We start from the raw sequence: 45,841 nt of genomic DNA, 5'->3' as shown, positions 1-45,841 counted from the left end.
GGGGTTGCGGGCCGGTAGCGCGGATCGCGCCGGAGCTGTGGCGGCGGCTCCCGCCGCGGCGGATGGCCACGTCGCGGGGGCGGTGGCGCCGGCCGGGGGACGGGCGGCCGCTCGTCGGTCACAGCAAGAACCTACTGCAACCAGGTCAATCGGCCCGCCAGCAAGGAGTACCCGACGAAGGCGACCGCGTCGATCAGCGTGTGGGCGACGATGAGTGGCCACAGCCGTCCCGTGCGCTGCCACGCGTATCCGAACACCACTCCCATGGCGACGTTGCCGAGTCCGGCTCCGAAACCCTGATAGAGGTGGTAGACCCCGCGCAGCAGGCTCGACAGGGCCAGCGCGACCCACGGGTTGACCTGCAGTTGGCGCAGCCGGGTCAGCAGGAAGCCGACGACCACGACCTCCTCGGCCCACCCGTTGCCGAATGACAGCAGTAGCAGCACCGGGATGCGCCACCAGGTGTCGTTGAGTTCGGCGGGCTCGACCGAGGCGTTGACCCCGAGGACACGGGCCAGCTGGTAGAGCGCCAACCCGGGTATGCCGATCACCAGGGCCAGCCCGACGCCGCCGAGAAAGTCTGTGCGCCACCGGAATCGGGCGAGGCCGATGCGTGCGGGGCCGTCGCCGGCGCGCCACAGGAGATACAGCGCGAGGCCGCCCCAGGCCAGCAGCTGGAACAGTCCGGCGAGGTTGAGACCGAGGTCGATCAGGCTGAACGGCGACCGGCGTGGGTTCAGCGCCACTGTCTGACCCGACAGGCCCAGCAGGACGGCTTCGATCAGACGCAGCAGCGCGGTGTATCCGCTCAACCCGAAGGTGACGGCGAGGACCACCGCGATCTCGATGCGCAGGGCGCGACGCTGCGCATCGGTCGGCGGTTCGCTCACCGCAGCTACGGTAGCGGTGTGCCGGGGCCTGTCGATCAGGCGCGCGTCAGACGCGGCGGGCGCGCAGCCCGTTCAGGAACGGGCAACCCATCAGGATCCGGATCGCCCGGCTCAGCCCGGTCACGTCGTCGACGGGATGCGGGAACGGCAGCCGGACATCGTGGTCGCCGTCGGTCGACTCGACGCGCAGCGCGACGCCGTAGCGATCGAGTCCGAGTGGACGCACACGGCCGTTGCGCAGGGCCCCGGGCAGTCGGCTGGCCAATCGGTCGACGACGTCGCGGTGCTCGGCGTCCAGGTGTTGCAGCCAGGCCGATTCCATCACACAGAACGGGTCGGGCAGTGCGCCGAGCAGGCTCGCGACCGAGATGGCCTCCGCGCCGGTGGAATCCGCCGCGACCACGGACTCGATCTCCAGACGCATGAGCGCATCCTCGCCCTCGACGCTGTTCACCTCCAGCAGGGCGGGGTGGGGATTCGAGGCGGCGATCAGGTCGAGCAGGGCGGGCACCTCGCGGTCGGGCACGGTCCACAACCGGCCCTGTATCCACACCAGCGACCGGACCGGTTCGCGCAGCGGCAGCGGCGCGTAGTCGGTCAACTCGAGCACTGCCTGCACACCCGCGGCGCCGGACGTGGCGGCTGTCGCGGCCAATGCGCTCGCGGCGGGAACGGTCAGGGCGACCGACCCGTCGCAGAGCAGGTGCACCACCGGGGTGGGTGTCGGGTCGAGCCCGTCGGTGGCGACCATCGCCGCGGTAGCGCGTGCACAGGCGCTACGGATCCGCTCGGCGGTCGTCGGTGTCTGGATCGGTGTCTGTGGTGGTCCCTGCACTGTCGCCTCCTGACTTAGGTGAGGCTAACTTAAACACAAGTATGGCGCGACGCAAGGCTTTATGCCGTCGACCAGCACAAGTGCACCCACCCGATAGGCTGACCCCGTGTCCCGCATCGCGTACCTCGGCCCTGAGGGAACGTTCACCGAGGCGGCACTTCGCACCCTCGACGCGGACCGCCTGATTCCCGCGCCGGGCCCCGTCACCCGGGTCGCCACCGACAGCACATCCGCCGCGGTGGCCGCCGTACGCTCCGGCGACGCCGACTTCGCCTGCGTTCCGATCGAGAACTCCATCGACGGGTCCGTGCTGCCGACGCTCGACAGTCTCGCCGACGGCCCGCCGGTGCAGATCTACGCCGAACTCACCCTCGACGTGGCGTTCACGATCGCGGTACGACCCGGCGTCCCCGCCGCGTCGGTGCGCACCGTGTCGGCGTTCCCGATCGCTACCGCCCAGGTCAAGGGGTGGCTGGCCGCCAACCTGCCCGGCGTGAGCGTGCTGCCGGCCCACTCCAACGCGGCGGCCGCCGCCGAAGTCGCCGCCTGCCGCGCCGACGCGGCAGTCACGACCGCGCTGGCCACCGAGCGGTACGGCTTGGACGCGCTGGCCACCGACGTCGTCGACGAGCCGAACGCCAGGACCCGCTTCGTCCTCGTGGGAGCACCCGCCGCACCGCCGGCGCGCACCGGGGCCGATCGGACGTCGGTGGTGCTCCGGCTGGCGAATGTGCCGGGCTCGCTCGCGATGGCCATGACCGAACTCGCGATCCGCGACATCGACCTGACCCGCATCGAGTCCCGGCCCACCCGCACCGAGCTGGGCACCTACATGTTCTTCCTCGACTTCGTCGGCCACATCGACGACGCCCCGGTCGCCGAAGCGCTGCGCGCACTCCATCGCCGCTGCGCCGACGTGCGCTACCTGGGGTCCTGGCCCACCGGCGAGCCGGCAGGCACCCCACCCCCGTCGACCGACGAGGCGACGACGTGGCTGACACGACTGCGCGAGGGCCGGACGTGAGCGGGCGCCTCGTGCTGGTGAGGCACGGACAGACGCACAGCAACGTGGCGCGGCGGCTCGACACCCGCCCGCCGGGCGCCCACCTGACCGATCTGGGCCGTGACCAGGCTCGCCGCTTCGCGAGCACGCTGGCCGCGCAGCCCGGTCTCATCGCGCACTCCGTTGCGACCCGCGCCGTCCAGACCGCCGGCGAGATCAGCAGGGTGCTCGGTGCGGCCCACGCGCTCGCGGAGGTCGACGGCATCCACGAGGTGCAGGTCGGCGACCTGGAAGACCGGAGCGACGAGGCCGCCCACGAGGAGTTCACGGCGATCTACCGGCGCTGGCACGACGGGGAGCTCGGTGTCGCGCTGCCGGGCGGCGAAACAGGTCATCAGGTTCTCGACCGCTACGTTCCGGTGCTCGACGACCTGCGCACGCGCTACCTCGACGACGACACCTGGCACAGCGACATCGTCGTCGTCAGCCACGGCGCCGCCATCCGGCTGGTGGCCGCCGTGCTCGCCGGCGTCGACAGCACCTTTGCGATCGACCATCACCTCGCCAACACCGAGACGGTGGTGCTCGCGCCCGTCACAGACGGACGCTGGAACTGCCTGCAGTGGGGCGCGCTGACGCCGCCGTTCGGCCCGGACGCCGCGGCGGTGACGACCGTCGGCGACGGTGCCGCGGCGTCAGCCGACCCGATGGGCTGACACCACCGCCACCCGGCCATCCTCCTGGTCGCACGCGCAGCCGACCGCATCGCAATCGAGGTGCATGTCGTGGGCGGCGGGCGGGGTGAGGCAACCGTCCTCGGTGCACTCCTCCCGCCGATAGGCGTGGTGGATCAGCGCACCGTGGCAGTGCTCGAGACCCGCCGCGCAGGCACGGCACTGTTCGCTCATGGTCTGTTCTTAGCACTCATCGCCGACACGATCGGGTTGCCGCGCTCGAGTACTGCTCAGCCCCAGCCGAGTTCGTGCAGACGCTCGTCGTCGATGCCGAAATGGTGGGCGATCTCGTGGATCACGGTGATGGCGACCTCGTCGACCACCTCGGCGTCGGTGTGGCACATGTCGAGCAGCGCGTCGCGATAGATCGTGATGGTGTCGGGCAGCGCACCGGCATACCAGGAGTCGCGCTCGGTGAGCGCCACGCCCTCGTAGAGCCCCAGCAACTCGGGCTCGTCGGGATTGCGGTCGGCAACCAGGATGACCACGTTGTCGATCGCCGCGGCCAGCTCGGCCGGGAGCAGGTCGAGCGCGTCACCGACCAGCTCGTCGAACCGCTGCGGACTCATCCGCACGGCCATCAGGGGCCGGGCGGCGGAAGTGGTGCGGCCGGGGGTGGTACCGGCTCCACCGGCGCCGGCGCGGCCGGAGGCGCCTGCTCGGCGGGCGGCAACGCCACGTCGGCGGGGGGTGCGGGCGGCGGGGGTGGCGGGCCGCCCAGGAACGTGTTGCCCTGCCCCGGTACCGGATCGGGCGCGGGCGCCTGCTGGGTGGGCGTCGGTGCGGCCGTCGTCGCCAGCTGCGGCATGTGCTGGGTCTGCTGGCTGCTGTCGGACGATTGCGACGACTGGGAGCCCGAACCGGAGCTGGAGCTGGAGCTGGAGCTGCTGGACTGCGACGACGTGTCCGGCACCGAAGGCACCTCGATCGGCGGCAGGTTCAGGCGCTCCTCGGGGATGTCCGGCGGCGGCACCGGCGGCTGCCCGTTGATCATCAGCGGACCCTTGGCGCTGTTGAGCAGTGTCGACCAGCCCCCGTTACCCAGCGTGGCGCCGATGCTGCACGACACCTGCCGGCTGCCCGCCGACCAACTGGGCAGCGAGACCGTGCTGTAGATCAGCGTCAGCGTGGTGTTCCGCAACTGGATGGGGGACAGGTAGGCGTCGGTCATCTTGGTGCAGGTGTCCTTGATGAACGTGTCCTGCTCGGCTTCCGGTGGCAGCGCGCCCGGGAACTTCTCGGCCAAATTCACCGCACCGGTGACCTCCATCGCGTGCGGGGCGGCGCAGTCGACGGGGATGTCGGTGGGCTGGTTGGTGGTCGGGTCGATGCCCAGGCAGGTGCCGGCGGGCCACACCTTTGACTGGTCGATGTCGGCGACCTTGCCGGTGAAGGCCAGCTGCTGGTTGTTCGGGCCGGGCAGCTGCAGGCCGCAGAGCATGCGCCGCTCCCCGGACTGCTTCCAGGCCTTGTCGCCGGACCAGAGCATGCTGATCGTGAACTTGCTGTTGGGGTCGTACTTCGCGCCGAGGTACCGCCGGACGGCGGCCGTGCACTGCTCCTGGCTGATCTGCTGGATGCGTGCGGCCGAGGGTGGCGCGGCGTCGGGTCCGTACTCGCTGCCCGGGAACGTGCGCATGTCGACCGACTCCGCCACCTCGAAGCGGTGCTCGGCAGTGCAGTCCACGACCTCGGCGGCGTCGGGGGTGCGTTCCGGCCAGGTCAGGCAATCGCCGCTCTTGGCGTGGTCGAACGTGTCGTTGCCGCGGGGGCCCAGCGAGATCGAGTTCGCGGTGAGGCCGCCGGCCGGATCGGTCTGCGGCAGCGCGGTGATGACACCGGCGATCAGCAGGCCACCCAGGGCCGTCAGCAGCAGGGCGCGGCGCGTTCCCTCGGCCTGCAGGCTGTGCCACCAGCGTGGCGACCGCGGCTCCGGACCGGCGGGCGGCGGCTCAGGTGGGTTCGAGGACGACGAGAACATCGCCCACCATTGTGGCAGGCGTGTCAGGTGCTGTGACAAGTGATGCAGCTGTAACGTTATGCGGCTGACGCTGCGGCCCGTAGGGTTGCGCGATGTGATCGACCTGAAAGTGCTGCGAGAAAACCCTGACGCGGTGCGGGCATCCCAGCGGGCGCGGGGGGAAGATCCCGGCCTCGTCGACGCCCTGGCCGACGCCGATGCCGCCCGACGTGCCGCCATCTCGGAAGCGGACACCTTGCGCGCCGAACAGAAAACGGCCAGCAAGGCGGTGGGGAAGGCCTCCCCCGACGAACGCCCCGCGCTACTGGCGGCGGCCAAGGAACTCGCCGACCGGGTGAGGGCCGCCGAGGCGGCTCAGGCCGAGGCCGAGCGGGCCTTCACCGCGGCGCACATGGCGATCGCCAATGTCATCATCGACGGCGTGCCTGCGGGCGGCGAGGACGCCTTCGTGGTGCTCGACACAGTGGGCGAACCACCCGTCCTGGAGAACCCGAAGGATCACCTGGATCTCGGCGAGTCGCTCGGATTGATCGACATGGACCGCGGCGCCAAGGTGTCGGGGTCGCGGTTCTACTTCCTCACCGGGTACGGCGCCCTGTTGCAGCTGGCGTTGTTCCAGCTCGCCGTGCGCACCGCCACCGAGAACGGCTTCACGCTGATGATCCCGCCGGTGCTGGTGCGCCCGGAGATCATGGCAGGCACGGGGTTCCTCGGTGCCCACGCCGACGAGGTGTACCACCTCGCCGACGACGACCTCTATCTCGTCGGCACGTCCGAGGTGCCGCTGGCGGGGTACCACTCCGACGAGATCCTCGACCTGTCGAACGGTCCGCGCCGATACGCCGGCTGGTCGTCGTGCTTCCGGCGTGAGGCGGGCAGCTACGGCAAGGACACTCGCGGCATCATCCGCGTGCACCAGTTCGACAAGATCGAGGGCTTCGTCTACTGCAAGCCCGCCGACGCCGAGGCAGAGCACGAGCGCCTGCTGGGCTGGCAGCGCCAGATGCTCGCCCACATCGAGGTGCCGTACCGAGTGATCGACATCGCCGCGGGCGACCTCGGCTCCTCGGCAGCCCGCAAATTCGATTGCGAGGCATGGGTTCCCACGCAGCAAACCTACCGCGAGCTGACGTCGACCTCGAACTGCACGACGTTCCAGGCTCGTCGCCTCGCGGTGCGCTACCGAGACGACAACGGCAAGCCGCAGACCGCCGCCACGCTGAACGGAACGCTGGCCACCACACGCTGGCTGGTCGCCATTCTGGAGAACCACCAGCAACCCGACGGCAGCGTGCGGGTACCCCAGGCGCTGGTGCCCTATCTCGGGGTCGAGGTGCTCACCCCGAATTAGCGATCGTTCAGCAGCTTGTCGAGCAGGTCGACGAACGCGTTCGGGTGTACGGGCGTACAGGCAGGCCGCGGGAAGGCGCCGCGCACGTCGAGGACGACCAGCGTGGACTTGAGCGGCCGGTTCACGTCCAGGGGCAGCCAATGCCGGAAGTCGGTGCCCCACAGCCGAAATCGCGACATGAACAGCCCCAGCGGGCTGACCTGGTAGCCGCGGATGTCACGCAGCGGGATGATCTTCGAGGTACCCGACGGAAAGTGGTAGCGGCGCAACGTCAGTGCTTCGCGGTCGAGCTGGATGAGCCCGTCGTCGTAGAACGGGCTCGCGGGGGCGCCGAGGCTCACAGCTTCTGCGACCTCAGCTCGTGGCCCTTGGTGGTCAGGCACCGGCCGTTCTCGAGGTTCCATTGCCAACCGTGCAGATTGCACGTCAGCGTGGTTCCCTCCACCACACCGAACTTCGACAGATCAGCCTTCAGATGGGGACAGCGGCGCTGAATCTCCCACCCGTCCAGCGTGATCGACGCGGTGTCGTCGTGGGCCTCGGCGAACCAACCGTCGGCGTAGGCGATGCGCTCGTCGGTCAGGCATTTGAAGAACGTGTACAGGTACTCGTTGTACCCACCGACCCGCCAGGCGCGGAACCGCGTGGACAGGAAGATCGTGTTCACCCAGTCCGGTTCCCGGTCACGAACGACCGTCCGCACCAGCTCGGCGGGAATCTCGAAGCCGTAGCGGAACTTCTCGTCCGGGATCGGTTCCCGCACAGCGCGTTTGGGGAAGTCGAGCACCACTGTTTCTCGATGGTCCCGGGACTCCAGCCGCAGCTCGACGGGATAGCCGATACCGTCGCAGATCTGGTCGGAGGCCGACATGATCGGCTCGAACAGGTCCCGCAGGGGCTCGAGTAGCGGCTCGCCCGCCGCCGGCGCCCAGGAGGCCTTCTCGGCGGCCAGCACCGGGGCCATCCGCTCGGCGTAGGCCGCAATGTAGTCGGCCTTGCCGGTGGTGAAGATCGCTCGGACCTCGTCGTCGGGCAACGGGTGGTGCAGCGAATCCAGCGCAGAGCCGGTGAAACTCGCCGTCGAGCCGGGAATCATCAACAGCCCGCCGGTGTGCCCGTGGGCGGCCATCTGGTCCAGGAACACCACCTGGTCGGGGAAGATGTTCGCCGGGTCGCCGTGGTCGTCGTTGAGGTCACGCAGTTCGGGGTCCAGGAAACACGGCGGACCCGCCGATGGCACCACCCATGTGGCGCCGACCTGCGCGATGTACTGCCGGCACCGGTCCATCTGTCGCTGACGCTTCTGCACCCCGAATGCGTGCTTTGCCCGGTCGGGCATGTCGTAGACCATCGGGTACCAGATCGCCCCCGAGTACTGGAGCATGTGAACGTCGACCTGACCGAAATCGGCGGCCAGCACGTCGAGATCGACCGGCCGGGCGTCGTTCATGTTGAACGCAACCGTCTCGCCGTCGGAAACCACGAGACCGGAGTCGCCGATGGGGCCGTCCGCGGGAGCCCGCAGCGCGATGATCATCACCTCGAGGTCGCCCTTGGGACCGCTGACGCGGTGCTTCACTGAATCGGTGGTCTCGAAGAACCGGTGGAAGCCGAGCTTCTCGAGCTCACGGCGTAGATCCGGCACCGGATAGTCCGGCAGCAGCACGACGGCGTCCTTGCGGACGTGATCGCGCAGGATCACGGGGTCGAAGTGGTCCTTGTGCAGGTGCGAGACGTAGAGGTAGTCGACGTCGCCCAGAGCGGTCCAGTCCAAGCCGCTGTTGTCCGGGAACGGGAACCAGGAGGCGAAATACGCCGGCGTCACCCACGGATCACACAGGATGCTCCCGGCCGTGGTGTCGATGCGAAAGCCGGCGTGCCCGACACTGGTGACCTGCACAAATACCCCTCTGACGACTGCTTGCTCGTCTGCCAGCTTAGCCCGGCCGCGCGGGCTCGTCGTTCCACCGGTGCCGGTAGAACGCGATGCGTTCGGCGTCCGGTGCCGCCCCGTAGGCGGCGAGCAGCACCGCCTCCCACTCGCCGCCCGGATAGTTCCAGTCCAGCGACATCGTGGCGATGGCGAGGTCGGCCCACCGGTCAGCCACGCCCAGGTCGCCGAGGTCGACGTGGCCGGCGAACGAGCCGTCGTCAGCCATCAGAGTGTTGGGGGCGCAGGCGTCGCCGTGGCACACCACGAGCCGCTCAGGTGGGGGAGCGCCCTCGCCGATCCAGGACGGTGCGCCGAACGGACAGTCGGCCACCGGCAGGGCATCGTGCAGCGCGCGCAGCCCGGCGCCGATTGCGCGGGCAGCATCGACGGGTCGGCCGGTCCACTGCGCGTCGACAGCCGAGCGACCGGGCAGGGCCGCGGTGTGCAACCAGCCGCGACCGCTGTCCCGCACCTCGGGCACGGTCGCGTGGCGACGAGCCCATGCCAGCCGCACCGCCTCGTCGACGAGCAGGTGGGCCACCGGTTCCGGGTAGGTTTTGACGTACTCGGCCGGAGGACGGCCGACGGCGAACGTGACCCCGCCCAGCTCGTTCACCCACACCGCGGTCACCGGCCGCCCGCCCGCGACCCGGGACACGACGGCCGGGACGGGCATCGATCGGCTCGGCGTACTCACGGCGAGGCCCACTGTGCCACGCACTACGCTGGCGCCTGTGGAACCGGTATACGGCACTGTCATCCAGCTCGCCCGGCTCGTCTGGCGCGCGCAGGGCCTGACCTTCACCGTCACCGGCGTCGAGAACCTGCCCCGCACCGGCGGTGCGGTGATCGCGATCAACCACACCAGCTACTTCGACTTCACCTTCGCCGGGCTGCCCGCCTACCAGCAGCACCTGGGCCGCAAGGTCCGGTTCATGGCCAAGAAGGAGGTCTTCGACCACAAGGTCACCGGGCCGATCATGCGCAGCCTGCGCCACATCGCGGTCGACCGGGACAGCGGCGCGGCGTCGTACGCCGAGGCGGTGCAGAAGCTCTCCGACGGTGAGTTCGTCGGTGTCTACCCCGAGGCCACGATCAGCCGCAGTTTCGAGATCAAGGACTTCAAGTCCGGCGCGGCCCGGATGGCGATCGACGCGGGGGTGCCGATCGTGCCGCACATCGTGTGGGGCGCTCAGCGAATCTGGACCAAGGGCCACCCGAAGAAGATGTGGCGACCCAAGGTGCCGATCTCGGTGGCGGTGGGCGCTCCCATCCCTCCGACGTTGCCCGCGGCCGAATTGACCGCGCTGCTGCATTCGCGCATGCAGCACCTGCTGACCGAGGTGCAGGACGCGTACGGGCCGCATCCTCCCGGTGAGTTCTGGGTGCCGCATCGCCTCGGCGGCGGTGCGCCGACCCTGGCCGAGGCCAACCGGATGGACGCCGAGGAGGCGGCCGCCAAGGCCGCCCGCCGGGCGGGGCCGTCAGCCGAGGCACCGGGATAAGCCGTGGAGCCGGTCTTCCGCTCGCTCGAGATCGCGGCGACGCTGTTGGTCCGGGCCACCGGAACGACGATCACGTTCCGCGGGTTGGAGAACATGCCCACCTCGGGCGGGGCGGTCATCGCGATCAACCACACCAGCTACGTCGACTGGCTGCCTGCCGCGCTGGCTGCCATGCACCGGGGTCGCCGGATGCGGTTCATGATCAAGGCCGAGATGAACGAGGTGAAGGTCGTCGCCTATCTGATCAAGCACACCAAGACCATTCCGGTGGATCGCACGGCCGGCGCGCAAGCATATGTCCACGCCGTCGAGGCGCTGCGGGCCGGGGAGATCGTCGGGGTCTACCCCGAGGCCACCATCAGCCGCAGCTTCGAGCTCAAGGAGTTCAAGAGTGGGGCCGCCCGCATGGCGCGTGAGGCACAGGTGCCGATCGTGCCGCTGATCGTCTGGGGTGCGCAGCGGATCTGGACCAAGGACCAACCACGAGCGTTGGGCCGCAATAAGATTCCGGTCACCGTAGCGGTGGGCGAACCGATCGTCCCTGACGTCGGTGTCGATGAGCTCAGCGGCCGGATGCGGGAGGCGATGACCGCGTTGCTGCACGACGCGCAACAGGGGTACCCGGCACCGGCCGGGGCGGCGTGGTTACCGCGCCGGCTCGGTGGAAGCGCGCCCACCCCGGTCGAGGCTGCCCGGCGCGAAGAAGAGGAGCTCGCCGCGCGGGCCCGCAAGCGGAAAGGATCGGCGTGACGCCCGAACTCGTGGCGACAGATGTCGACGGCACCCTGCTCGACGAGGACGAAACGGTCAGCCCGCGCACCCGCGAGGCGGTCCGCGCCGTCGTCGATTCCGGCGCGCGATTCGTGCTCGCCACGGGCAGGCCGCCGCGCTGGATCACCCCGATCGTCGATCAGTTGGGTTTCGCGCCGATGGCGGTGTGCGCGAACGGCGCGGTGATCTACGACCCGTCCGTGGATCGAATCATCAGCGCGCGCACCCTGTCTGCCGACCAACTCGCACAGCTGGCCGAGATCGCTGCGCGAGTGATTCCCGGCGCCGGTCTGGCGGTCGAACGGGTGGGCAGATCCGCCCATGACGCCGCGACCCCGCAGTTCGTCAGTTCTCCGGGTTACGAACACGCGTGGCTCAACCCGGACAACACGGAGGTGTCGCTGGCGGATCTGCTCAGCGCGCCGGCGGTGAAGCTCCTGATCCGCAAGGCGGGGGCGCGCAGTGCCGACATGGCCGCGGCCCTGATCGAGCATGTCGGTGCGGCCGGCGACATCACGTACTCCACCAACAACGGCCTGATCGAGATCGTCCCCACCGGGATCAGCAAGGCGACCGGGATCGCGGAATTGAGTGCGCCGCTCGGCATCGACGCCGCGCAGATCGTCACGTTCGGTGACATGCCCAACGATGTGCCGATGCTGGCGTGGGCGGGGCTGGGAGTCGCGATGGGCAACGCGCATCCCGACGCGGTCGCGGCCGCGGACGAGGTGACGGCGACCAACGCCGAGGATGGCGTCGCGCGGGTGCTGGAGCGGTTCTGGGGCTGACCGACCCGGGTTCGGTCAGGCCGGGTTGATCGGGGGCGTGAATCGCTCGAGTTGTACGGGGTTGTCGACCCGGCGGGTCAGCTCGACCGGGATGCCGTCGGTCACGCGGGTGACCGTGCCCTTCTCCCGGTCGAAGTTGAGCGTTCCGTGTTGGAAGTTCTGCACGATCCACTGCGGTTCGGCGATCTCGGCGCTGGTCGGCAGGCCGAGGGCGCCTCGCTCGAATCCCAGTGTGCCCCAGGCGTTGTAGAGCTCGCCGGTGATCGGCTCGGCACCCGTCGTGGGGGACCAGTAGACGGCCCCGTGCTCGAAGGTGGCATACCGGGTGGCGCCCTCTCCGGACGCTTCGGGTGAGGTGGGCTTGCCCAGATAGCTGCGGATGCCGCCCAGCTTTTCCCACGTGGTGAAGATGGCTCCGCCGCGTAGTTGCTCGATCAGCAGATCGGCCCCGGGTGGTTCGTTGAATGCCGCTGCCATCTCGCGGATCTGGGGCATGAGCGCGTAGGCGGCGTTGCCCGGACACTCTGTGTTGCCCACGTCGCGATGGGTGAAGATGGTCGGCAGCGTCGGTGACGAGCCGAACGGGAACTTGGTGAAGGCCCCGCCTTCGGACGGCAACACCACCGTGCCACGCGGGTCGACCCCCGCCTGGCCCAGCACCCAACCGAGAAGTCGTGCTGTGGTGCGCAATTGGATGGGCGTGGGAGGCACGTCGGTGAAGTTGCCGAGCATCGCCACGCCCCAGGTGTTGCGGTTGAACCCACCGGTGTGGCTGCCCTCGACCGGCCGGGTCATGCCGCCGGCGCGCCCCTCGAACACCTGTCCGTACTTGTCGACCAATGCGTTGTAGGCGATGTCGCACCAGCCCAGGGTGCGGGTGTGGTACTCGTAGATCGAGCGGACGATCCCCGCGGAATCCTGTGGTGTGTAGTCGTTGCTCCCCGCGGAGTGGTGCACCACTCCGGCCTGGATCTTGCTGTCGTAGCGCGGTTCTCCGCAGCGCATCGATTCGTCGGCGCCCCAGGCGGCGCGGTTGATGATGCTGGGCGGTTGCCCCGGCGGGGTGGCGGCGTTGGGCAGGGGAAGCAGATCGACCGGTGTCTGAGGCGGGCTGATCAGGACGGCGTTGATGTTCTCCCCGAAGGGTTGCTCGACGGTGGCCGGGATGTAGCCGAGGCCCGGGCGTGGCTCCTGCGCGGGGCCCGCAGGTCCGGTGACGGGAGCGTCGGGCGGGCGGGTCACCTCGATTTGAACCGTCGTGGTGCGTCCGACGAACACGGGTTCGGTGCCGCGCGGGGCGGCGTGACTGCTCGGGCCCACACCCTCGAGCGCCTCGGCGTCGTACCACGGTCCCCAGCTGCCGTCGGATTTCTTCGCTCGGACGCGTGCAGTGGTGCCCGTCAGGTCACCAGAGGTCAGCGCGACCATCGAGAACGGGGTGTCCTGATGGATCTCGCGGACGGTGCGGCCCCCGCCGATCTCTGCCAGCGGCTGCGACGCCATCTGCGGAGCGGCGATCGCGGGGGCGGGTGACGGACCGGCGGCGACGATTGCGCGCACCAGCAGCGCGGTGAGTAACACCGTCCCCGCCAGCGCGGCGATCAGTGTCGACCTCGGACGACGACACAGCACGGGCTGATGTTACGTATGTGTCAGCTGTTACTGGTGTTCCGACACGCGGACGCGCCGACGGCACCGCAGAGCGCGTGGCTTCTACGGTGCCGTCGTCGTGGGTGGTCTCGGTCGTGGGCGGTACTAGCCGGCGTCGAGCGCCGCCTCTGCGGCGCCCAGCCCGGCCTGAGCCGGGGCGGCCGCGGCGCCCGCCGCATCGACTGCCGCGGCGGGGGCTGCGGCAGCTGCTGCCGCCGGGGGCTTGACCGCCGACATGATCGCCGGCATCAACACGCCCTTGAGCAGGTCGATGGCCTCGCCCGCGCCGAGGGAGTTGGCAGCGCTGGTCAGATCACCGAGCAGGCCGCCGCTGCTGGAGGCCACCGGCTGGGTGGCGGCCAGGGACGGGTCGCCGAGGATCGGGTAGCCCGCGCCCAGCGCCGGATCGAGGCCGATGGGCGCCGAGATCGGTACCTCGCCCGCGCCGAGTCCCGCCGTCGAGATCGGGGCCGCGCCCAGGACAGGGTCGGTCAGCGCCGGCGGCGTGCTGAGGCCCGGCGTGGTGAGCCCGGCCGGCGTGGTCAGCGACGGTGTGGTCAACGCCGGCGTCGTGAGGCCGGGGGTGGTCAGCCCGGGCGCGCTCAGGGCCGGATCCGTGAGAGACGGTGTGGTGAGGCCGGGTGAGCTCAGGGCCGGGTCGGTCAGCGACGGGGTGGCGCCGATCGGACTGGTCAGCGCGGGGTTGGCCAGCCCGGGGTCGGTGAGCGACGGCGCGCCGAGGCCGGTGCCCAGGCCCGTGCCCAGTCCGGGGGTCAGGGTGGTCGGCGAGGTGGCGCCGGTGCCGGTCAGCAGGCCCGTGGGCAGCGGCGGCAGGTTGATCCCGAACTGCGAAAGCCCTTGCGACAGTGCGGAGATCAACTCACCGGGCAGGTCGGTGATGGTGGCGGCCTGGCGGAATTCGCGATGCTGCGGCTGCGCGGACGGCGAGGTCAGCTGGGTGGTGGCGACAACTGCAACGGGACCTGCGACGGCCAGAGCGGCGACTGTGCTCAGGGCTGTCGAGAGCCGGCGGCGACGTCGGTTCGGCACGGAAGTCTCCTCAATACATGGACTACAGGCGGTAGATCGCGGATCGGTGCTACGCGATCGATGGTACTGATGTGACTAGTGGGACCAGAGTGACGATATGGAATCGTGAGCTAATCGCGACCTGCGCCGCTGCGCCACCGCGGGGCGGGCACCCGCCGTCAGATACCCTTGCTGCCGATGTTCTCCTCTGATTCCCGGTCACCCGATGGTGCCTTCGACCTCTATGTCGTCGGCTCCGGGTTCTTCGGCCTGACGATCGCCGAGCGGGCGGCCACCCAGCTCGACAAGCGGGTTCTGGTCCTCGAACGGCGCTCGCACCTCGGCGGCAACGCGTACTCCGAACCCGAGCCGCAGACCGGTATCGAGGTGCACCGCTATGGCGCGCACCTCTTCCACACCAGCAACCAGCGGGTGTGGGACTACGTGCGGCAGTTCACCGAGTTCACCGGCTATCAGCACCGCGTCTTCGCGCTGCACAACGGCCAGGCCTACCAGTTCCCGATGGGGCTGGGGCTGGTCAGCCAGTTCTTCGGCCGCTACTTCACCCCCGACGAGGCACGGGCCTTGATCGCCGAGCAGGCGGGCGAGATCGAGACCGCGGACGCGCAGAACCTCGAGGAGAAGGCCATCTCGCTGATCGGCCGTCCGCTGTACGAGGCGTTCGTCAAGGACTACACCGCCAAGCAGTGGCAGACCGATCCGAAGGAACTGCCCGCCTCGACGATCAATCGGCTGCCGGTGCGCTACACCTTCGACAACCGCTACTTCAACGACACCTACGAGGGTCTCCCTGTCGACGGTTACACCGCGTGGCTGGAGAACATGGCCGCCGACGAGCACATCGAGGTGCGCCTGGACACCGACTGGTTCGACGTGCGCGACGAGTTGCGGGCGGCCAACCCCGATGCTCCGGTGGTCTACACCGGCCCGCTGGACCGCTACTTCGACTACAGCGAGGGCCGGCTGGGCTGGCGCACGCTGGACTTCGACCTCGAGGTCCTGCCCACCGGGGATTTCCAGGGCACCCCGGTAATGAACTACAACGACGCGGACGTGCCGTTCACCCGCATCCACGAGTTCCGGCACTTCCATCCCGAGCGGTCCTACCCCGAAGACAAGACGGTGATCATGCGGGAGTACTCCCGCTTCGCCGAGGCCGACGACGAGCCCTACTACCCGATCAACACAGAGTCCGATCGCGCTCTGCTGGCTGCCTACCGGACCCGAGCCAAGGCCGAGACCGCAACGGCCAACGTGCTTTTCGGCGGACGACTGGGCACCTACCAGTACCTGGACATGCACATGGCGATCGCCAGCGCGCTCAACATGTACGACAACACGCTGGCGCCGCATCTGCGTGACGGTGCGCCGCTGGTCGAGGAGACAGACACATGACAACCAGCGACATCCCGTCCGGCGCGCTCGCGCCGGGTCAGTCCGCGGCGGTGAGCCCGCTGGCCCGGGTGATCCTGCCGCGTCCCGGTGAGCCGCTCGACGTGCGCAAGCTCTACATCGAGGAGTCGGACACCAACGCCCGGCGTGCGCACGCTCCGACCCGCACGACGCTGGAGATCGGCACCGAATCCGAGGTGTCGTTCGCGACGTACTTCAACGCGTTCCCGGCCAGCTACTGGCGACGCTGGTCGGTGCTGGACTGCGTCGTGCTGCGCGTGGAGCTCACAGGCAGCGCCCGCGTGGACGTCTACCGGTCGAAGGCGACCGGAGCGCGCATCACCGTCGGTGGTGCACCCGTGGTGAGCGTCTCCGACGACGAGCCTGCGGTCGCCGAGTTCGAGATCGACCTCACCCCGTTCGAGGACGGCGGCTGGATCTGGTTCGACATCACCACCGACTCCCCGACGACGCTGCACCACGCGGGCTGGTACGCGCCGATCCCGGCGCCCGGACGGGCGAACGTGGCCGTCGGTATCCCGACGTTCAACCGGCCCTCGGACTGCGTCAGCGCCCTGGCGGCGTTGACGTCCGACCCGCTGGTCGACGAGGTGATCAGCGCCGTCATCGTGTCCGACCAGGGCACCAAGAAGGCCAAGGACCATCCCGGTTTCGCTGAGGCCGCCGCGGCGCTGGGTGACCGGCTCTCGATCCACAACCAGCCCAATCTCGGAGGCTCGGGCGGCTACAGCCGCGTGATGTACGAGGCGCTGAAGAACACCGACTGCGAACAGATCCTGTTCATGGACGACGACATCCGGATCGAGCCCGACTCGATCCTGCGCGCCCTTGCGATGAATCGGTTCGCCAAGGTGCCCACCCTCGTCGGCGGCCAGATGCTCAACCTGCAGGAGCCCAGCCACCTGCACGTCATGGGTGAGATGGTCGACTCCGAGAACTTCATGTGGACCGGTGCGGTCAACACCGAGTACGACCACAACTTCGCGAAGTATCCACTCAACGACGAGGACGAGCCTCGCAGCCGGCTGCTGCACCGACGCATCGACGTCGACTACAACGGCTGGTGGATGTGCATGATCCCGCGCCAGGTCGCCGAGGAACTGGGCCAGCCGCTGCCGCTGTTCATCAAGTGGGACGACGCCGACTACGGCCTGCGCGCCGGTGAGCACGGATACCCGACGGTGACGCTGCCCGGCGCGGCGATCTGGCACATGGCGTGGAGCGACAAGGACGACGCGATCGACTGGCAGGCGTACTTCCACCTGCGCAACCGGTTGATCGTGGCGGCCCTGCACTGGGACGGCAACATTCGCGGCCTGTTGCGCAGCCACCTCAAGGCGACGCTGAAACATCTTCTCTGTCTTGAGTATTCGACCGTCGCGATTCAGAACAAGGCGATGGATGATTTCCTCGCCGGACCTGAGCGGCTCTTCTCGATCCTGGAGTCGTCGCTGCCCGAGGTCCGCGCGATGCGTCAGGAGTATCCGGACGCGGTGGTCCTGCCCAGCGCCACCACGCTGCCGACCCCGTCGGACAAGCGCTGGCGCAAGAAGGTGGAGATCCCGACGAACCCGCTGGCGATCTCGCTGCGGCTGAGCCGCGGCGTGGTGCACCAGCTCAAGCCCCACGATCCCGAACACCATCAGCGTCCCCAGGTCAACGTCGCCACCCAGGACGCGCGGTGGTTCTCGCTGTGCAACGTCGACGGCGTCACCGTGACCACCGCCGACGGCCGCGGCGTGGTGTATCGCCAGCGAGACCGCGAGAAGATGTTCGAGCTGCTGCGCGAGTCGCTCAAACGGCAGGCGCTGATCGCCCGCAAGTTCACGAAGATGCGCAAGGCGTACCGCTCTGCGCTGCCGATGCTGACCAGCACACAGAAGTGGGAGAGCGTGCTGCTGGACACAATCCCCGAGACCGGCCGTGTCTGAGCCGCCGCGCGGCGAGGATGCCGCGCTGGTGGCGGTGCAGTCGACGATGGCGCACCGCCCGGGCGTGCTGCCGGGGGCGCGGGCCCTGTCGCATTTCGGCGAGCACAGCCTCGGCTGGCTCGCCGTCGCCGCGCTCGGTGCCTGGCTCGTGCCGGCTCGGCGACGCCAGTACGTGACCGCCGGCGTCGGCGCGTTCGCCGCACACGCCGCCGCGGTCCTGATCAAGCGCGTGGTGCGTCGTGCGCGTCCGCACCACCCGGCGATCGCGGTCAACGTCGGCACCCCGAGTCGGTTGAGCTTCCCGTCGGCGCATGCCACGTCGACCGCCGCGGCAGCGGTGCTGCTCGCCCGCCCGACCGGCCTGCCGCTGCCCGCGCTGCTGATCCCGCCGATGGCGTTGTCGCGCTTGGTCCTCGGTGTGCACTATCCGAGCGACGTCATCGCCGGGGTCGCCGTCGGCACCGCCGTCGCCGGCGTGGTCGCCAGGGCCGCCGATGCGCTCGAAGGAGGATCGCGATGAGTACATCCCAGGTTCGCGAGACGGGATCGTCGGCGGGGCCGCCCAAGAACCTGCCGGCCGGGGTCATCAAAGCGATCCGGCCGCGGCAGTGGGTGAAGAACCTGCTAGTGCTGGCCGCCCCGATCGCGGCGTTCGGCGGCACGGTCCGCTACGACTACGACGTGATGGCGATCAACATCGTGATCGCGTTCGTGGCGTTCTCGTTGGCGGCGTCGTGCATCTACCTGGTCAACGATTCGCGCGACGTCGAGGCCGACCGCGCGCATCCGACCAAGAGGTTCCGGCCCATCGCCGCCGGAGTGGTTCCCGAGTGGCTGGCCTACACCCTCGCGGTTGTCCTCGGTGTGGCCTCGCTGGCCATCTCGCTGCTCGCCTCGCCGAACCTCGCCGTGGTGATCGCCGTCTACATCGCGATGCAGTTGGCCTACTGTTTCGGCCTCAAACATCAAGCGGTGCTGGACATCTGCATCGTCTCCTCGGCCTACCTGATCCGTGCGATCGCCGGCGGCGCCGCCGCGGGTATCCCACTGTCGCAGTGGTTCTTGCTGGTCATGACGTTCGGGTCCCTGTTCATGGTGGCCGGCAAGCGCTATGCGGAACTGCAATTGGCCGAACGCACCGGCGCCAAGATCCGCAAGTCGCTGGAGAGCTACACCGCGTCGTACCTGAGGTTCGTGTGGACCGTGGCGGCCACGGCGATGGTGGTCTGCTACAGCCTGTGGGCCTTCGAGCGCGACGGTGCCAACGCCTCGTGGTACGCGATCACGATCATTCCCATCACCATCGCGATCCTGCGCTATGCCGTCGACGTCGACGGAGGGCTGGCCGGCGAACCCGAGGAGATCGCGCTGAAGGATCGGGTTCTGCAGCTGCTGCTGCTGGCGTGGATCGGGACCATCGGTGCCGCAATCTTCTTCAGCTGAGCGGATCACCACCGCGGCGGCGGACCGGCTGAACCGGTGGCCCGCCTTCCCATACCACGCCTGGGTACGGATCAGTCTGTGGGTCAGCGTGGCCACGGTCGTGGCGCTCTTCGGGTGGGGCGCCTGGCAGCGGCGCTGGATCGCCGACGACGGCCTGATCGTGCTCCGGACGGTGCGAAACCTGTTGGCGGGCAACGGTCCGGTGTTCAACGCCGGTGAGCGGGTGGAGGCCAACACCTCCACCGCGTGGTCCTATCTGGTGACCCTCGGCGGGTTCATCGCCGGATCGGCGCGCCTCGAGTACGTCGCGTTGGTCCTGGCTCTGGTCCTCAGCCTGTTGGGCGTGGCCCTGCTGATGCTGGGCACTGCGCGTCTGTACGCCCCCGGCCTGGGCGGGCGGCGCGCGATCTTCCTGCCCGCGGGCGCGCTGGTCTACATCGCGGTTCCGCCGGCACGTGACTTCGCCACCTCCGGGCTCGAAAACGGTTTGGTGCTGGCTTATCTCGGGCTCCTGTGGTGGATGATGGTCTGCTGGTCGCAGGCCCCGCGCCGAGGCGGTGCATCCCGTGGATTCCAGATCACCCTCGCTGTCGTCGCGGGATTCTCGGTGCTGGTGCGTCCCGAGCTGGCACTGATCGGCGGCGTCGCGCTGGTGATGATGCTCGTCGCCACCACCGGCTGGGCGGCGCGGGTGGCTCTCGTCGTGGCCGGTGGTCTGATCCCGGTCGCCTATCAGATCTTTCGCATGGGCTACTACGGGTTGCTGGTTCCCGGGACCGCGCTGGCCAAGGATGCGTCGGGGGCGAAGTGGGACCAGGGCTTGGTCTACCTGGCCAACTTCAACCGGCCCTATCTGCTCTGGGCGCCTGCGATTCTGTTGATCGGGCTGGGCCTGATGGTGCTGCTGCTGCGCGGCCGGCCCCGATGGGCGCAGCGCACCCCGGCAGGCGACACCCGCAGAGAATCCGGCTGGATTGCGCGCGCGGTCCAGAGTCCGCCCGCGGTGGTGGCTTTCATGCTGATCTCCGGTGTCCTGCAAGCGGTCTATTGGATCCGGCAGGGTGGCGACTTCATGCACGGCCGGGTACTGCTGACACCGATGTTCTGTCTGCTGGCCCCGGTGGCGGTGATCCCGCTGCTGCTGCCCGACCGCACCCGGATGGCGCGCGGCGCCGGCTACTTGTACGCCGGCGCGACTGCGGTGCTGTGGCTGGCCGTGGCGGGATGGGCGCTCTGGGCGGCCAATTCGCCCGGGCTGGGAGCCGACGCCACGCGGGTGACCTACAGCGGCATCGTCGACGAGCGCCGGTTCTACTCCCAGGCCACCGGGCACGCGCACCCGTTGACGGCGTCCGACTACCTGGACTATCCGCGGATGCGGGCGGTGCTGACCGCGATCGAGAACACGCCGGACGGGGCGCTCCTGCTTCCTTCGGGCAACTACGACCGCTGGGACGTCGTGCCCGCGCTTCCGCCCCCTCCGGAGGTCCGGGCAGCGGCCGCCGGCGGGTACGTCGGCCCGCACACCGTGTTCTTCACCAATCTCGGCATGCTCGGCATGAACGTCGGCCTCGACGTCCGCGTCATCGATCAGATCGGGTTGGCCAACCCGCTCGCCGCGCACACCGCGCGGCTGACCGACGGCCGCATCGGACATGACAAGAACCTTTTCCCGGATTGGGCGGTGGCCGAGGGGCCGTTCCTCAAGGAGCGACCGTGGATTCCGCCGTACCTGGACGAGGACTGGATCCGTCAGGCCGAGGCGGCGCTGAAATGCCCCGAGACCGAGAAGGTGCTCGACGCGATCCGCGCGCCGATGGGCGTTCGCCGGTTCCTGTCCAACGTGGTGCACGCCGCGGAATACACCCGCTACCGCATCGACCGCGTGCCGCTCTACGAACTCGCCCGGTGCGGTCTGCCGATCCCGGAGCCGGTCGATCCGCCGTACACCGGGCTTCCCCCGACCGGGCCGTGAGCGTCCCGATTTGGCCCGGGGTCATGATGTCTGCTTTCGTAACGGGAGGTACCCCGGCGACAGATATGCCGGACAGGTAACAGACGACGGGCCGCGAGCGCGTATCGCGGCGACAAGAGACGGCCACAAAGGTGTGGTTGACTACACGGGCACGAGGCCGGGTCGGGGACCGGCGGCTGGTTGCTGCTGTACGACGAGATGGGACACGAAAAAGCATGAAGTTCGGTGTAAGGCTGCGCGCCAACGCGCGACGGCTCACGATCGCGGCCCTGGTGGCAGCCGTGTTGCCCGCCGTGATCGGTGTGGTGGGCGGCTCCGCGACGGCGAGCGCGTTCTCGCGCCCGGGTCTGCCGGTGGAGTACCTGATGGTGCCCTCGGCCGGTATGGGTCGCGACATCAAGGTGCAGTTCCAGAGCGGCGGCCCCAATGCGCCCGGTCTCTACCTGCTCGACGGTCTGCGCGCGCAGGACGACTTCAACGGCTGGGACATCAACACCCAGGCGTTCGAGTGGTACCTCGACTCCGGCCTGGCGACGATCATGCCGGTCGGCGGCCAGTCCAGCTTCTACAGCGACTGGTACAAGCCGGCGTGCGGTAAGGCCGGTTGCCAGACCTACAAGTGGGAGACGTTCCTCACCCAGGAGCTGCCCGCGTACCTGGCCGCCAACAAGGGTGTGAACCCCAACCGCAACGCGGCCGTCGGCCTGTCGATGGCGGGTTCGGCCGCGCTGACGCTGGCGATCTACCACCCCAACCAGTTCCAGTACGCCGGGTCGCTGTCCGGCTTCCTGAACCTGTCCGAGGGCTGGTGGCCCGCGCTGGTCAACATCTCCATGGGTGACGCCGGTGGCTTCAAGGCCAACGACATGTGGGGCCCCACCGAGGACCCCAACAGCGCCTGGAAGCGCAACGACCCGATGGTCAACATCGGCAAGCTCGTCGCGAACAACACCCGCATCTGGATCTACTGCGGTAACGGCAAGCCGTCGGAGCTGGGCGGTAACAACCTGCCCGCCAAGTTCCTCGAGGGTCTGACGATCCGCACCAACCGGACTTTCCAGGAGGAGTACTTGAAGGCCGGCGGGACCAACGGCGTGTTCAACTTCCCGTCCTCCGGCGCCCACGACTGGGGCTACTGGGGCCAGCAGCTCCAGCAGATGAAGCCTGACGTCCAGCGGGTGCTCGGCGCGGTCCCGCAGCCGTCGGCTCCGCCCGCACCGGTCGAGGCTCCGGCCGACGGCGGCTAGTCCGACTGCTGTTCGTCACTGACGGCGGTGTCCCTGCAGGGGCGCCGCCGTCAGTCGCTTTGCCCCCCGACCCGTCGGGGTGATGTGGTTCACTACGTTGCGGTCGGTGTGATTCGAGAGGTGGGGTTGATGCGTGGGCTGATCCGGACTTTGATGGCCGTCGTGCTGGCGGCTGCGGCAGGCTTCGCCGGCGGGGTGGGCACCGCTCACGCGCAGGGCGTCGAGATGCTGATGGTGCCCTCGGCAGCGATGGGCCGCGCGATCCCGGTCGCGTTCTCCGGCGGCGGTCCACACGCGGTCGTGCTGCTCGACGCCTTCAACGGCGCGCCCGACGTCAGCAACTGGGTGACGGCGGGCAATGCGATGAACACGCTGGCCGGCAAGGGCATCTCGGTGGTCGCCCCGGCCGGTGGTGCGTGGAGCATGTACACCAACTGGGAGCAGGACGGCAGCAAGCAGTGGGAGACCTTCCTCGCCGACGAGCTGCCCAACTGGCTGGCCGCCAACAAGGGGCTGGCGCCCGGCGGGCACGGCATCGTCGGCGCGGCGATGGGCGGCACCGGTGCGGTGACGATGGCGACCTTCCACCCCGACCGCTACCGCTTCGCGGGTTCGCTGTCAGGCTTCCTCACCCCGTCGAACACGACGATGAACGGGGCGATCACCGCGGGTCTGGCGCGGTTCGGCGGCGTCGACACCCGCAACATGTGGGGTCTGCCTCAGCTGGGCCGCTGGAAGTGGCACGACCCCGATGTCCATGTGCAGCTGTTGGCCGACAACAACACGCGTCTGTGGATCTTCAGCCCGTCGACCACGACCTGCACCGACGTGCCGGCGATGATCGGTTACTGCGACCAGGCCCAAGGCAGCAACCGGGCTTTCTACCAGCACTACCGCGCGGTCGGCGGCGGTAACGGTCACTTCGACTTCCCGGCGGCCGGCACCCACGACTGGGGAACGTGGAGCGCGCAGCTGGGTGCGATGAGCGGAGAACTCGTCACGACGATCCGGTAGGCGAGCGCTCCTCGGGAGCCCCGGTACGTTGGAATCCGTGCATCACAGGTCACGGTCCGCATCGGCGGGTGCAGGTGTCGCTGGGTGCTTGCTGGTCGCGACGTCGTTGTTGGCCGGTTGCAGCGCCCGCGACCAGGTGTTCGCCGGGCCGGCCTCGGAGACCCAGCCCTCGCCCGCGCACGGGGAGACGGGCGCGCAGCTGCCGGGCGCGGCCGACCAGGGAGGAGCCAGCAACGCGCTGGTGGTCACGCCGCGCCAGCGCGCCTACCTCGACGCCCTGCGATCCGCGGGGGTGATGCCGTCCAGCGATCTGGCGGCCCTGAGCATCGGCTCCTATGTGTGCCAGGCGCGTGCGGCCAGACAACCCGACCAGGCGGTGTGGGACTTCGTCGCACCGCTGGTACGCAACGACGCGAGCGAACCGGCGTCCGGCGGTGTCACGAGCTCGGGCGCCGCGCTTCCGTCGGCGAACCGGCTCCACGCCGAGACCGCCGACTACATTCGCATCGCCACCGACGAACTCTGCTAGGAGCTTGGACAACACATGGCCAAAACCAATCGGCGTAAACGCCACCGCCTGCTGGCGCTGTTCGCTGCCGGGGCGGTGGGCCTCGCGGTCGTGCTGATCGTCGCCGTCGTGATCGTGGTGCTGCGTCGGCCCGACGGTGGTTCGACGGCCATCCCGCCCACCGCGCTGCCGCCGACGGGCGCGCCGTCCGGCGCACCGGGCACGCCGAGCAAGCCGCGGCCGGCGTTCCAGGACGCCAGCTGCCCCGATGTGCAGCTCATCTCGATCCCCGGCACCTGGGAGTCTTCGCGAGCGCTGGACCCGTTCAACCCCGTGCAGTTCCCCGCGGCGCTGCTGCTGCGCGTCACGAACCCGATCCGCGCCGAGTTCGGTAACGACCGGGTCGAGGTGTTCACCGTTCCCTACACCGCGCAGTTCCACAATCCGCTGTCGGCCGATCAGCAGATGTCCTACAACGACAGCCGGGCCGAGGGCACCCGGGCCGCCGTGCAGGCGATGACAGACATGAACAACCGGTGCCCGTTGACCAGCTATGTGCTGATCGGGTTCTCCCAGGGCGCGGTGATCGCCGGAGACATCGCCAGCGACATCGGCAACGGCCGCGGTCCGGTGGACCAGGATCTGGTGCTGGGCGTGACGCTGGTCGCCGATGGCCGCCGCCAGGACGGCGTCGGGCAGGACATCGGGCCCAACCCGGACGGCCAGGGCGCGGAGATCACCCTGCACGAGGTGCCGACGCTGTCGGCGTTGGGTCTGACGATGACGGGTCCGCGGCCGGGCGGTTTCGGTTCGCTCAACGACCGCACCAACGAGATCTGCGCACGGGGAGATCTGATCTGCGCGGCGCCGTCGTCGGCGTTCAACATCACCCAGCTGCCCAAGACTCTGGAGGTGCTCAGCGGCGGCGCCGGTCAGCCGGTTCATGCGATGTACGCCACCACGCAGTTCTGGGCCCTGGACGGGCAGCCGGCCACCGAGTGGACGCTGAACTGGGCGCGGCAGCTGATCAATAACGCTCCGCAGCCGAAACATGGCTGACACGTGACCGGGAAGATTTGGCCGCGGTCAGGGCGTCGCCTAACATTAAGGGAAATCTAAGACCACAGTTTGAGACCACACGAACGGCGGCTCAGGGGCGGGGGGCCGTCACCCCGGTACGATTTCGGGGTTTGGGATTCATCCCATGTGATTGGAGTTGAGATGGCGTTCCACAACCCGTTCATCAAGGACGGACTTATCAAGTTCCCGGACAACGGGAGCCTGGTCAAGCACGTCGAGCGATGGGCGAAGGTGCGTGGAGACAAGCTCGCCTACCGGTTCGTCGACTTCTCGACCGAGCGTGACGGGGTCTATCGAGACCTGAACTGGGCGGACTTCGGTGCACGCAACCGTGCCGTCGGCGCACGACTGCAGCAGGTCACCCAGCCCGGCGACCGCGTGGCCATCTTGTGCCCGCAGAACCTGGAGTACCTGGTCGCGTTCTTCGGTGTGCTGTACTCGGGCCGCATCGCCGTGCCGCTGTTCGATCCGAACGAGCCCGGCCACGTCGGCCGGCTGCATGCCGTGCTCGATGACTGCCAGCCCTCGGCGATCCTGACGACGACGGCGGCCGCCGAGGGCGTTCGCAAATTCTTCCGCACCCGGCCGGCCAATCAGCGCCCCCGCGTCATCGCGGTCGACGCGGTGCCCAACGAGGTCGGCTCCACATGGGAGCCCATCGACGTCCAGCACGACACCATCGCCTATCTGCAGTACACGTCCGGGTCCACCCGCATCCCGACCGGTGTGCAGATCACCCATCTGAACCTCGCCACGAACGTGGTCCAGGTGATCGAGGCGCTCGACGGGCAAGAGGGCGACCGCGGCGTGTCGTGGCTGCCGTTCTTCCACGACATGGGCCTGATCACCGTGCTGCTCTCCCCGATGCTCGGGCACTACATCACGTTCATGACACCGGCCGCCTTCGTTCGTCGGCCGGGCCGGTGGATCCGCGAGATGGCCCGCCGCGAGGGTGACACCGGCGGCACCATCTCGGTGGCGCCGAACTTCGCGTTCGACCACGCCGCGGCGCGGGGCGTGCCCAAGGAGGGGGAAGAGCCCCTCGACATGTCGAACATCAAGTGCATCCTCAACGGCAGCGAGCCGATCTCGGCGGCCACGGTCAATCGTTTCAACGAGGCATTCGGCCCCTTCGGTTTCAAGCCGCAGGCCATCAAGCCGTCCTACGGTCTGGCCGAGGCCACGCTGTTCGTCTCGACCACACCCATGAACGCCGAGCCGCGGATCATCTACGTGGACCGCGACGAGCTCAACAACCACCGCTTCGTCGAGGTGCCCGAGGACTCGCCCAAGGCCGTCGCCCAGGCCGGTGCCGGCAAGATCGGTGTCGCGGAGTGGGCGGTCATCGTCGACGCCGACACCGCGAGTGAGCTGCCCGACGGCCAGATCGGCGAGGTGTGGATCAGCGGCCAGAACATGGGCACCGGATACTGGGGCAAGCCCTACGAGACCGCCGCGACATTCCAGAACATCCTCAAGTCGCGTACCGAACCGTCGCATGCCCAAGGCGCCACCGACGACGCGACCTGGGTGCGGACCGGTGACCTCGGCGCGTACCACGAGGGCGAGCTCTACATCACCGGCCGCACGAAGGATCTGGTGATCATCGACGGCCGCAACCATTACCCGCAGGACCTGGAGTACTCGGCGCAGGAGGCCACCAAGGCGTTGCGCACCGGATTCGTCGCCGCGTTCTCCGTGCCGGCCAACCAGCTGCCCGACGAAGTGTTCGCCGACGCGCATTCCGGCCTCAAGCGGGATCCGAGTGACACGTCCGAACAGCTGGTCATCGTCGGCGAGCGCGCACCGGGTGCGCACAAGCTCGAAATGGCTCCCATCGCCGACGACATCCGTGCGGCGATCGCGGTGCGTCACGGTGTGACGGTGCGTGACGTGCTGCTGACTCCCGCCGGTGCCATCCCTCGTACGTCGAGCGGAAAGATCGGCCGCCGCGCCTGCCGCTCGGCCTACCTGGACGGCAGCCTGCGCAGCGGAAAGGTGGCCAACGCCTTCCCGGACGAGACGGACTGACGCCCAACTACATCAACGGCAACAGCGGCCCGAGGGGGCCGCTTGTCGATCGTGAGGTTATGTGAACATGGCTGATTCGCAAGACAATTCGCGCGTACCGGACATGACCGTGAACGACATGCGGGAATGGCTGCGCAACTGGATCGGCAATGCCACCGGGCAGTCCCCGGACTCCATCAACGAGTCGACGCCGATGGTCGAGCTGGGTCTGTCCTCGCGTGACGCGGTCGCCATGGCCAGCGACATCGAGGACCTCACCGGGGTCACGCTCACCGCGACGGTGGCGTTCCGCCATCCCACGATCGAATCGCTGGCGACGGTGATCATCGAGGGCGAGCCGGAAGAGGATCTCGCCGCACTCGATGCCGAGGACTGGTCGCGCGACGGAGACGAGGGTCGGCTCAACATCGCGATCGTCGGCGTCGGCACCCGGTTCCCGGGCGACATGAACACCCCGGACCAGACCTGGGAGGCGTTGCTCGAGGGTCGTGACGCGATCACCGACCTGCCCGAGGGGCGCTGGTCGGAGTTCCTGTCCGAGCCGCGCATCGCCGAGCGAGTGGCCAAGGCGCGCACCCGTGGCGGGTACCTCAAGGACATCAAGGGTTTCGACGCGGAGTTCTTCGCGCTGTCGAAGATGGAAGCCGACAACATCGATCCGCAGCAGCGGATGGCTCTCGAGCTGACGTGGGAAGCGCTGGAGCACGCCAGAATCCCGGCGTCGAGCCTGCGCGGCGGCAATGTCGGCGTGTTCATCGGCAGCTCGGTCAACGACTACATGTTCATGTCGGTCGCCGATCCGACCGTCGCTCATCCCTATGCCATCACCGGTAACTCGAGCGCGGTCATCGCGAACCGGGTCTCGTACTTCTACGACTTCCGCGGCCCGTCGATGGCCATCGACACGGCGTGCTCGTCGGCGCTGGTCGCCGTGCACGAGGGGATGAAGGCGCTGCGCGCCGGGGACGCGGACGTCGTCATCGCCGGCGGCGTCAACGCACTGATCACCCCGCTGGTCACGCTCGGCTTCGACGAGGTCGGCGGCGTGCTGGCCTCCGATGGCCGGATCAAATCGTTCTCCTCCGACGCCGACGGCTACGCCCGCTCGGAGGGCGGCGGCATGATCGTGCTCAAACGCCTCGAGGACGCCCGCCGCGACGGGGACGACATCCTCGCGGTGATCGCGGGTGGCGCGGTCAACCACGACGGCCGCTCCAACGGCATGCTCGCGCCGAACCCCGACGCCCAGGAAGCCGTGCTGCGCAAGGCCTACAAGGACGCGGGCATCGACCCGCGCTCCGTCGACTACGTCGAAGCGCACGGCACCGGCACCATCCTCGGCGACCCGATCGAGGCCGACGCGCTGGGCCGGGTGATCGGCCGCGGCCGCGCTGCCGACAAGCCGGCTCTGCTGGGTGCGGTCAAATCCAATGTGGGCCACCTGGAGTCGGCGGCCGGCGCGGCGAGCCTGGCCAAGGTTGCGCTGGCGCTGCGCAACAACAAGATCCCGCCGTCGATCAACTACGCCGGACCCAACCCCTACATCGACTTCGACGCCGAACACCTGAAGGTGGCCGACACGGTGACCGACTGGCCGCGCTACAGCGGCAAGGCCATCGCCGGTGTGTCCGGGTTCGGCTTCGGCGGCGCCAACGCCCACCTGGTGGTGCGCGAGGTGCTCGCCAGTGACCTCGTCGAGCCCGCTCCCGAACCCGACGTCGCGATCGTGACGCCCGCCAATGACGACGCCAAGGCCGTGTACGTGGGCGGCGTGCGGATGGACGAGTACGGCGAGTTTCTCGACGATGAGCCGCTTGCGCGAAGAGAATCAGGCTTCGACGAGGACGACGTGCTGGACACCCCCGCGGCCGCCGCCGAGGGCGAGTACGAGCTGCCGGGCCTGACCGACCGGGCCGAGGAGCTGCTGGAGGCCGCACGCGAGCAACTCGCAGCCGCGGAGGCGCCGAATCCGATTGTGCCCCTGGCGGTGTCGGGATTCCTGACCTCGCGGAAGAAGGCTGCCGCCGCCGAGCTGGCCGACTGGATCGACAGCCCCGAGGGGCGTGAGTCGTCGCTGGAGTCGATCGGGCGCTCGCTGTCGCGGCGCAACCACGGCCGGTCGCGCGCCGTGGTGCTGGCCCACGATCACGACGAGGCGATCAAGGGCCTGCGCGCCATCGCCGACGGCAAGCCCACCCCGCTCGTCATCAGCGCCGACGGTCCGGTGACCAACGGACCGGTGTGGGTGCTCGCCGGATTCGGCGCGCAGCACCGCAAGATGGGCAAGAGCCTCTACCTGCGAGACGAGACGTTCGCCGAGTGGATCAACAAGGTGGACAGCCTCATTCAGGACGAGCGCGGGTTCTCCATCCTCGAGCTCATCCTCGACGACGCGATCGACTACACCGACGAGACCACCGAGCTGCCGATCGAGAAGGTGCAGCTGGTGATCTTCGCGATCCAGATCGCGCTCGGCGAGCTACTCAAGTCCCACGGCGCGAAACCCGGTGCGCTGGTGGGGCAGTCGCTCGGCGAGGCGGCGGCGGCCTACTTCTCCGGCGGCCTCTCGCTGGAGGACGCGACCCGGACCATCTGCTCGCGCAGCCACCTGATGGGTGAGGGCGAGGCGATGCTGTTCGGCGAGTACATCCGGTTGATGGCGCTGGTCGAGTACTCGGCCGACGAGATCGAGACCGTATTTTCCGACTTCAAGAACCTCGAGGTGTGCGTGTACGCCGCGCCGACGCAGACGGTGATCGGCGGCCCGCCCGACGAGGTGGACGCGATCATCGCTCGCGCAGAATCGGAGGGCAAGTTCGCCCGCAAGTTCCAGACCAAGGGCGCCAGCCACACGTCGCAGATGGATCCGCTGCTCGGCGAACTGGCCGCGGAACTGCAAGGCATCGAGGCACATCCGCTGCAGGTCGCCTACTACTCGACCGTGCACGAGGGCAATCTGATTCGCGCGGGCGCGGAGCCGATCCACGATGTGGACTACTGGAAGAAGGGGCTGCGGCACAGCGTCTACTTCACCCACGGCATCCGCAACGCCGTCGACAACGGGCACACCACGTTCCTCGAGTTGGCGCCCAACCCGGTGGCGCTCATGCAGGCGGGGCTCACCACCGCGGACGCGGGATTGCATGACGCGCAGTTGATCCCGACGCTGGCGCGCAAGCAGGACGAGGTCGACTCGATGACCACGGCCATGGCGCACCTGTTCGTGCACGGCCACGACCTCGACTTCCGCACCCTGTTCCCGCGGACGTCGCGCGGGCTGGCCGGGTCGATGGACTTCGCGAACATTCCGCCCACCCGGTTCAAGCGCAAGCCGCACTGGCTGGATGCGCACTTCACCGGCGACAGCTCGTCGGTGATGCCGGGTAGCCATGTCGCGACGCCGGACGGCCGGCACGTGTGGGAGTTCTCGCCCCGCGGCGAAGCGGATCTGGCGGCGCTGGTGAAAAGCGCTGCGGCGATGGTCCTTCCGGACGCGAAACTGGTCGCCTCCGAGCAGCGCGCGGTGCCCGCCGAGGGCTCTCGCCTGGTCACCACGTTGAGCCGCCATCCGGGCGGGGCGAGTGTGCAGGTGCATGCGCGGATCGACGAATCGTTCACGCTGGTCTACGACGCGATCGTCAGCCGTAACGGTGCGCAGACCGCGCTACCGACCGCGGTCGGAGCCGGCACCATCGCCGAGGGCACCGTGGTCGCGGCGCCAGAGCCGGAGCCGGCGGAAGAAGCCGCCATTCTCCAGGACAACCTGACCGCGGGCGCCGGTCTGGCCGCGAATTTCGCCAAGTGGTCCCCGGATTCGGGCGAGACCATCGGTCAGCGACTCGGCACGATCGTGGGCTCTGCCATGGGCTACGAGCCCGAGGATCTGCCGTGGGAGGTGCCGCTGATCGAGCTGGGGCTGGATTCGCTGATGGCGGTGCGCATCAAGAACCGCGTCGAGTACGACTTCGACCTGCCGCCGATCCAGCTGACCGCGGTGCGCGACGCCAACCTGTACGCGGTGGAGAAGCTGATCGCCTACGCGATCGAGCACCGCGACGAGGTCGACCAGCTCGCCGAGGCCCAGAAGGGCAAGACGGCCGAGGAGATCGCTGCCGAGCAGGCCGAGATGATGGGCGGCGCGAGCACTGTCGCGGAGCTCGAGGCCAAGCTCGCCGAGGCGGGCCACCCGATGGCCGCGCCCGCCGAGCAGTCCCCGGCAGAGCAGATCGCGACCGACAGCGTCGAGGCCCAGCAGGACCTGACGATCCCGGCCCCGCCGACGGATCCGAGCGGCCCGGGCATCCCGCCGCCGCCGACGAACCCAGCCGGCCCGGGCGCCCCGGCCGACAAGCCCAGCGCCGCAAGCCTCGCCGCGAAGGTGCTGACGCAGGAGGCGGTCACCGAGGCGCTCGGCGCCGACGTGCCGCCGCGCGACGCCGCCGAACGCGTCACGTTCGCCACGTGGGCGATCGTCACCGGCAAGTCGCCGGGCGGCATCTTCAACGAGCTGCCCTCGATCGACGACGCGACCGCGCAGAAGCTGGCCGAGCGGCTTTCCGAGCGCGCCGACGGCGAGGTGACCGCCGAACAGGTCAAGTCCGCAGGCACCATCCAGGACCTGTCCACCGTCGTGCGCGATCTGATGGACGCCGGCGAGGTCGACGGGTTCGTCCGCACGATCCGGGCCAGGCCCGAGGGGTCGACGCGCATCCCGGTGTTCGTCTTCCACCCGGCCGGCGGGTCGACCGTGGTCTACGAACCGCTGCTCAAGCGGTTGCCGCCGGACACCCCGATGTACGGATTCGAGCGGGTCGAGGGCTCGGTCGAGGAGCGGGCCGCCGAGTACCTGCCGAAGTTGCGGGAGATCCAGGGCGACGGCCCCTACATCCTGGTCGGTTGGTCGCTCGGTGGGGCACTGGCCTACGCCTGCGCGATCGGGCTCAAGCGCGAGGGCGCCGATGTGCGGTTCGTCGGGCTGATCGACATGGTGCGTCCGGGCGAGGAGATTCCGCAGACCAAAGAGGAGACCCGCGCGCGGTGGGATCGCTACGCCCTGTTCGCGCAGCGCACCTTCAACGTCGAGATCCCCGAGATCCCGTACGAGGACCTCGAGGCGCTCGACGACGAGGGACAGGTCCGCTACGTCCTCGATGCCGTGCAACAGGCCGGGGTGGAGATCCCGGGCGGCATCATCGAGCACCAGCGGACGTCGTACCTGGACAACCGGCTCCTCGAGACCGCGGAGATCCAGCCCTACGACGGTCACGTCACGCTGTACATGGCCGACCGCTACCACGACGACGCGATCTTCTTCGAGCCGCGCTACGCCGTCCGTCAGCCCGACGGCGGCTGGGGCGAATTCGTGGAGGACCTCGAGATCGTGCCGGTCGGGGGCGAGCACATCCAGGTCATCGACGAGCCGTACATTTCCAAGGTCGGGGCACACCTGAGTGAAGCGATCACCGTGATCGAGAGCGAGAGCAAGTGACCACGAAAACGACGGCGGAACTGCTGACCGAGCTCCGGGAGAAACTGGAGCTGGCCAAGGAGCCGGGCGGCGAGAAAGCCGTCGCGAAGCGGGCGAAGAAGGGCATCCCCTCAGCCCGGGACCGCATCTACGAGCTGCTCGACCCGGGCAGCTTCCTCGAGATCGGGGCACTGGCCAAGACTCCGGGTGACCCGGAAGCGCTCTACGGCGACGGCGTGGTCACCGGACACGGCACCATCAACGGCCGTCCGGTGGGTGTGTTCAGCCATGACCAGACCGTCTTCCAGGGCTCGGTCGGTGAGATGTTCGGCCGCAAGGTCGCGCGCCTGATGGAGTGGGTCGCGATGGTCGGCTGCCCGATCATCGGCATCAACGACTCGGCGGGCGCGCGCATCCAGGACGCGGTGACGTCGCTGGCCTGGTACGCCGAGTTGGGCCGCCGCCACGAGATGCTGCGCGGACTGGTGCCCGAGATCTCGCTGATCTTCGGCAAGTGTGCCGGCGGCGCGGTGTACTCGCCGATCCAGACGGATTTGATCGTCGCGGTGCGCGACCAGGGATACATGTTCATCACCGGCCCCGACGTCATCAAGGACGTCACCGGTGAGGACGTCACGTTCGACGAACTCGGCGGCGCCGATGTGCAGGCGCAGCGCGGCAACATCCACAAGGTCGTCGAATCGGAGGCTGCCGCCTACCAGTACGTGCGGGACTATCTGAGCTTCCTTCCCGCCAACCACTTCGACGACGCACCGATCATCAACCCCGGGCTGGAACCGGAGATCACGCCGCACGACCTCGAGCTGGACACGATCGTGCCGGACTCCGACAACCAGGCCTACGACATGATGGAGATCCTGCTGCGGATCTTCGACGACGGCGACGTGTTCGAGGTCTCCGATCAGCGCGGCCGCGCGATGATCACCGCGTTTGCCCGGGTCGACGGCCGGCCGGTCGGTGTCATCGCCAACCAGCCCATGGTGCTCTCCGGTGCGGTCGACAGCGAGGCGTCCGACAAGGCATCGAGCTTCATCCGGTTCTGCGATTCGTTCAACCTGCCGTTGGTGTTCGTCGTCGACACCCCGGGCGCCATGCCCGGCGTCGAGGAGGAGAAGAACGGCATCATCAAGCGCGGCGGCCGGTTCTTCAACGCGATCGTCGAGGCCGACGTCCCGAAGGTGACGATCGTGGTCCGTAAGGCGTACGGCGGCGGTTACGCGGTGATGGGCTCCAAGCAGCTCTCCGCGGATCTGAACTTCGCGTGGCCGACGGCCCGTATCGCGGTGATCGGCGCCGAGGGTGCGGCGCAGCTGTTGGTGAAGCGGTTCCCTGATCCGACCGCGCCCGAGGTGCAGAAGATCCGCAAGGACTTCATCGAGGGCTACAACCTCAACATGGCCACCCCGTGGATCGCGGCCGAGCGCGGCTACATCGACGGCGTGATCGAACCGCACGAGACGCGGCTGCTGCTGCGCAAGTCGCTCAAGCTGCTGCGCGACAAGCAACCGTTCCCGAAGGTGCTGCGCAAACACGGCCTGACGCCCATCTAGAACTGTGGTGCGGTTGGATAGAGCTCGTGTCGACTGACTTCACCGGGCTGCGTCGGGGTGCGCCGCTGGGCGATCCACGTTTGGACCTGTGCGATCTGTACGTGTTCCCGTCCCCCAGGGACCCGGGCCGCACGGCGCTGATCCTGACTGCGAACCCGAACGCGGATGCGATGCATCCCGACGCGGTGTACCGCATCGCGATCGACAACGACGGGGATCTGCGCAACGACATCGCGTTCAACTTCGTCTTCTCCGAGCCTTTCGGGGAGCCGTCTTCGCCTCGCCAGAAAGTCGATGTCCGCTTGGCTCTGCAAGCCGAGGCGCGCGTCGATGCCGCAGTCGGGTCGGAGATCTTCGGCGGGCTGGACGTGTCGTTCGACGACGAGCCGCATCTGTGGCGGTCGCGGTCGGGCTCGTTCTCGTTCTTCGCCGGCGCGCGCAGCGACGCGGCGTTCACGGGCTCGAAGGTCATCGCGATGGCTGTGGAGTTGCCGACGGCCTACCTCGGTGCCGCGCCGGACGTGCGGATCTGGGCGCGCTGCAGCGTCAACACCGACGGCCGGTGGGTACACGCGGACCGGGCCGCGCACCCGTGGGTCAGCGGGTTCTTCCCCGATGACGAGCAACTCGCCGAGTTCAACGCGGGCGAGCCGAACCGCGACCAGGGCCGCTGGATGGGGCATCTCATCGAGCTGATGGGCGAGACGGGCGGTTACACCCGCTCGGAGGCCATCGACGCGATCACCGCGGAAGGCACGCTGCCCGATGTGCTGACGTACAACCCGAGCAAGCCCGCCGGATACCCGAACGGCCGCACGCTGCGCGACGATGTCGCCGACTACCGGTCGAAGTTCCTGACCAACGGCCGGACCGCTCTCACCGACTTCGCGCCGGGCGGGGACTTCCTGCCCGACTTCCCCTACCTCAACGCGCCGTAGGGGTTTCGCGATGCCGCTGACCGACGGGGACGTGATCGCGGGCTACACGGTCATGCGGCTGCTGGGCTCGGGGGGCATGGGTGAGGTGTATCTGGCCCGGCACCCGCGGTTGCCTCGTAACGACGCCGTGAAGGTGCTCTCGGCCTCGGTGTGTGCCGACACCGAGTACCGGGAGCGCTTCAACCGGGAAGCCGACATCGCGGCCACACTGTGGCACCCGCACATCGTGTCGGTGCACGACCGGGGCGACTTCGACGGCCGGTTGTGGTTGTCGATGGATCACGTCGAGGGCACCGACGCCGCGCAGCTGCTCGCCGAGCGGTATCCCGATGGCATGCCGCCGGAGCTGGTGGTCCGCATTGTGACCGCGGTGGGGGAGGCGCTGGATTACGCGCATGCGCGCGGTCTGCTGCACCGCGACGTCAAACCGGCCAACATCCTGATCGCCGACCCCGGCACCGATGATGAGCGAATCCTGTTGGCGGACTTCGGCATTGCGCGCAGGGTCGGTGAGGTCAGCGCGTTGACGGGCACGGACATGACGGTCGGCACCGTGGCCTACTCGGCACCGGAGCAGCTCACCGCCGACAAGGACATCGACGGTCGGGCCGATCAGTATGCACTCGCGGCGACGGCCTACCAGTTGCTGACGGGGTCGCCGCCGTTCCAACATTCGAACCCGGCGATCGTGATCAGTTCACATCTGTCGGCGCGGCCGCCGTCGATCGCGCAGGCGCGGCCCGATCTGTCGGGGTTGGGCGGTGCCCTGGAGAAGGCGCTGGCCAAGTCGCCTGCCGACCGGTTCGAACGCTGCATCGACTTCGCGAGGGCGCTGGCCAACCGGACCGGGTTGGTGGCACCGACGCACGGCGTGGACCCGCAGGCGACGATGCCGGCGCAGTCCGCCGCGGCCGGGCCGCGCCATGCGAAACCGGATCGGGCTGCTGCTCGCTCGCGAGGACGCACCCTCGCGGTGGTGGCGCTGGTGCTGTCGCTGCTGGCGGTCGTCGCGACGCTGTTCGTGGTGCTGCACGACGAGCCGGCGAAGACGGACACCGTCGCGGTGCCCGTGGTGGTGATCGGCGCGGACTGTGGGACGCTGGGCGCGGCCGGGATCACCGAACAGAAGGCGCAGGCCTACTGCGCGAAGGTGACCGGGTCGGATCAGCAATTGTGGTCGCTGTATTCGTCCGATATCGCCAAGCCGACCGGCACCGGGGACGTCCCGGTTCAGGTGTGCGTGCAGCAGACCGATCGGTCGCAGGACGAATGTCAGGGCGACATCGCGCGGGAGAACGCCGATCCCAGCGCCAACGACAACACCAACTAGGTCAGACGCTGCGGTACAGCCGGATCGACACCGCGCAGAGCCAGGCCCAGCTCAGCACGACGGCGACGGTGAAGGCGAGCAGCGCCGCGGTGCCGCCCTGCCCGGAGGACAGCCACACGAAGCTCGCCGCGAACACGAGCCCGACGATCCGCGACGGCCAGCCGCCGAACACGAAGCACGCCGCGACCAGACACGCGAAACCCACACCGGCCACTGCGAAGTGGGTGATGCCGTGCCACGTCATCACGCCGGGTCCGGCGGGCGTGCCGGGCGGGAATCCGTCGGAAGGATCCGCGCGGAACAGGCCCGCGAGCATCAGCGCCAGCCCGTAGCCGCAGAGAAGTCCTGCCGTCCACATCGCACGCCTGCCCCGCCCCAGCGCTCGGCCGACGCCGACGCCTGCGGCGATCGTCATCGCGCCGCACACCAGGAATGTGGCGATCTGAATCCATCCGAGGTCGCCGTTGGCGAGCTGGCTCGCGGCGTGGCGGGTCGGGTCGAATCCGTCGCGGGTGGCGGCCTGCACCGCGACCGACAGCACGTACAGGGGGCCTGCGATCACGCCGTAGCCGAGAAGCGATTTGGTGATGCGATCTGCGAGCGGCGGGCAATCGGTCGTGGTCAACACGCCTCCCGGGTCAGCGGTCATGCCAGAATGGAACTAGACCGTACAGTACCCGAAACTGGACTGTCCAGTACCGAAGAGGTGTGATGCCGGAACAGAGTCGATCGGCCCGCAAGCGCGCGACCATCCTGGCCGAGGGGCGCCGACTGTTCCTCGCCCACGGCTACCAGGGCACCAGTGTCGACGCGATCGCGGCGGCCGCGGAGGTCTCCAAACAGACGGTCTACAAACAGTTCGGCGACAAACTCGCCCTGCTGATGGCGATCGTGGACGAGGCGTTGACCCACACCGTGGGCAGCTTCACCGCGCGCGTCGCCGAACTCGCCGAGAGCACCGACCTGGAGCAGGATCTGACGGTGCTGGCTCGCGACTATCTGCATGCGGTGCTGGCCGAACCGGTGGTCCAACTGCGCCGCCTGGTGATCGGCGAGGCCAATCGCGTGCCCGATCTCGCCGAGGCGTATCTGCGGCGGGCGCCGGGCCGGATGCTGGCGGCGTTCGCCGACTGCTTCGAGGCGCTCGATCGCCGCGGCTTGCTCACGATCGACGAAAGTGACGTCGCCGCCGAGCATTTCGCGTTCCTGGTCGTCGGACGGTGCATCGACGAGGCCCTGTTCCGCGGCGGTCCGGCGGTGCAGGGCAGCCTCGACGTGGACAGGCAGGCGCGCGACGGTGTGCGGGTGTTCCTCGCCGCCTACGGCCCCCGTCAGATCGCAGAGAGCGCGAGCCACTCGCCGACCGCGAACCCGTCTTCTCGCGTGTCGAGGGTCGCCCCACCCCGGCCGGGATAGTGCGCCGGGATCACGGCCGCGCCCCGGCGCGCCGCTTCGGTCAACACACGGTGCCGGGTTCGCGCGGCCGCTTCGGGGTCTTCGTCGAACGCGCACGCATCGTCTGGGCGGATCAGTTGGATCGGGCAGTGCGTCAGATCGCCGACGAAGACGGCGGGCACGCCGGCCTCGAGCCACACCACCGAGGAACCGGGGGTGTGACCGCTGGCCGGCCGCAGCCACAGCGAGTCGCTGAGCTGATGATCGCCGGAGTACAGCTCGGTCTGGTCGGCGACGGGAATCACGCTGTCGGCAAACACGATTCGCATGTCCTCGCCTGCGCCGTCGCTGTCGGGTGAGAAGTGACGGTAGTCGGCGTCGGGCATCAGGTAGCGGGCGTTGGGGAACGTCGGCACCCACGCGCCGTCGACCAGTCGGGTGTTCCAGCCGACGTGATCGGTGTGCAGATGCGTGTTGATAACGACATCGACGTCGTCCGGCGCCACCCCGGCGGCAGCCAGCGTGTCCAGATAACCGGTCTGCAGCTGGTGCAGCGGGGCGAAGTGGGGCCGGTCCCTGTCGTTGCCGACACCGGTGTCGACCAGCACGATCAACCCGTCGACCTGCAGCACCCACGTCTGCATCGCGATCTTCCACTGGCCGGCGGCGCGGTCCCAGAACAGCGGTTCCAGAAGGTCGGCGTGGTCGGCCCACACGTGTGCCGGCGTCTGGCCGAACAGCGACGTCGTCATCTGGACCCGGAGCTCGACCACCCGCGTCAGCGTGGCCCGGCCGAGCTGGATCCGCTCGGTCACGGCTCGATGCGCATCGGGCCGGGCGACCACAGTCCCGAATGTGTGGCGTCGCCGAGGTCTATCTGGGCCGGCTGGGCGTCGACGATGGTGTCGAAACGGCGCAGCGACCCCCAGTCCTGACCCCAATCCTGGGAGAGGTAGGTGGACATCACCGACGCGCGTAGCAGCAGATCGGTGATTCCCAGCAGGCCGCCGTTCTTGCCGTCCTGCCAGGTGTCGGTGCTCTGCAGTTTGGCGAAGTAGTCGGGTGAGATTCGGAATTTGGGCACGTCGGTGACGCCGTTGGCGTGCAGCATCGGCTGCTGGCAGGGGAACGCGAGCCCGACGGCCCAGTCCATCAGCACCGGCTGGGTGGAACCGATGTACTCCTGCACCGAGCGGACCTCCGGCACCCGCGGCGGCGTCACCGCCACCCAGTCGCCCTGCCCCAGCGACAAATCCTCGGCGACCACGCGGACCGCGACCGCGTCGGTGGGGATCTGCGAGCGCGGGTACCGCAGGTTGCGCCAAGACGGCGTGGGGCCGATGTCGTAGGGCTGCACCCGGCCGGCCGGAACCGGCGTGCCGTCGGGACCCCGGGTCGCGTACTCGAGTTCCACGGTCTGGCCCGAGGTCAGTCCGTTGGCGACGCTGGTGCCCTCGATCGTGCCGGCCGCGGTGATCACCACAAGGGGGTGCGCATCGTCGGGCGCGGGCAGCGCGTACCAGGCCGAGGTGAGACGGCTTTCCTGTTGCGCAGCAGTCGAATACGAACCCGCGACCGGCACGCGCGCGGGGTCCAGGCCGTAGGGCAGCGGCACTGTCGACCCGTTGATCCCCGGCCGGGACAGCTTGATCGGCCGGTTCCAGTCGTAGTCGGTGCCCGGTTGCGGATTGTTGAGCCGGATGGCCTCGGCGATGATCTTCTCCGGAACCCCGTTGGGGGAGAACCCGGTTGGCGTCGCACCGCCCAGTGGTCCGAGCGCGCCGTAGTCGCCGGGAAGGGGTGCGAGGAATCCCGCGTTCGAATCCGGTTCCACCAGAACATCGTCGGCCAGGCCGCAGCCCCCGGCGAACGCCCGCACGTTGGCCCACCCGTTGGAGTATGTGGGGTACTGACGAATGACGCCGATGGCCATCGAGACGACCGACACCACCACCATCAGCCCGGCCGCGATCGGGATGGGCGCCGTCGTCAGCAGCCGGACGAGCCGGGGTTCTCGCCGCGGCGACAGGTGCAGCCAGTACGCCCACAGTGCGGCCACCACGAACAGCGCGAAGAACACGGTGCTGACGCTCACGCCGCCGATCTTGGGCACCGAATTGTTGAACGGCACACCGAAATTCGACACATACCACCAGCCGTTGGTGGAGGCGAAGCACAGGGCCAGCACGAAGAACACCAGTGACAGGAACGCCATGCGGTTGCGGGCCGAACGCAACACGACCGGGGACACCATCACGGTGGCCAGCGCCGCCATCGCGCCACCCACGGCGGCGAACAGCCCGAAGTGATGAATCCACTTGGTGGGGGTGAACATCAGGAAGAAGATGGTCGCGAAGATCACGCCCATCAGGCGCCACGCCGGACCGGTCGCCACTCCGGGCACCCGCTTGCGGCGCAGCATCATGAACAGCGACGGGAACAGGCACATCGCGGTGAACAGGAAGGCCACCCGCCGCTCGATCGCGCCGTCGGTGGTCGGCAGGATCAGGTAGTAGTACCGCAGGTTCTCGGTGTACCACTCCTGGCTCGGGCCGATCGCGGTACGAATCCTGGTGGCTTCCAGCACCGTTGCCAGTGTCTGGTCGGCGAACACGACGGTGAGCACGATGGTTCCGGCGGCCAGCAGCGGCAGCACCAGGGGCCAGGTCCCCACCAGGGCGCGCCGCCGCATCAGGATGCGCAGGATCGGACGCCCACCGGCGACCAGTGCGGCCACTGCGATCAACCCGGTCGGTTGAATGCCGAGGGTGAACGCCGCGGTGGTGATGGCGAGCGCGGCGGGGGTGAGCCGGCCGGAGGTGATCGCGCGCTCGATCAACACGTAGGTGACCAGTGCGCCGGTGGCGATCTGCCCCTCGGGCCGCAGGCCGTTGTTGAACGGCATCCATGCCGCCAGCAGCACGAACCCGGCGGCCCACATCGCAGCCCGGCTGCTCCACACGGCCGGGCCGAGCCGGGGCAGCACCTCCCGGGACAGCAGCAGCCAGCAGATGAGCGAGCACACCAGGTCGGGCAACCGAATCCAGATGCTGGCGTCACTGACGTGCGTCATCAACGCCAGCAGGTTGTAGTACCAGCCGAACGGGTCCTCGGGGCTGCCGAACCAGCGGAAGTAGTTCGACATGTAGCCGGCGTGGTCGGCCACCCGGGCCATGCCCAGGATGTAGCCGTCGTCGCTGCTGTTGGCGCCGATCACGTACCAGAGCAGGAAGCCGCCGACGACGACGCCGTCGACCGCCGAGAGCGACCGCCAGCGCATCGGGATGAGCCGGTGCATGCGGCGCCCGTCGAGGCGGTCCAGGCGCCACAGGGCGAGCAGCGCGATCACCGTCGAGACGATCGCGAGCAGGATCGCGGTCAGCTTGAGCGCGCTGGGGTGGCTGGTGAAGCGGGTGTCGATGGTCGCGGAGAACTGCAGGCCCGGCGGTGCCGGGCCGACCAGGTCGGTGAACACGCCGACGATGGCCGGCCGCAGGTTGGGGTCGTCGTAGCCGGTGCGCTGCGGTGTTCCGTCGGACTTCCTCAGGCCGACGAATTCGGCGAAGGTGCCGTCGTGCGAGGACGTGATGTCCAGGCGCTCACAACCGCCGATGCGGTTGCGGTTGACGCTGGCCACCACGACGTTGCGGACGATCACGTCGACGCGGGAGGCGGTGACGTTGACCAGCATCGCGTTAAGCGCCGCATCACGGCCCTGCGCGGGTGCCGTGCCCAGCGCCAGACCGCCCCGAGCGGGCATGCCGGCCAGCACGGGGCACGGGATGGAGGCGGTGAGCGTGACCGGGGCCTGCGAGATCAGCGGCGCGGTGACGTTGTCCACCCGGCCCTGTTGCGGCCAGTTCAGCGTCGCCGTGGTCTGGGTGACCGGCAGCAGCGGGGTGGCCACCGCCAGCACGAAGCCGAGCAACCCCGCGATCGTCGCGACCCAGCGCGCCACCTTCACGTCGTCGCGCCTCACGGCTACATCCATGCTGCCGTTCACTCCGTTCACGGCAGAGCCCTGATCGGTCCGCCCCGGCTCCAGCCGAACACTCGGGTCGATCCTTCCTCGACGACGGCGTCGGGCGCCTCGTCGCGCGGTACGACGCGGATGTAGCGCTCCAGTGAGCCCCAGTCGCGGTACCAGTCGTCACGCAGGTACGTCGGAATCGTCGCCGTCCGCAGCAGGGCTTGGATGAACAGGAACGGTCCGCCCGATTCGGCTGACTGCCACTGGTTCGACGACACCACCATCTGCTTGAAGTTCGGGATGATGCGGTACTCCGGCAGCTCGGCGATCCCGAGGTGCTCGGCGAACGGCCGCTGGCAGGGGAAGTTCGCGGCGGTGGCGATGTCCATCAGCACCGGGGTGTCGCTGCCGAGGAACTGCTGGGCGGTCTGCAGCACCGGCACCCGCGGCGGGGTGAACCCGAACCACTGGTCCTCGGACAGGTTGGGGTCGTCGGCGACTATGCGGGCGACGTTGGCCTCCGGCGGCGCCGTCGTCAACGGGAAGCGCAGATTGCGCCACGCCTTCTGCTGGAAGATGTCGATGGGTTGGACTTCGTTCAGCGCCTGGTAGGAGCCGTCGGGCCGGTGCACGCCCCACTGCAGCTTCAGTGACTGGCCATAGTTGAACGAGCCGTCCTCGTTGTAGTACCAGATGGCCCCGGCCGCGGCGACGCTCACCAGCGGCCGGTCGGGGGTTCGGGGAGGCAACTGGTACCAGGCCGAGGTGGCCTTCGCCGCGACGGCATTCTCGCCGTAGCTGCCCATCACCGGAGTGCGCTTGGGGTCCAGCCCGAACGGCAGGAACACCCGGGAACCGTTCACGCCTTCGGGGCCGTAGCCGCCGCCGGTGCCTGCGGCGTATCCGATGCCGATGTTCGGTTTGTCCACCGGGCCGTCGGTGTTGACGGTGCCCGGGTTGGCGGCGACGGGCTCGGCCGGCTCGAGGGTGTCGCTGATGCCGTTGGGCGTGAACCCGACCGGGTCTTCGCCGCCGAGCGGTCCGTACCGGCCCCACTGTTGACCCGGAACCGGTTGCAGCATGCCGGCGTTGGTGTCGGCTTCGACGAGGACGTCGTCGGCCATCGCGCAGCTGTCCGTGCTCAGGCCCGAACGCAGCGCGGCGATGTTGGCTGCGCCGGTGGTGTAGACGGGGTAGCGGCCCGCGGTCGCCTTGAGCATCGAGCCGAGTTCGAGGACGACCATGATGATCGCGACGACGAGCAGCGGGGTGGACGCCAGCGCGCGGTTGCGGCCGGTGTCGGCGACCTGGGTGTGGCCCGCGTAGTCGATGCGGAAGTGCAGCCAGGCCGAGAGCAGGCCACCCGCGATGGCCAGCACCAGGAAGATCGTGGTGACCGGGAAGTGCGCGATCACCGGCTGCTTGTCGAACCACGGGACGCCGTAGTTGCCGACGTAGAACCAGCCGTTGATGCCGGAGGTCGCCCAGGCCAGGACGAACAGCAGGGCGGTCACGTACAGCGCGAGGTTGCGGCGGCTGTGCAGCCCGACGCGGGCGAACGCGAAAGCAGTCACCCCGCCGAGCGCACCGGCCAGCCCGGCGAAGGCACCGAACTGCACCGCCCACTTCGTCGGGGTCAGGGTCAGCAGCAGCAGACCGATGGCGGCGCTGCCCGTCAGCCGCCACACCGGCCCGCTCACCGCGCCGGGCACCCGGCCGCGTCGCAGCAGCACCATGATCAGCCCGAACACACACAGCAGCAGGACCAGCACGGCGAACCGGCGCGTCAGCGAACCGTCGACGCTCTCTTCGACGGTGAGGTAGTAGTAGCGCAGGAACTCCTGGTACCAGGGGATCGTCGGCCCGACGACGTACTTTATGCGCACCGATTCGGCGACCGTCGCGAGTGTCTGGTCGCGGAACACGATCACCGAGACCAGCGAGACGGCCGCGACCAGGGGCAGCAGTGTCGCCGCGAATCCGTCGGTGCGGCGGCGGCTCGACACGACGCGGGTGATGCCGCGTGCGCCCACCAGCAGCGGCGCCAGCGCGACCAGGCCCTGCGGTGCCAGCGTCACGGAGAACATCGCGATCACGATCGCGACGGCCGACGGCCACAGCCGACGGGTCCCGAGGGTCCACTCGACCAGCATCAGGATCGCCACCACGGCGAAGGCGATGAGCGGTTCGGGCCGCAACCCGTTGTTGAAGGGCAGCCACGCCGCGAGGAACACCGCGGCGGCGGTCCAGGTGGCCACGCGGTTCGCGGCGACGCGGCGGCCCAGCCGGGGAAGCAGGCACCGACTGATGATCAGCCAGGTGCCGATGCCGGCGAGCGTGGCGGGCAGTCGCATCCACACTCCGGCGGCGCTGATCGAGGCCAGGTGGGCCAGCACGCTCTGGTACCAGTCGAACGGCGCCTCGGACGCCCCGAAATAGCGGTAGTAGTTGGTGGTGTAGCCGGCTTCGCCGGCCACCCGCGCCATCGTCAGGTTGTAACCGTCGTCGGAGGACGTCGCACCGACGACATGCCAGATCAGCAGGCCGCCGATCACGCCGAGATCGGCCACCCAGGTCGCCCAGCCGACGCGTCGCGGGGTGCGCGGCGGGCGCCGTCCGGACACCCGGTCGAGCACCGCGAGCGCGATGATCGAGCCGATCACACAGACGACGCCGAGCGCCATCACCAGCGTCTTCAGCGCGGTCGGCGTGGTGATGAAACGGGTGTCGACGTCGATACGCGCGTTCAGGCCCGATTGCACCGGGACCTGCAGATCGGTGAACACACCGGCCACCTGGGGGCGCTTGTCGACGCCGAGCGTGCCCGTCGCGCCGGGGATGCCGACGAAATCGGCTCCGACCGCACCGACGTTGGCCCACAGCCGCAGCGCGCTGCACGCGCCGCGGTCCACGTCCTGCCGGGGCGCGACCGCGGCGACGGTGTCGCGGAACGCGACGTAGACGACGTCGGCGTTGGCCCGGACGAACAGCCCGTTCCGGCCGGCGTCGATCCCGTCGGCCGGGATCGTCGAGAACACCACTCCGCCGTCGGCGGGCAGGCTCGCCACCGCGGTGCAGGGGATCGTGACGTCGAGCGCCCTGGGGGCGCCGGAGACCAGCGGCGCGGTGATGTCGCTGACGGAGCCGTCGGCGTCGGCGCCCTGCGGCCAGAGGATCGTGGCGGTCTGCTGGGTGACCGGGAGAAGCGGTGTGACAGCGCAGCACAGGATGCCGATGAGTCCCAGAACTCCCGCGAGGATCGCGACGAGACGGGAACTGCGGGCAGGCACGAGGCTCGATGGTAGACGGGTCTAGGACAGACGCAGCGGCGCCGGGCTCCACAGCCCGCTACGCGTTGCCGAACCGATATCCAGTCGCGCCACGTCAGCGCCCGGGTAGTAGGGCGTGAGCTGCTGCAGCGCACCCCAGTCGCGGGACCAGTCGTACTTCAGGTAAGTCGGCACGGTGGTGGCGCGCAACAGGAGTTCGGTGATGCCGAGCGGGCCACCGCCGAGGTAGTCCATCACCGGCGAGTTGGCCTCGGCGCCGAAGCGGTCCGGCAGGATGCGCCACTTGGGCACCTCGATGACGCCGAGGCGGTGTCCGAACGGACGTTGGCACGGGAACGCGAGCCCGACCAACCAGTCCAGCAGCACGGGGTCGCTGGAACCCACGACGTCCTGCAGCGTGCGCAGCTCCGGGATGCGGGGCGGGGTGACGGCGATCCAGTGCGTCGGGCTGAGATCGTCGTCGGTGGCCACCAGCCGGATCCGAGTGGCGTCGGCGGGGATGGCCGACAGCGGCACACGCAGGTTGCGCCACGCGGGTGCCGCACCCACATCGGCGAAGCCGACGCTGCCGCCCGGGATGTCGTCGTCGCCCGCCCACTGGACCACGAGGTCGTCGGGGTCGAACCGGCCCGCCGCCGACACCACCAGCAGTGAGTCGGAGCGGTCGCCGGCGTTCCAGCCGGCGGGCAGGCGGTACCAGGCCGAGCGCAGGAACGCGGGCGCCTGCGTGCCGCTGCGCCAGCTGCC

At 69.0% G+C, this 45,841-nt stretch carries 36 protein-coding genes (1 of these 36 running past the window's edge); 21 read left to right on the top strand and 15 right to left on the bottom strand.

Features of this window, described 5'->3' with window-relative positions; all coding sequences use genetic code 11:
* Nucleotides 1-131: 131 nt before the first annotated feature.
* Entirely contained in the window at nucleotides 132-890 is a 759-nt protein-coding gene (locus tag MHN84_RS11985) for a CPBP family intramembrane glutamic endopeptidase (protein ID WP_241204841.1), read from the bottom strand.
* Nucleotides 891-936: 46 nt separating this feature from the next.
* Complete coding sequence (locus tag MHN84_RS11980; protein WP_241204840.1) at nucleotides 937-1,725, bottom strand: DUF2470 domain-containing protein; 789 nt, start codon at nucleotides 1,723-1,725, stop codon at nucleotides 937-939.
* A gap of 106 nt (nucleotides 1,726-1,831) precedes the next feature.
* Here MHN84_RS11980 and pheA point away from each other — a divergent pair, with 106 nt between their 5' ends.
* Both pheA and MHN84_RS11970 read left to right on the top strand, forming a co-directional pair.
* Nucleotides 1,832-2,749, top strand: a complete 918-nt coding sequence (gene pheA, locus MHN84_RS11975; RefSeq protein ID WP_241204839.1) for a prephenate dehydratase — start codon at nucleotides 1,832-1,834, stop codon at nucleotides 2,747-2,749.
* Nucleotides 2,746-3,444, top strand: coding sequence for a histidine phosphatase family protein (locus MHN84_RS11970; RefSeq protein WP_241204838.1), 699 nt, complete (start codon nucleotides 2,746-2,748; stop codon nucleotides 3,442-3,444). Before pheA ends, MHN84_RS11970 begins: the two co-directional genes overlap by 4 nt.
* Here MHN84_RS11970 and MHN84_RS11965 read toward each other — a convergent pair.
* The 3 genes from MHN84_RS11965 to MHN84_RS11955 are packed head-to-tail and all read right to left on the bottom strand — an operon-like array spanning nucleotide 3,424 to nucleotide 5,443.
* Complete coding sequence (locus MHN84_RS11965; protein ID WP_241204837.1) at nucleotides 3,424-3,636, bottom strand: hypothetical protein; 213 nt, start codon at nucleotides 3,634-3,636, stop codon at nucleotides 3,424-3,426. The genes MHN84_RS11970 and MHN84_RS11965 overlap by 21 nt on opposite strands.
* 56 nt (nucleotides 3,637-3,692) lie before the next feature.
* Nucleotides 3,693-4,043: a metallopeptidase family protein gene (locus MHN84_RS11960; RefSeq protein WP_241204836.1), complete on the bottom strand. Its 351-nt coding sequence runs from the start codon at nucleotides 4,041-4,043 to the stop codon at nucleotides 3,693-3,695.
* Entirely contained in the window at nucleotides 4,043-5,443 is a 1,401-nt protein-coding gene (locus MHN84_RS11955) for a septum formation family protein (protein WP_241204835.1), read from the bottom strand. Before MHN84_RS11955 ends, MHN84_RS11960 begins: the two co-directional genes overlap by 1 nt.
* Nucleotides 5,444-5,537: 94 nt before the next feature.
* Here MHN84_RS11955 and serS point away from each other — a divergent pair, with 94 nt between their 5' ends.
* Nucleotides 5,538-6,794, top strand: a complete 1,257-nt coding sequence (gene serS, locus MHN84_RS11950) for a serine--tRNA ligase (protein WP_241204834.1) — start codon at nucleotides 5,538-5,540, stop codon at nucleotides 6,792-6,794.
* On the opposite strand, the gene MHN84_RS11945 is transcribed toward serS, so the two are convergent.
* Genes MHN84_RS11945 through MHN84_RS11935 form a run of 3 tightly spaced genes read right to left on the bottom strand, consistent with a single transcriptional unit; the run spans nucleotide 6,791 to nucleotide 9,424 of the window.
* Nucleotides 6,791-7,135, bottom strand: coding sequence for a hypothetical protein (locus MHN84_RS11945; RefSeq protein ID WP_241204833.1), 345 nt, complete (start codon nucleotides 7,133-7,135; stop codon nucleotides 6,791-6,793). The two genes, serS and MHN84_RS11945, sit on opposite strands and share 4 nt — an antisense overlap.
* Nucleotides 7,132-8,694, bottom strand: a complete 1,563-nt coding sequence (locus MHN84_RS11940) for an MBL fold metallo-hydrolase (protein ID WP_241204832.1) — start codon at nucleotides 8,692-8,694, stop codon at nucleotides 7,132-7,134. The genes MHN84_RS11945 and MHN84_RS11940 overlap by 4 nt, the downstream gene beginning before the upstream one ends.
* A 37-nt stretch (nucleotides 8,695-8,731) precedes the next feature.
* Nucleotides 8,732-9,424 carry a phosphotransferase gene (locus MHN84_RS11935; RefSeq protein WP_241204831.1) on the bottom strand — a complete coding sequence of 231 codons (693 nt, stop codon included), beginning with the start codon at nucleotides 9,422-9,424 and terminating at the stop codon, nucleotides 8,732-8,734.
* Nucleotides 9,425-9,461: 37 nt separating this feature from the next.
* Between MHN84_RS11935 and MHN84_RS11930 the strand changes: the two genes are divergently transcribed.
* The 3 genes from MHN84_RS11930 to MHN84_RS11920 are packed head-to-tail and all read left to right on the top strand — an operon-like array spanning nucleotide 9,462 to nucleotide 11,791.
* A complete protein-coding gene (locus tag MHN84_RS11930) occupies nucleotides 9,462-10,232 on the top strand; it encodes a 1-acyl-sn-glycerol-3-phosphate acyltransferase (RefSeq protein WP_241204830.1) in 771 nt (256 codons plus the stop codon).
* A 3-nt stretch (nucleotides 10,233-10,235) separates the two neighbouring features.
* Nucleotides 10,236-10,982 carry a 1-acyl-sn-glycerol-3-phosphate acyltransferase gene (locus MHN84_RS11925; RefSeq protein WP_241204829.1) on the top strand — a complete coding sequence of 249 codons (747 nt, stop codon included), beginning with the start codon at nucleotides 10,236-10,238 and terminating at the stop codon, nucleotides 10,980-10,982.
* Nucleotides 10,979-11,791 carry an HAD family hydrolase gene (locus MHN84_RS11920; RefSeq protein WP_241204828.1) on the top strand — a complete coding sequence of 271 codons (813 nt, stop codon included), beginning with the start codon at nucleotides 10,979-10,981 and terminating at the stop codon, nucleotides 11,789-11,791. The genes MHN84_RS11925 and MHN84_RS11920 overlap by 4 nt, the downstream gene beginning before the upstream one ends.
* A 15-nt stretch (nucleotides 11,792-11,806) precedes the next feature.
* Here the strand turns inward: MHN84_RS11920 and MHN84_RS11915 are convergent, their stop codons facing one another.
* Nucleotides 11,807-13,423, bottom strand: a complete 1,617-nt coding sequence (locus MHN84_RS11915; RefSeq protein ID WP_241204827.1) for an N-acetylmuramoyl-L-alanine amidase — start codon at nucleotides 13,421-13,423, stop codon at nucleotides 11,807-11,809.
* A gap of 123 nt (nucleotides 13,424-13,546) precedes the next feature.
* On the bottom strand, nucleotides 13,547-14,491 hold the full coding sequence (locus tag MHN84_RS11910) for a hypothetical protein (RefSeq protein WP_241204826.1): 945 nt from the start codon (nucleotides 14,489-14,491) through the stop codon (nucleotides 13,547-13,549).
* Nucleotides 14,492-14,668: 177 nt separating this feature from the next.
* On the opposite strand from MHN84_RS11910, the gene glf reads away from it, so the two are divergent.
* From glf to MHN84_RS11840, 14 genes are all read left to right on the top strand, one after another.
* Entirely contained in the window at nucleotides 14,669-15,886 is a 1,218-nt protein-coding gene (gene glf / locus MHN84_RS11905; protein ID WP_241204825.1) for a UDP-galactopyranose mutase, read from the top strand.
* Complete coding sequence (locus tag MHN84_RS11900) at nucleotides 15,883-17,835, top strand: glycosyltransferase (protein ID WP_241204824.1); 1,953 nt, start codon at nucleotides 15,883-15,885, stop codon at nucleotides 17,833-17,835. Before glf ends, MHN84_RS11900 begins: the two co-directional genes overlap by 4 nt.
* Nucleotides 17,828-18,355, top strand: coding sequence for a phosphatase PAP2 family protein (locus MHN84_RS11895; RefSeq protein ID WP_241204823.1), 528 nt, complete (start codon nucleotides 17,828-17,830; stop codon nucleotides 18,353-18,355). The genes MHN84_RS11900 and MHN84_RS11895 overlap by 8 nt, the downstream gene beginning before the upstream one ends.
* On the top strand, nucleotides 18,352-19,278 hold the full coding sequence (locus MHN84_RS11890; RefSeq protein ID WP_241204822.1) for a decaprenyl-phosphate phosphoribosyltransferase: 927 nt from the start codon (nucleotides 18,352-18,354) through the stop codon (nucleotides 19,276-19,278). The genes MHN84_RS11895 and MHN84_RS11890 overlap by 4 nt, the downstream gene beginning before the upstream one ends.
* Entirely contained in the window at nucleotides 19,256-21,253 is a 1,998-nt protein-coding gene (gene zomB / locus MHN84_RS11885) for a flagellar motor control protein ZomB (RefSeq protein ID WP_308192936.1), read from the top strand. Before MHN84_RS11890 ends, zomB begins: the two co-directional genes overlap by 23 nt.
* 215 nt (nucleotides 21,254-21,468) lie before the next feature.
* Nucleotides 21,469-22,500 carry an esterase family protein gene (locus MHN84_RS11880; protein ID WP_241204821.1) on the top strand — a complete coding sequence of 344 codons (1,032 nt, stop codon included), beginning with the start codon at nucleotides 21,469-21,471 and terminating at the stop codon, nucleotides 22,498-22,500.
* A 129-nt stretch (nucleotides 22,501-22,629) separates the two neighbouring features.
* Nucleotides 22,630-23,514 (top strand): esterase family protein, encoded by an 885-nt coding sequence (locus MHN84_RS11875; protein WP_241204820.1) that lies wholly within the window; start codon nucleotides 22,630-22,632, stop codon nucleotides 23,512-23,514.
* A gap of 88 nt (nucleotides 23,515-23,602) precedes the next feature.
* Entirely contained in the window at nucleotides 23,603-24,043 is a 441-nt protein-coding gene (locus MHN84_RS11870) for a DUF732 domain-containing protein (protein ID WP_241204819.1), read from the top strand.
* A gap of 15 nt (nucleotides 24,044-24,058) precedes the next feature.
* Entirely contained in the window at nucleotides 24,059-25,081 is a 1,023-nt protein-coding gene (locus tag MHN84_RS11865; protein WP_241204818.1) for a cutinase family protein, read from the top strand.
* 162 nt (nucleotides 25,082-25,243) lie between these two features.
* A complete protein-coding gene (gene fadD32 / locus MHN84_RS11860) occupies nucleotides 25,244-27,133 on the top strand; it encodes a long-chain-fatty-acid--AMP ligase FadD32 (protein ID WP_241204817.1) in 1,890 nt (629 codons plus the stop codon).
* A 67-nt stretch (nucleotides 27,134-27,200) separates the two neighbouring features.
* Nucleotides 27,201-32,621 carry a polyketide synthase Pks13 gene (gene pks13 / locus MHN84_RS11855; RefSeq protein ID WP_241204816.1) on the top strand — a complete coding sequence of 1,807 codons (5,421 nt, stop codon included), beginning with the start codon at nucleotides 27,201-27,203 and terminating at the stop codon, nucleotides 32,619-32,621.
* Nucleotides 32,618-34,171 (top strand): acyl-CoA carboxylase subunit beta, encoded by a 1,554-nt coding sequence (locus MHN84_RS11850; RefSeq protein WP_241204815.1) that lies wholly within the window; start codon nucleotides 32,618-32,620, stop codon nucleotides 34,169-34,171. Before pks13 ends, MHN84_RS11850 begins: the two co-directional genes overlap by 4 nt.
* 26 nt (nucleotides 34,172-34,197) lie before the next feature.
* A complete protein-coding gene (locus MHN84_RS11845) occupies nucleotides 34,198-35,109 on the top strand; it encodes a DUF4331 family protein (protein WP_241204814.1) in 912 nt (303 codons plus the stop codon).
* A gap of 10 nt (nucleotides 35,110-35,119) precedes the next feature.
* Entirely contained in the window at nucleotides 35,120-36,439 is a 1,320-nt protein-coding gene (locus MHN84_RS11840) for a serine/threonine-protein kinase (protein WP_241204813.1), read from the top strand.
* Between the two features lies 1 nt (nucleotide 36,440).
* On the opposite strand, the gene MHN84_RS11835 is transcribed toward MHN84_RS11840, so the two are convergent.
* The gene (locus MHN84_RS11835) at nucleotides 36,441-37,088 is read right to left on the bottom strand and encodes a DUF998 domain-containing protein (protein WP_241204812.1); all 648 of its coding nucleotides are present in this window, start codon (nucleotides 37,086-37,088) and stop codon (nucleotides 36,441-36,443) included.
* 62 nt (nucleotides 37,089-37,150) lie between these two features.
* Here MHN84_RS11835 and MHN84_RS11830 point away from each other — a divergent pair, with 62 nt between their 5' ends.
* The gene (locus MHN84_RS11830; RefSeq protein WP_241204811.1) at nucleotides 37,151-37,855 is read left to right on the top strand and encodes a TetR/AcrR family transcriptional regulator; all 705 of its coding nucleotides are present in this window, start codon (nucleotides 37,151-37,153) and stop codon (nucleotides 37,853-37,855) included.
* Here MHN84_RS11830 and MHN84_RS11825 read toward each other — a convergent pair.
* The 4 genes in view from MHN84_RS11825 to MHN84_RS11810 are tightly spaced (at most 21 nt apart) and all read right to left on the bottom strand, a layout consistent with a single transcriptional unit that may run on beyond the window.
* Nucleotides 37,771-38,649, bottom strand: coding sequence for an MBL fold metallo-hydrolase (locus MHN84_RS11825; protein ID WP_241204810.1), 879 nt, complete (start codon nucleotides 38,647-38,649; stop codon nucleotides 37,771-37,773). The genes MHN84_RS11830 and MHN84_RS11825 overlap by 85 nt on opposite strands.
* Entirely contained in the window at nucleotides 38,646-41,825 is a 3,180-nt protein-coding gene (locus tag MHN84_RS11820) for an arabinosyltransferase domain-containing protein (protein ID WP_241204809.1), read from the bottom strand. Before MHN84_RS11820 ends, MHN84_RS11825 begins: the two co-directional genes overlap by 4 nt.
* Nucleotides 41,826-41,842: 17 nt before the next feature.
* On the bottom strand, nucleotides 41,843-45,094 hold the full coding sequence (locus MHN84_RS11815) for an arabinosyltransferase domain-containing protein (RefSeq protein ID WP_241204808.1): 3,252 nt from the start codon (nucleotides 45,092-45,094) through the stop codon (nucleotides 41,843-41,845).
* A 21-nt stretch (nucleotides 45,095-45,115) separates the two neighbouring features.
* Nucleotides 45,116-45,841: the 3' end of an arabinosyltransferase domain-containing protein gene (locus MHN84_RS11810; protein ID WP_241204807.1), read on the bottom strand. It continues 2,487 nt past the right edge of the window; only the last 726 of its 3,213 coding nucleotides appear in the window; its start codon lies off the right edge, out of view; the stop codon is at nucleotides 45,116-45,118.

It is taken from the genome of Mycobacterium sp. PSTR-4-N (assembly GCF_022348085.1).
In the GTDB taxonomy this organism is placed as follows: Bacteria; Actinomycetota; Actinomycetes; order Mycobacteriales; family Mycobacteriaceae; genus Mycobacterium.
The sequence above is the reverse complement of the archived record's forward strand: the minus strand, read 5'-3'. Positions and strand labels throughout refer to the sequence as shown.

What these genes read in the sequence shown, in the direction of transcription:
- MHN84_RS11965 (WP_241204837.1), bottom strand. Translation starts at nt 3,636, where the DNA reads ATGAGCGAACAGTGCCGTGCCTGCGCGGCGGGTCTCGAGCACTGCCAC.
- MHN84_RS11960 (WP_241204836.1), bottom strand. Translation starts at nt 4,043, where the DNA reads ATGGCCGTGCGGATGAGTCCGCAGCGGTTCGACGAGCTGGTCGGTGAC.
- MHN84_RS11955 (WP_241204835.1), bottom strand. Translation starts at nt 5,443, where the DNA reads ATGTTCTCGTCGTCCTCGAACCCACCTGAGCCGCCGCCCGCCGGTCCG.
- glf (WP_241204825.1), top strand. Translation starts at nt 14,669, where the DNA reads ATGTTCTCCTCTGATTCCCGGTCACCCGATGGTGCCTTCGACCTCTAT.
- MHN84_RS11900 (WP_241204824.1), top strand. Translation starts at nt 15,883, where the DNA reads ATGACAACCAGCGACATCCCGTCCGGCGCGCTCGCGCCGGGTCAGTCC.
- MHN84_RS11890 (WP_241204822.1), top strand. Translation starts at nt 18,352, where the DNA reads ATGAGTACATCCCAGGTTCGCGAGACGGGATCGTCGGCGGGGCCGCCC.
- MHN84_RS11880 (WP_241204821.1), top strand. Translation starts at nt 21,469, where the DNA reads ATGAAGTTCGGTGTAAGGCTGCGCGCCAACGCGCGACGGCTCACGATC.
- MHN84_RS11875 (WP_241204820.1), top strand. Translation starts at nt 22,630, where the DNA reads ATGCGTGGGCTGATCCGGACTTTGATGGCCGTCGTGCTGGCGGCTGCG.
- MHN84_RS11865 (WP_241204818.1), top strand. Translation starts at nt 24,059, where the DNA reads ATGGCCAAAACCAATCGGCGTAAACGCCACCGCCTGCTGGCGCTGTTC.
- fadD32 (WP_241204817.1), top strand. Translation starts at nt 25,244, where the DNA reads ATGGCGTTCCACAACCCGTTCATCAAGGACGGACTTATCAAGTTCCCG.
- pks13 (WP_241204816.1), top strand. Translation starts at nt 27,201, where the DNA reads ATGGCTGATTCGCAAGACAATTCGCGCGTACCGGACATGACCGTGAAC.
- MHN84_RS11840 (WP_241204813.1), top strand. Translation starts at nt 35,120, where the DNA reads ATGCCGCTGACCGACGGGGACGTGATCGCGGGCTACACGGTCATGCGG.
- MHN84_RS11835 (WP_241204812.1), bottom strand. Translation starts at nt 37,088, where the DNA reads ATGACCGCTGACCCGGGAGGCGTGTTGACCACGACCGATTGCCCGCCG.
- MHN84_RS11830 (WP_241204811.1), top strand. Translation starts at nt 37,151, where the DNA reads ATGCCGGAACAGAGTCGATCGGCCCGCAAGCGCGCGACCATCCTGGCC.
- MHN84_RS11820 (WP_241204809.1), bottom strand. Translation starts at nt 41,825, where the DNA reads ATGGATGTAGCCGTGAGGCGCGACGACGTGAAGGTGGCGCGCTGGGTC.